Consider the following 57,671-nt stretch of genomic DNA (forward strand, 5'->3'; position numbering starts at 1 on the left):
CGGCACCGCCAATGACCAATGTCCATTTTCGTCGGTAGCCGTACTCGAGTTTGCCCGGCTATCCTGCGGCAGACGTTCCCAATGTCTGATCACTACCGAAACACCGGCGATTGGTTTCCCCGATTGATCGACAACCTGACCACTGACCCGTTGCTGCTGTTGTGCAGCAGGAAGAACGACGGTAAGGGGTTCACGTGGGGATCCTTCTTTTTGGAAAAGCACAATGTTTCGACCACGTTGTTGGTACCCAAGTGAAGTATCCTCCAGTAATAGCGTTAGGGTTTCACCGATCGTTCGCTTTTCTGTACGTAGAGCGGATACGGTATATTTATCAACGACCTCTGATGGGTAGAAGACCCGCATACCTGTTTCACGCTCCAGTTGCTTCAAGGCATTGCGTAAGGAAGAAACTCGAGTTCCCATTTCCACGGTGGTGGTGTTAATATTCTGACCGACGGTTGTATTGGAAGCTAAGAGATTGATGGTCAAGGTCAGTAGCAGCCCACATATTAAATTGACCCGCATAAGAAAAAGTAGATTTGATCGCTTAAGCAAAGACGGAAAACGACATAGTCCTCCACTTGCAAAAAACAAGAATTTTTGCATTATTTGTATTAGGTTAAAATGTTTGTCAAAAAATGTTTTAAATCTTAAACTCCCTTCATGCTTCCGACGGCGGTGGGGAGTTTTCTTTTTTATCGCACCTTAAGGATCTTGGTTTCTTTTGTTCTTCATTCGTTGTTCATATTAATAGATTAGTATTAGGTTAATTACAGCCTTGTCCATTTATTTCGATGATCTTTCCTTCTTTTCGATACGTCGCATTTCGCGTCGTACATAAGATAGGGAGTAATTCGTCGAGGGTTTCTATCCCACTAAAAGCACCACTTACGGGACAGTTGGCTAATTTTTCGTTTTTAAACTTGATGACCACACCATAGCGCCGCTCCAACTTAGCTGTCAATTCTCCAAAGGGCTGCCAGTCAAAGCTTACATCTTGCGCAGCCCATCGCATCGCCGTTTCTGTCACATCATGAACTTCTTTAGGCGCTGTTTTGTCGGCTTCTTCATGTACGTCCACTTGCTGGTTCGCTGTTAACTCGACGACGGTTTTATTATCGCGCTCTACCCGAACCTTACCACGCTGAACGGTAACCTGCACATCGCTATCGTTTGGATTTGCACGAATAGTAAATGCAGTCCCCAAGACAACCGTTTTTACGGCTCCAGTATGGATAATAAAAGGTTGACCCGCGCGGTGACTGATATCAAAATACGCTTCGCCTATCAATTCTACTTCCCGGCTATCGCCCGAAAAATCAGTGCGATATACCAAACGACTTCCCGGCCGTAACACGACGCGTGAACTATCCGGCAGCAAGACAAACCTATTTTCTACTTGTGTAGTAGGCGTCTCGGCAATTAAATTTGTTGCCGATGGGCTTTCCATTTTCCAGAACGCAAAACCAAGAACGGCCAAAAGAACGGCAGCCACAGCACCCAGATACCAAGTCCAACTAATCGCCTTACTCGCTCTTTGCGTGGGGTCCTCCAGGCGTTGCCATACATTCGCCTTTATGCGTTTCCGTACTTGCTCCTCGTCCTCTCCTGCCTCAAGTTTCCATACCAGATCATCCGCAGGCTGTTGGCGATACCACGTCAAAAGACGCGATCGCTCCTCCCTGCTGGCCGTACCCAGCATGTACTTATCCATCAAATCATGTAATTCCTTATGATCCATAAATTCGGTCGTTATTAGTAAGTACCCTAGGGAATGGGGTACCCCTATATGGGTTATTAAAAAAAATAGGTTATTTAACTGATTTAGAAAAATAGAAAGGCCAAGAATGTAAAACCGACTTTACGCAGGCTAACACGCAATACTTTTAAGGCCCTTGTGATATTGGCCTCCACGGCTTTTTCTGAAATATCTAAGGTATCCGCGATTTCCCGATGTGTCATTTGTTCACTTCGGCTGAGTTGAAAAACCAATCTGCAGCGGTCGGGCAATGTTTCCACCACGCCATTTACATATTCTTGCAAAAAGCGGGCATCGATTGCTTCTTCATCGAGCTGCATCTGGTCATGCGGCAATACCTCTTCTCGAATTAATTCCTGGCGGCGTCGACGCTGCAGGAACTTAAACGTAGAAAATTTAACAGCCGTTGCCAGATAACGATCCAGATTATCAATCTGTACATCCTGGCGACGCTGCCACACCGATACAAAGACGTCCTGCACAATTTCTTCGGCTAGTTCTTTGTCTTTGGTATGTTGAAAGGAGATTGCTAACAACCTCTTCCAATAGTGGTCATAAATTTCACCAAAGATTTCTTTGTCTCCTATCCGTATGGAAGCAATCCACTTTTTTTCAAATTCTTCTCTCTGAGTTCTCATTCTCTTGCCTCCTTTTTGCGACACACCGGTCTTCGAATAGACGCATACCAAGTGTGTGATGTTTACCTACCGCAACATAAATCATTACCTTGTTGATTGCCGGCAGACAAATATAAAAATAGTTCGCATTAAAGTCTACTAGTTTTGTAGTTTAATTAGTTAGTTCAACCGGTAGCACCGGTGCCCTACAAATTTTAAAACAGCATTTAAAAACTACAATAGCCGTGGCTAAATTCAAAAAAAATAAATAAAACTAAGCACAAAACCGTAAAAATTTCAGAAACCACCTAGTTTCCGAACAACTTATCCAAATCTTTAGCTAATAAATTTTCCTTCAACTCTTCTTCGAGGCGACCAAAATCAGCCTGATCCATGTGTTTTAAGAAGGTTCCATCTTGTAATAAGAACATTTCATCACAGGTTTCGGTGAGTGTTGAAAAGATATGCGATGAAATGAGAATGGTTTTTCCCATCGCTTTTAAACGTGTAATAATTTCAGTAAGCATCATACTGCTCTGCAGATCTAACCCATTATAAGGTTCATCCAGAATAAAATAGTTATTGTCCTGTAAGAGAATCCCCAGAATGGCAAGCTTCTTCTTCATCCCAGTGGAATAGGTGCTTACATACGCTTGTAACGGCAGGTCGAAAATATTTCGATCCAAAAGATCTGTTATCCTTTTTTCTCTCGCTTCGACCAACAATGTTAAATATTCCTGGCCCGTGATGCGCGGGAGGAAGTATTGTTCTGCTAACAAATAGCCTAAATGATCTTTAAGCGGCGTATGTGCACTGCTGATCTCTCCCTGATGGGACTCTAACCCAGCGATGCAACGAAACAACGTACTTTTACCCGCTCCGTTCGCCCCCACAATGCCATAGGCTCTCCCGCCCAAAAAGCGTGCAGAAATATGCCGAAGAATAGATGTATCACCAAATGTTTTGCTAAGCTGTTGTATTTCGATCATAAACGATTTGAATATTTTTTTTTGCTTTGGAATAATAGTACGGAAAAAGGGCAATAACGAGTATCGGAATAAAAATGCAAATGACAAAAGAAAACCCTTCTATCAAGCCTATGGGTTTCGGGTATGACTTATATTTTAAAACAACCATAAGCGCTAACAGCAGGCAACCAATTATCCAGCATAATGCAATCCATGGCGTCTGTTCGCGGAAGAAAAAACTCATCAGGGTTAGCAAGGGTAAAATCAATCCCGAAAGTTGAATAGCTCCTCGACCAATTTTATATCCGAGAAATCGATCTGGTGAACGACTGTTGCTCCATAAGATCTCCTCGGGTTCAATTACACTATATGCATCCCCTACCGCAACGAGGATTATTACTGCCGCTGCGAAGATGGAAAGATTGAAGTTATCGACATAGATACCGATGGCTCCCAAACCATACAGCGCAACAAACAACCAGAAGAACTTCCGAAAAAGGATGATAAATTCAAAGGGATATTTTCGGAAGGGCGTGGGAAAGCTCCTCCGCGTTTGAAAGGTTAGGGTATTCATCGAAAACAGATAAGCAGCAACGGGTAAAATCCCCAAAGCAAACCAAGCCCCAACCAATCCAGCCAAGATAACGAACGGAAGAATGTATAACAGACTTTCGCAGAGACGTACTTTCCTAAACTTTTTTTCTGGAAACGTTGTTTTTAGGAAGTCTATCCGCTGGCTCCCGGCCTGTGTCAATAAAAAGGATGTTCCGGTGTATAGAAGTAGTAGGTCCGCATAATCCGGAAAACGCTGACATATAAAGTACCCTGCGATCAAGAGCCCGATCAATACGAGCATACCGACCCAAAAAGGGACACCTACTTCTTCAATAGATCGTTTCGCTATTCTGTATTGTAAGGCGAAGTAATAGTTCATGGCTAAATTTCTTGCGGATCAATTTAGCAAAAAAAAGAAAATTTTGTATCTGCTGGGTGTTTATAATAAGCTACAACGTCAGGATGCATAACGCTATTCCTTTCGACAAGAGGCCTGCAGGAGCTTGGCATTGTCACATTCGTGTTGCAAGGAGCCAGATTTGACGCGAAAACGTTAATATTTTGTTAAAAAAAGCTGTAAATACAATAAAGGAACAGGATTTGCAGTTATTCTAGTAATTCATAATTTAGGTTAATAATTGGTTAGTAGAAAAACCTGAAGCTCCCAACTTCAGGTTTTTTTTATGCTTTTTACCGTTGTATACGGTAACTGACCCCGCCGATCACTACGCGTCCCGGTTGCCCCGGCATCAGCAGATGTTTAAAGTCTAAAATATTATCAACCGTAAAACTTAGGGTTACACGATCTTTCAGGAAACGTTTTTCTATATAAGCATTTAGCAGAAGGTGATGCGGCACAAATGTGTCGTACCGATCAATAAACTGGTTGTTATTATAATCTGCAAAAGGATATTTACCGCGGTAATTTATACGCAGAGAAGCGCTGGCATTCCACGGTTGATACCGGTAGAAGAAGCGTGCATTCAACATATGTCGGGAACGATTCACAATTCCCCAATAATCGTTCACTGTAGGTGCAACAGATACGCCGGTCTTCGGGTTATGGAGATTCTGGTTGTATGGCCAGTTCCCGACACGGATGCTATCTTGGACACTGCGGTCCTTCGAGATAAGATACTGATAGCCTACATGGACCTGCAGCGCATTCCACGGCTGCCATTGCAAATTCATTTCCACCCCTTTATTCGTTGATTTTGGCAGGTTTTGATAGGTATATATCTGTCCAATATGGGTACCCGTAGCAACAGGTATAGGATCAATCTGATGGCGTAGATCATGATAAAAAACACCCGCTTCAATCGTAAGATTTGCCTGTGGTTTCCATTGTGTACCAATGTTGTAAGAGGTACTTTTTTCAGGTTTCAAGCTTAAGCTTTTGTTTATCTGGTCAACAATAGGAAATACCTCACTTAGCTCTCCTGCCGCTTGCATTTGGTCTAATGTTTCCTGCAGACGTTCATTACCAACAACCAGATAATTGGCTGCTGGATTATAAAACACCAAATAACGCATCCGATAGTCTGGTGCCTTTAAGCCGGCCCCCACCCCTGCTTTCCATGACAGTTTATCATGGAGGTAATACTGTAGGCCAAAACTCGGATTTATACGCCCTCCATAGGAACTGGTACGATCGTAGCGGATACCACCGCGCACGTCCAACTTCTCTAGAAAACGCTTATCGCCCTGCACATAACCAAATAATGTAGTCAGATTCGGTATAGCACCTATCGCTTGATCACGCATTGTTTCTAAACTTCCGCCGAAGCCTCCCGTTACATTCAAGCCACTGCGATACGCCTTGGAGAATTGCTGTTCATACCGGTGTACTTGCTGCGTAAATTTTAAGGTGGCATTGTTAGCCGTCTGTCCCTCCCAGCGATTTACCTGATCTACGTTATAGTGAGATAAATAGTAGCGACTGACACTTTGAATGCCCGATCTAAACTGGTGGTTTAACGTAAGGGAGAAGTTAAGATCTCTTTCCTCTTGAATATCCCGATTTTGCCAGGTATTGTCCCAGTTTTTCGACATATCGGAGCTTCGTATACCGTATCTAAAAATAGCCCCTATAGTCGTGTTTTTCTTCACTTGATAGCGTACCCTCGACTGTAGATCCAAGTTACTGTACGGCGGACTTGATTGGCCGGACTGCAGGTATGGCGTCGTACTAAAACCGTCGGTACGGTAATAGTTGGCACTCACGTTGACCGCCCCCCGCTGATGCATAAAAGGAGCTTCCGCATCCACGGTTGCATCGACCATGCGCAGGCTTCCATACCGAAAAGACAACTGCGATTGCGGGACAACTGCGCCGTAGCGCGTAATGATATTAATGGCTCCGCCTAGGGCATCACTTCCAAATAAACAGGAAGACGCTCCTTTGATAATCTCTATTCGTTCAATGTTGCTAACCGAAATACGCGATAGATCAAAATTACCATTATTACGACCAACCATCGGCTGCCCATCAATCAAGACCATCACATATTCACTACCGAAGCCTTGCAGCTGCACCCCTACGGAGCGACTGCCCCCAGAAACATTGCTTACGATCGCAATCCCTGTTTGTTCTTTGAGTATTTCATCCAGCCGCCGGCTGCCCATCTGTTCGATGGTCTGCCGCGTTATAACATGCATGGGCATGGCAGACCGGGAGAGACGAAGCAACTGATCGAGAGACTCTCGCTCTATCACCGTTTGGGTCACCTGAATCTCCGCAATATCGCGGGCTCGCTCCGACAGGACAACCTCTTTGAACGTCTGTTTCCCCAGGTGAACGGCCACCGTATCTGAGGCATCTAAGAAACCCGCCTGCGTCACTAACATATAGTAAGTACCGGCATACAAGTTCGGGAACACAAACAAGCCATTCGCATCCGTTTCAATACGGTGGTTATCCGGCGCCAGGGTCACTGTGGCTCCCGGCACTGCATGTCCAGTACGTGTTGCCACCTTCCCTTTCAAACTTCCCGTTTGTCCTGAAACGGGGAACCATAGAGCAAATAAACAAACCGTTGCGAGCAATCGTACCATCATCGTAAAAGCTTATTTATCGCTGTACAATTGATACGTTAGTCCCATAAAGTAAACTCTCCCTGGCTGAAAAGGCATTTTGGCGTCCACAAAATTCAACATATTCTCTGTCGTCGCACGAACAGCCAAACGTTGCTTCGGAAATTTTTTCTCCACGCCTGCATTCAAAAGATAATGCCCCCGCACAAAGGTGTCGTACCGATCCAAGTAGCCATTGTTATTTCGATCACTAAACGGGTATTTACCGCGATAATTCATTCGTATATTAAAGGTCATATGTGCGGGTTCATAGGTATAAAAAACACGCGCATTAAACATGTGGTTCGATCGATTTTCGATACCCCAATAATCTTTCGAAGTAGGGGAATAATTTACAGAACCACCCTGCGGATCAAACAATGGGGTGTTATATTTTCCACCTTCACCAATCTCTTTGGCAATACTTCTGTCTTTCGCGGTAAGGAATTGGTACCCTCCACTAAGGTGCAGATTGTTCCATAGTTTATAGGAAAACGAAAAGTCTGCGCCCTGGTAGTAGGCTTCAGGATTATTCCGATAGGAATAAATCAAGCCACCCGTTATGTCCATCCCAATCAACACACGATTGATTTGGTTTTTAATATCATGATAGAAAACACTGGCTTCCGCTCGGAACTTTCGGTTAGTATTTTCCCATATCAGACTCAAGTTATAAGACTTACTCATCTCCGCATTTAGCGCCAGCCCCTTGATCTCATCGTAAATTGGCTCCAGCTCGTACTGGCTCACCTGTCCGCTTTCACGCAGTTGGTTGATGACATCACGCATGCTGGCGGTGCCAAGAAGCATGCTGTTTATTCCGGGATCGTAGGACACTTGATACAGCTTTTTCATATCAGGTGCTTTAAAAGCCGTGCTATAGGCCATCTTAGCAGATAAGTTAGGGAGAATACGGTATTGCAGTGCCGCACTGGGATCCAGGCGCCAACCATACTTCGCAATGTTATCGTAACGAAGACCAAAAGTAATATCCAGCCGTGGCAAGGCCTTCCAGTTGGCTTGCGAATAGGCGAAGTGAGATTTAATTTCATTATTGGTCGTCAGAATATTCTGATCGATACGCTCGATTGTTCCCCCGACTCCAGTAATAACATCCAATTTATTAGGAATGGAATAGGCTATTTGTTGCTCCAACCGATGTAAATCCTGCCCGAAATTAGTTTGATTCAAACTATCTCCTTGTGATAAAGCAACAAACATATCCACATCAAAACGCGTGTAATAATAGCGTGTCATGCTACGCCAACGTGCATTGAACCGATGGTCAAAATTAGCCATCAGGTTGAGATCTTTCTCATCCAAGACATCTTCTGTTTGATAGTTGGTTCCCATAAATGCCTTATTCATAAAACTCCGTCGCATGCCGTAGCGTGCACTAACGGAAAAAGCGTTATTATCATTGAACTTATAACGGAAACGTCCATGTGCAGCGTAATTGTCATACGGCGGCAATGTGCTGCCTGTAATCAGACCCTGCGAAGTATTAAAACCTCCTGTGTGGTAATAATTCGCTCCCAGGGATAACGTTGCTTTCTTCTTTAGCAGTGGTGTTTCGCCATCAAAGGAAACATCTACGGTTTCATTGCTACCATACATCGCAGAGGCTACTGCTTGCGGCTGTAGCACCGTTTGTCGTGTAATGATATTGATGGTCCCTCCCAGCGCATCCCCGCCATAAATATTGGACGCCGCACCTTTGGTGATCTCGATACGCTCAATATTGCTGACACTAATCCGGGACAGGTCAAAATTTCCATTGTTACGCCCCACGATAGGCTGTCCATCGATAAGAATCATGACATACTCACTGCCAAATCCCTGCATCTGGACCCCCACCGCACGTGCTCCTGCTCCGATGTCGTTTACAATCGCAATCCCCGTCTGTTCCTTCACAACCTCATCCAAGCGACGGCTTCCCATCAGTTCAATCGTACGGCGATCAATTACCGTAACCGGCATAATGGAATTTTCGATCTTGACTAATGTCTCTGTGTTTGCATTGATACGTCTTCCTTGCACCGTTACCTGATCGATATGTTGTTGGTCTTTTTCCAGCATTATCGTACGGTTTCCCATCCCTTCTGTTAGCTTTATAGTGGATCGTTTGTAGCCCACCGCTGAAATTTCGGCCTGTATGGCCGACTTATTTATTACCAGAGAAAAGTGACCCAGGCTATCCGTTTTAGTACTTTTTCCATTTTCTAAAATCCGGATAGTAGCAGCGGGAATTTTCGTACCATCGGTATCTGTCACTTTACCGCGAACCGTAAACGTTTGCGCATGCCCGGTGTAGCTAAAAGAAAATAGACAAACTATAAGTATTATATATATTTTCATGTTATCGTCGTAGTGATGTAATGTATGTCCTTAAGTATGTGATGCGAAACAGCCTATTTTTTTGTCTTTAGGTTTCTGCTGCCATCCTTCTGGATAAAAAAACGAAAGGTCATAAAAGGACTGGGCCAATTTGCATCTGTTAATACTTCTGGTGCTCCTTTGTACATACTGATCAGCTGCAGTTTCCCGTAGAGATAACTGCCATCCGGTTGCTCCAAACGCAAGTAATACGCCTTGTAGGGGAAAGGTTTAGCAATAAAGGTACTGCCGTACTCATACCAGGAGTTTACGCCAGGCCCATATTGTGAGGCATAGCTAATCAACAAGTTATCAGCCGGTCTACTATCGAAAAACTCATCCTCTGGTGCCTCGTCCATAAAATCATACCCATACTCGTACATGATCAAGGAAGACTTTGTTATAGGACTACCCGTGCTGGGACCGATCTTGTTTCGACCATTATTGAGAAAGATCGTACTGTTCATCTCTCCGGTAAAAGCAAGGTCCCAGTCTGCTGTTTTGAGGTAGCGTGTTGAATCGGCAGCATCCCGGATAAAATGTTGCCAACCATCCTTAAAACGATATAGAAACATACTATACTTCCCTGCTTCTTTACCGCTTTTACTGTATTGTACCTGAACAAAATCTTTGTTTTCATTGTAGTTGGCATTGCTGGTCATGAGCTCCCACGCCGTACCATTATACAGGTAGACCCTGAAATTTTCATTATCACGATAAGCCCACCCTTTGCTTGGGTTGTTGGGGGGGGTACTCAAGAATCCCCGCCAATTGATCGTTATATTTTCGGCGTTATCCGCACTGCTTTTGGGTATAATATCCATTTGGTACCAACTGTTACTCCGTCGGATATAGCGGCGCTTATTTGAGGTATTCAAATAAGCCTCGTTATCGGAAACTGTTGCGGGATGTGAAATGGCTTCTTTCAACCAACGGATAGCGCGTTCGCGCACCAATACTTCGGCTTTCCATTCATCCGGCGTTTTGCCAACAGGATTTACATCCGCCCCTTCAGCGGCGTTGATCACCTCATTGGTCTGGGAGACAAAGCGGATGGAATCCGTCCATCGCGCGTTATAATAACGTTGTCGAAGGTAAAGGTCGCCCGTTTCAAAACGTTCTTCCCACCCATCCGTTGCTAGGGTATCTCCAGGGAGGTCATAGACAACGGTACTGCTGGCATCTTCAAAATTAGGCGTTAGATCTTCCAACTTATAGCAAGAGACAAGCACCAGCAACGTTATGACAGCCCCAAGAAGCTTGGGGGTTATATATACTATTTTACGTTTAATTTTCATGGATCTTTACCTAAGGCACAATACGTTAATTCACATCCGCTCTGGTAATGTAGGTACCTAGCGGCATTGCAAACACCTTTTTAGCAACGGCATAGCCTGTTGTTACGCGTTGATCTTTGTAGGCATACACAAAAGAAATTGTCTTCAATTGAACCCCTTGAGCCTGCAGTAACGCCGCAATAACCTTATGCTTCACTTGGTTCTCAGTAATCGTTAAGTCTTTGGCTTGTATATTAAGATAAGATGTCGCCGTGGACCCTGTACGGTGGAAGACATACTCTACAGAAGTAATATTTTTGAGTTGGTAAAGCGCTACGATCTTGCCATCATAATTATCATGTATATTCGTAAAGTTTAGTGTGATCTCGTCGCCTACATTTAGTTTTTGTCCCATTTGATCAAACTTAAAATCACCTTTAAGGTATCCTGGAGGCGGCGGACCAATATCAATTTTATCCCCCTCATATGTCCTTCCACTTACCTTCATGATCAACTGGTGTGCACCGCTTTGTTGTTCGGATGTATATTTCGGGAAGGCAGCTATGATTTTATTTTCAGTAATCGATTCAATATCACACTCTACCTCAAAGCCATCACTCAGACGTTTTATAAACACCCGGAAATCACTCGGGTCTCGTTGTGCAGACAGGAAGTACTCACCAATAATATTGATCATGTGTCTTGGTACAAACGTCTCTAACGGCCATGACACAACTTTTTCGCTGGTGAGGTGCTGCATCTCAATCGTTTCCGTTGTTTGATCCGTTCCTCTGAAAAAATGATGCCCGGTCACATTCGGTGCACGTAAACTTTGATACGAATTCAGTAAGGCATGCCCCCAGGCCACAGTCCTGTTCACGGTCTTAATTTCCGAAACTGTCGGCACAGGTAGATTGTACACCGGTTTTAAACGGAAAGCTTTGACAGAGCCGTCCTCTGCCGTTACGTTGTATATAGTTTTATCGGAAAAAGGTACAGCTACACCCGATGCCGGCTGTACGGTCGCACCATTCGCTACATGAATGGTCGGCGTGATTGTTGCAGGCAGGGGTACTGAAGGATCCCAATAGATGCTGATACTGTCTCCAGAGATAACGGCATTCACCGAATCTGTTCCATGTGATACGGTCGCAATTTTAAAACTTAAGATCTCCTTATATGGCTTTTGCTCATAATCATAATTCGTTTTATTACAAGAGGCTAAGAAGAGGCTTGAAAATAGAAGCCCCGCTGCTAGTACCGAAAATAGGTGATTATATATATTCTTCATGTTATGCTTTTAATTAGTCGTTATTTTTTTGGCTTGATCTCAAAGGATTTGTCTACCACCCCGGTACGAATTCCTTTTCCAAATCCAGTGTGGTCGGCGTAGTCAAAATAGAATACCATGCCATAGGCGGTGCTTCCGTACATTCCGGTAGGTATTTCCGGAACAATAACTTTCACCTCACGTCGTGTTTGCTTGACCACCGGAAATGCAATCTGTTGATCATACAAGGCAGCAGGAAAACCAGCAGGAACAGTTGCATCTTGCTTTTGGATTACTAAATACACCCGGTCTAGCTCCAAATACACCCCTTGACTCCCTACCATACCGAATGACGATGGTGTAAACGTTATGGTATCCCCGATTGCATAGCTCGCGGTGCTGCTGAAGAATGTAGGAAAAGGCTGTGAATAGGTTACTTTCATATCCGGTAGTGGTGCGCGACGGCCTTGGTGCTCCACCTCTACTTTATAATCGCCGGCCAATGCTTCGGGCAAAAGCTGCGCTGTCAGCGTATAATAAGCCTCACTAGGCAAAACTGAAACCATACTCACGAAATCATGATGTACTTTACCGGAAGTTTTATCCGTAAAATAGAACTTAGCGTGCGTACTTGTCGACGCAAAATTACCGTACACATTGAATTGAGCCGTAGCAATTTTACTGACTGGATTCGTATCCACCATGGTTGTGGTGTAGCCCGCTTGCAATGGAACGTTAAACGGTAAAAATGTCGGAGCGACATTGTAGGTGCGTACCGTACCATCGGTTCCTTTCACCCGGTATACGGCCGTTTCTCCGGTACGGATCGGATCGACACCACCATCTAAATTGATTTCCTCTCCCTTTTCGTCGATTAAGATTGCCCCTTCTTCCAATTTCAGTGCAGGAACCAGGTAGTCAATACCGAGATAATAGGGAATATAAATCGTGATGCTATTTCGGGTGTGATCAATAGCACCTAGCAGTGGCTGTGGACTATTTGTGATCTTAAACTCGAGGATCTTGTTTAGCGATTCTTTTTCATAGGCTACGACCTCGGTTTTACTACAAGAGTGCAGCAAAAGGCTTCCGAAAAGGCCAAGCAAGGGTATTGCAAATAACTTTATAATTTGTTTCATGATATTTAATTAATAAAATCGTTTAGGGTGTTAATCTTTATTTTCCTACGGAGGTTGTATTTGTTGACATGTTTACGTGTAATGCAGGCTTGCGTAGCACAAAACCAAATCGAGCTTCTTCGGCACGAATAACGGTATAGCGAAAGGTATACATCGGTGAAGCATAACCGCGGCGCATTTGCAAGGGATCGGTTACGCCTTTGTAAATGGATATAGTCTCTAACTTCACATAATTCCCTCGAGCTGTTTTAATAATCATCGTCCGCGGACGAAGTGGCTTCCCTTGGAGATTCTTAGCTTTTGGAAACTTGTTTACCAAATCTTCCGATAGGCAATATATCATATGTCGGTACAGATTAGCCTCTTTGCTGGCTGCGGGATCATTTTCGTCGTAACCACTCACTTTATCGGGTCGCACAAAATTTCCACCAAACGTATAAACAGCGTGCCCCATTTCATAGCTCAACGTACCTTGTGCATCCAAACCGACATTTCCAGGCGCAGTGAACAACAGATTTTCGGGCACATGCGTAACCTTACTGTACGGCGTATCCAGCACCACGATTCCTCCAACAGCGGAGCTCCCATATCCGATACCGCGGGATTTACCATTATTGATACCAATGCTGCTACGAAAGATGCTAGAGAACGATAAATCCCATCGTTCGGTTGTTTTATAGTTCAGATTGATAGATGAAAAGCGCTCCAGACTGAAGAGCATCGGATCCATATCATCCAATGGACTATGCCCACTCGGGAGGTTGTCCCCATAGTTGTAAATTATGATTTCCCGGTTAAACACAGAATCGCTCAACGGGGTATCCGCCTCCCAATCAAAACCATTCAAATCGTAGACATCGCCACAGGAAAAGAAAGTCGGTATAAGTCCAAATAGAATTATAATCAGTTTTATTCTTGTATGTATACATTGCTTTATCATTCGTCTTGTAATTTCATGTTTTTCAGGTTGCCTAAATCATACGCCTGCAGGAGGCGTACCATGAGGCGATACATAGGTTGTTTGATCGCGAACCTACTTTGTTTTGAGATTTTTACTTCCGTCGGCTTGTACAAAGTACTTGAAGGTAAAGTATGGTGCCGGCCAGAAAAGATCGGTAACAGCTGGTGGATTGCCTTTGTATGCGCTGAGTATCTGCAATTTCGCGTACTTACCATTTGGCAAACGAAGGACATAGGTACGGTTGGGATACGGGTTCATGACATGTGTAGCCAAATTATAACTATACCAACCGGCATCCTGGCTTTCTTTCGCCCACCCAATAGTGCTTATTTTGCTGTTGTCAAATTGGCTGTCACTCGGTGCTTCCGATACCGAATCATAAGCTCTTTCCAGCATTATAATGGCGGTGTTTTTCACCGGACCGTCCTGACCCGGTGTTCCAACATGCTGACTGTTGTTAATCTGTATGTCGCCATTGTAATTACCTGTAAAAGCTATATCCCATAAATTTGTCTTCATCCATTGCGTTGAATCCGCTTTGGTATGGAGCCAGATTTGCTTTCTCTGTTCCAGATTGTATAGAAACGTATAGAAAGGACGCTTCTCCTTCCCGTCAATACCTTCGGCAATCGATGCTTTGGTATCACCCGCTAAGTCATAAACGATAGTACTCTTACCATCTTCTAAAGCAGGCGATGTCCCATCGTCTTTGCTGCAACCTGCGACTAAAACGACCGCCGTAATCAAGCTAATTTTATTTAAACCAATTCTAAATAACATACCGCAAATGTGCTCAATCTTCTTTTAAAACCTTATATGCAATCCGTATTATTTTATATTCCATCTGTATTTTAAGTTTTGGTGATCTACTTTCACCATCGCATTCAACGGCGTTCGTTTTAACGGCGTTAGATCATATGGATATTCCTGCAACGGATCAGGACACAAAAATGAGTAAGACTTCTGGTACACGCTATATGGCATCCGTATTACTTTATATGCAATCCGTATTATTTTTATTTAGTCTATATTAACTCTTGCTTTTCCCTCCCATTAACCATTTCTTTGCAAGCGTATGAAGTTATATATTGTATTGACGTACCTTTTTATTGCGCTATTTTCTGCACAAATAGCTGCTGCACAGCAGCGTATTATTACGCTCAGCAGCGCTATAAGTGAAACCGTTCACGCCTTAGGTCGCGAACAATCTATTGTTGCAGTGGATGTTACAAGTGAATATCCGGCCGTCATAAAATCTAAGCCTCGGGCTAGTCGAGACCGGACCTTTTCATTAGAAGGACTTTTGGCTTTCAAACCCGATCTAATCCTCACCCCTTCGAATCAAATTAGCTATCCTACGGAGGTAAAATTGAAGCAACTCGGCATCCGGGTGATCACTATTGATCAGGAATATAGCGTTAAGGGTGCCGAGAAATTTATAAAAACTATTGCGCAGACCATCCATGCCAACAAAGAAGGAACGGCACTGATGACACAATTCCAAACGAATTTAAAAATGGTCATGGCGGCATTAAAGCAGAACAAGAGTAAGAAAAAGGTACTTTTTATCTATGCGCGGGGTGTCGGACTTATGAGCGTTGCGGGAAAGGGCAGTCCTATTGATGCGCTTATTGATTTAGCGGGTGGACGTAATGCCGTGCAGGAATTCAGTGATTTCAGAACCTATACAACGGAAGCTTTGATAAAGAGCAATCCGGATGTATTGTTGCTGTTTGACTTTGGTGCAACTAGTCTGGGGGGGAAAGAGGCCGTTTTAAACATGCCCGGCGTATCGCTGACCAACGCCGGCAAAATGCGGCAGATTATAACCATGGAAGGCCCTTTGCTGGTAAATTTTGCAACACGCCTCCCCCAAGCGATACGTGAGCTGAATCGTCTATTATATGCTGTTAAATAATCTTCTTTTGAAAAATAAATTCATTTTCGTCGGGTTGGCCCTGGTGCTGTGTGTGGTATCCATCCTCTCCCTAAGCTTTGGCGCCTTAAATATTCCGCTAAAGCAAGTTGCATTAAACCTGGCACATCATCTCGGTGTTAGCACAACGGAACCGGTAGACGAACTGTATAGCGGCGTGATGGATCTGGTTCGCTGGCCGCGCACCTTACTAGGTATCTTGGTAGGCGCTGCGTTAGGCATGAGCGGTGCTGCTATTCAAGCGATTTTCCGAAACCCACTTGCGGAGCCCGGACTTATTGGTATTTCAGCGGGGGCTTCTCTGATGGCCGCCACGATTATAGCTTTTGAATTTGTCTTTTTTAGTACACTGGGTTCTCTGTTCGGTCATTATTTACTTGCAGCTGGAGCTTTCTTGGGCGCTGGAATAGCGACCTTGCTGGTATACCGCATCTCTTTACATCATGGGAAACCACATATCGGAACCATGATTCTTGCTGGGGTAGCCATAAATGCCCTAGCCGGTTCACTCACGGGATTGATATCTTTTGCTTCGGATGAGCAGCAATTGCGTAGCATCACGTTTTGGATGTTGGGTAGTTTGGGCAATGCGAGTTGGTATACCATTTGGACCATCTTGCCTTTTGTTGCCCTTGCATTGGTCGGGTTGCCTCTTTTGGCTAAAGCGTTAAACAGCTTCTCCCTCGGCGAACAGGAGGCCCAACAGCTGGGTCAAAATCCACAACAGAATAAACTGCGTGTTATTGTTCTAGCGACCTTAGCTGTAGGCGCAACGGTCTCTGTCGCTGGGATTATCGGCTTCGTAGGACTCCTTGTGCCGCATGCGGTCCGGATGGTAGGCGGCTCCGACAACCGGTATGTATTGCCCGCTTCGGCCTTATTGGGGAGTATTATCCTGACGGTAGCCGATCTGATCGCACGGACTATTGTGGCACCTTCTGAAATCCCCATTGGGGTGGTAACAGCCCTACTTGGAACGCCTCTCTTTCTTTTTATCTTAATACGAGATAAAAAGAAATTTGCAGCCTAACAGAAAAAAAGCTTTATATCTATTACATTATTCTTATTTCGAAAGATGCTTATCGCTGAAAATCTTACGTACACGTTAAAAAAACACACGATATTAAAAGGAATCAACTTCGTTATCCATCCGGGGGAAGTGGTTGCTTTGCTAGGCGCTAATGGGGCTGGGAAATCAAGTTTATTGAAATTGCTGAGTGCCGAACAGGTTCCCTCCGAGGGTCAGATCAGTTTATTTGGTACACACTTAAAATCGTATACAGCCATCTCACTCGCTAAAATGCGAGCAACCATGGCGCAGCACCATCAGGTTTCAACCGATTTTACCGTGGCAGAAGTGGTTATGATGGGACGTTATCCACACTACAATAACCAGCCGCAACCGAACGATATCGCAACCGTACAAGAAACCATGCTACTCTGTGGCATTGACCACCTGGCAGAACGATCCATCCTGAGCCTCTCGGGCGGCGAAAGCCAACGCGTACACTTAGCACGTGTACTCGCGCAGCTCTGGGGGCAACCACGCGCCATCCTCCTACTCGATGAACCGATATCGGCCATGGATATTAAGTTTCAACACCATACCTTGGCCATTGCGCGAACCTTAGCGGAGAAGGGCTGGATCATTGTGGCGGTGTTACATGATATCAATCTTGCCGCACAGTATGCAGACCGATTGCTCCTCATGAAAAATGGTCGTAAGCTTATGGATGGAACACCATCGGAGGTGCTCAATTCCCGGAATATCTATACAATTTTTGGGATTGACGCAGAAATTGTCGTCAACCCCAAAACGCTACATACCTATATCGTACCGAAGGCTTTATCGTCTGTTGCCCTACCCGGAACCTTATAACAAAGTTTACAATAGGGGAACAATTCAACATTATTTAGAATCATTATAAATAGATTTAAAATAGTATATTTGTCCCTATTCAACGTCATACTCATGTTAATCAAATCACGTATTGAAGGGCTCGCCGGTTGGCTATTTGAGGAAAATGTCCCCGATGCTTATGTGCCAAACTATAGTTTATCGGAAAAGACATTTGCCATCCGAGAAGGGGCTATATCGATGGAAAATAAGCAACTGACATCGGGTGGCTTGTTTTTCATGCATACGGAAATGCGATTTGACGCACCGACCTCGGTGTATACAGAGGTCTGCGGGGAAACAGTATCGAGTCAATTTATCTTTTACAAAAAAGCGGCGGAACAGTTAAAGGGGAAATCAAATGCCCTGTATGGTCGAAGTCGACATAATATTCGTTATATCCCAACCACCTGCAACGAACATGAAGTAAAAGAAGGAATCGATTACATGTATTTTCTGATTGTCTTAAGCAAGGACTATTACTTTAACTTGATTGATCGGCACTCGATCTTACATGAGGATTTTGTACGGGAAATAGAGCAGGGTAATTATACTTCTTTTACATCGGAGGATTTTTTTGTGACGCTGGAGATGCGTCGGGTAATAGACGATATGATCCATTGTAGACAAACGGGTGAATTGAAACGTATGCATACCGAAGCACGCATCCTGGAGCTTCTTATGTACCAGTTGGAGCAGCTGGGCGGAAACGGACAGGAGCAGGAATTAATAAAGGGGGATGATATCCTCAAACTGGAGGAAGCCCGGGATTACCTCAAGACACGATTTGCTGCTCCCCCAACACAGAAAGATCTTTCGCGTCAGATTGGTCTGAATGAGTTTAAATTGCGCCGTGGCTTTAAAGAATATTTTGGAATTACCGTCTATGACTATATTACGCGTCTACGGATGGAAAATGCACGCAAACTTCTTCTGGAAGAGGGATTATCAATCAGTGAGGTGAGCGCAACGGTCGGTTTTTCACACCAAAACAACTTCAGCATTGCTTTTAAAAAATATTTCGGTCTTCCACCCAGTGAATTTAAAGGGTAGATAAAAAAATCCCCCGAGAGACAAATTGTCTTTCGGGGGATTTCGTATCTACATCGCGAACAAAGTGACTTACTTCATCACTTTGTTTTGCTTCGGATTATCGTAAATCAGGATTGTCTTTCCATCCTTCAACCATAGTCCACGACTCAGCCCCTTTTCCCGATTGTTTTTGTTATTTACGTTTACAGCATACACACGGCTTCCGTAAAAACTCGTTACTTCCGGAAAAATGGTATGCCCGACAAAAAGCTTCTTCGCGTCGTAATAACCTAACAACAAATTCGCATCAGCTTCGGAAAGCGGTTGGTACTTTTCATCCTGACTCACCATGCCGCGGTACCAAAGCGGTCCTGTACTTCCAAAAAGGAAAGTTGCTGCAGGTGATTGCGAACGCAGCTCTTTCGTCTGGAAGATATATGTTCTTACCGCATCATTGACCGCAGGGATGGTCCACTTATTGTCAAACATTTCGCGGCTCAAGCCGGCATGTACAAAAAGGTTATCACCAATTTTTTCCATGGTATTGCGCTGCAACAACCAATGTCCCAATACAGTTTCTGTGCCCCATAATTCCTGATAGTCCTTACCCAGCTCATCCGCAAGTGCTTTATACTTACTTTTGCTATACTTAAGATTACCACGTAAAGTCATCTCTTCGTGGTTTCCAAACAGAAAATGTACCTTCCCTCCTGCTTTGTTCGCCTCCTCTTCCAGTTTATAAATCAACCAGAAAATAGGTACCACATCAGAACCACGATCAAAAACATCACCGATAATCACCACGTGCTTTTTACCAAATATCCATTGATAATCAGAACCGATGACTTTCTGCTCTTTTAAGATCGCGTGAAAAGATTCAAAATCGCCATGCGGATCCGATAACACCATAATATCGTTCCCTCCAGGATATTTCCAATCAGGCACCTTGACATCATGTTGAACCACCTGAAAACGATGTTTGCCATCATCGGTAGTCACCCAGAAAGGAGCTTCTACATGATCCGTAATTTGAATCTTATGATCGCGGACCTCCATGTTCTTCCACCCATTTTCACTCCGGTAAATATAGGGACCATCAAACTTAGATAGTCCCCCATTCTCTTGGGCCTTGCTTTCTGGTGTAAAAAGCAAGGCAGCACTTAGTACACTGCAAAAGGCAATGCCTGTACGCATACACAAACGGGAAATAATACGCATACTAGTAACCGTCGTTTTGTAAGATATTTTTATTTACATCAATCTCTGCACGTGGTATAGCCATTAACGTCTTAAAGAACGTACGATCGAACGATTTCGTTTCTGGACGTAGGGATGGCGACACATGGAAAGCCCCTTTACGTTCTACACGTAGGTTATTACGTGTCACGTCGAACAAACGGTGCCCTTCACCAACCAGCTCGCGGCGACGTTCTTGCATCACACGATCCAAGGTTACTGTTCCTGTTACTGATTTCGCTGGATTTGCACGCGTCACAATAGCGTTCAGGTATTTAAGCGCATTGGTATTATTGGATAACTTAACAGCCGCTTCGGCCGCAATCAGGTAAGCTTCTGAAAGACGCAACACAGGGATATCCGCTTGCTCTGCTGTTTCTCCATTTGCTGTGTTTCCAGGATATTTATTCAAATAATAAAAATCAACTTTTTTACTGTTCGTGTACTTCGTGATTATTTTTAAGCGAATATCACTTGGGTCAGCATTTAAAAGACTCATATAATCATCCGACAGCACAATATCATCATACCCTTGACGCCACATCAAATAACCAATTCCATCCTTCCCTGGTCCGCTCTCGGTTTTCACAATAGACAACTGAAAAAGAATTTCATTGGTGAAATCCTTGGACCAAACACTGCTATACTCATCGTTTTTCCATAGAATATACTGCCCTTTGGTTGTCGTTTTCGCTGTTGCGGCTTCATCGATCATTTTGCTAGCCGTATCAAAAGCTTTTAGATCTTGTCCTGTATACAGATAAGCTCTCGCCAACAATTGTTGCGCAGCAAATTTGTTTAATTTACCATCGTTTTTTGCGGCACTCAACAGTGTACTTGCATTCTCAAGATCTAAGATCACCTGATTGTACACCTCTTTTACTGTATTTCGAGCTGGTTTACTGGCAGAATTATGTTTCTCAAGCTCGATTGGAACACCTAAAGAAGCACCGTTATCCTTGGTGTAAGGTGCACCGTAAACTTTAACCAAATCAAAATGTGCCATCGCTCTGAGTGTTAAGGCTTGTCCTTTGATATCCTTTAACTCTGGCGTCAAGGCGTCTGTTGCCAGACCATCGACAAACGCGATAATACCATTTGCCGCACGTAAAGCACGATAAGGTTGATACCACAAAGATGAGGGTGCATTGTCTTTGTTATATTCGAACAAGTAAAACTTTGCGGCACGCTTCGTATCGCCGTTCGCCAACATGTCCTCGCCTGTCACATCACCATAATACGTCATACGTGCACCATAATACTCACTTCCACGTAATATATCGTAAATCCCATTTAACGCATACTGTGCATCCCGAGCCGACTTAATCGCCTGTGAACTTTCCGTGGATGTACTGGGCTGTGCTTTTTCTAACCATTCGTCGCCACATCCGGTCAATAATAATCCGGCTGCAACTGCTATTGAATATATATACTTCATCGTTATTTTCATATTTAGAACTTGATATCTAATCCAAAAGTTACTGTTTTCAGTTTCGGTGATTCAAAATAAACGCTACCATCAACCGGTATTTCAGGATCATAATTTTTATACGCTGCAAAAGTCAACATATTTATCCCTGCGCAATATGCACGAATATTATTCACGCCTAAGCGACGCGAGATATGCTGAGGAACAGCAATACCGAATGTGATATTCTTCAATCGAATATGATCGGTAGAGTGCACGCGACGCGTATTCGCCACGCTACTCATATCATATGAGTTACCCACCATAAATTTCTCGATATCAGTCTCATCACCCGGCTTCTGCCATCTTCTTTCATAATATTGCGGAATATTATCGTATCCTGTCTTGCCTGCTAACTCTGTTTTACTCGCACCATAATCATACGAATAACCGCCCAATGAATAAGTCCACGTAAAGTTCAGGTCCATAAATTTGTACTTAAATGCATTGGTAAAGCCACCTAGTAATTTAGCATCTACACTTTTGTATAAAATACGGTTCGCTTTGGTGTAATCTTCCGTAATTGCGCGCGAATCCATATCATTTGGATCATTGATGAAATACTGCGGAACACCAGATTCTTTATTTATACCGGCAAATTCCACCAGATAGTAACTGTACCAAGGTTGTCCCACACGGTGAATCAAGGTACCGTCGCGCAACTCGTTGCTACCATCAGCCAATGAAATTGTTTTATTTCTGTTCATACCGAAATTAAGTCCGGCCGTCCAAGTGAAGTCCTTATTGCGCAAGATATCCGCATTCAAATCTAACTCGATACCGCGGTTACGAATAGCACCGATATTGGATAGATACGAAGAGAATCCTGTACTATATGACGTTGGCATATCATTCAACAAGTCAGAAGATTTTCTGTTGTACCATTCGAAGGTAACATCCAAGCGTTTCAACAATCTGAAATCAACCCCAACATTGGTGTTGTTCTGTTTCTCCCATTTCAAATTAGGATTTCCAATCTGCGTTTCCCGAATCCCTGGATTTCCACCATACGGATAACCAAAGCCCGTCAAATCCATGTAGGTATAAAAACTACTTGGCAATGTACCATTTGTACCGTATGACACGCGGATTTTGGCATCAGAAACAATGCCATCGATCGATTTCATGAATGCTTCGTTCGATAGTTTCCAAGCTCCTGAAAGTGACCAGAAATTACCCCAGCGGCTATCGCTATGTAGCCTAGAGCTACCATCTCTACGAATACTTGCCCCAACAAAGTACTTATTATCGTAATTGTAGTTTGCACGTGATAAGTACGACAGTAAACGCCATTCCGAGACCGATCCAGACAGATCTGTTAACACCGATCCATTGGACATCACGATCTTATCATCGGAAGGGAAGTTATCTTTAGCGCCCGATAGGTCATCACGCACATATTTATTCACCTCATACCCCGCGAGTACATCGAAGTGGTGTAAATCCTTGAAAGTCTTGTTGTATGTCAAGCTATTTTTCCACACAATTTGGTTATACTGCTTGTAGCTAGACGTCAACGAACCGTTTTGTTTCTCGCCATCCGAAGAACGACGATCGGCCCACGAATTGTATTTGGATGTGGTATTGTCTACGCTAAAAGTCGTATTGAACACCAAACCATCAATAAACTTATAGTTCGCAAAAATGGTATTAAAAGAGCGGTTCGCTTTCTCCTTACGGTAATTGTACATAGAGGCCGCTTTCGGGTTTCTCGCACCGTTGGAGAAGAAACCTGTAAAGAATGAGCCATCCTCATTATAAACCGGCTCCGAAGCGGTTACTTTATGGCGTGTAGCATAAATTGGTGACGTATAGGTTCCTCCTTCAGCATTCACATCCTGCTCTACAGTAGAGTATAAGATATTCGCACCGACCTCCACTTTGTCACTCATCTTGTACTTGATGTTCAAACGACCCGATAGGCGCTCGAAATCGGACTGATACGATAACCCGGTCTGATTCATATACGACAACGAGTTGTAGTATGATAACTTACTATCTCCACCCGATACCGAGAAATCAACATTTTTGAATGGTGAGCTCGAACGAAACAGTTCTTTTTTCCAATCTGCCCAGCCGCTCCAAGGCTCTGGTGCATATTTATCAATATTATCTGCCGCAAATTTTTCAATCTTTGCTTCGTCCGTTTCTTTATCAATATAGCGTGCCTTGTTGCGCAAGCCTTCTAGGAGCATTTCGCGTCGCTGTGGACCGCTCATCACTTCTCTAAAATCGGTTGCTTGGCTCGATAACCCGTAATCTCCCTTAATAGAAAACACAGGCTTTCCAGCTTTACCACTTTTTGTGGTAATCAAGATCACCCCGTTAGCTGCACGCGATCCATACAACGAAGCGGCTGCAGCATCTTTGATAACCGTAATTGTTTCGATATCGGACGTGTTCAGGGTAGACATAACATCAAAACCTGCATTATTAGACGAGCTAGATGCAATGTTCCCAGACATCACCGGCACCCCGTCGATCACATAGAGCGGTTGGTTGGAAGCATTGATAGACCCCATACCACGAATACGGATATCCGTCGACCCACCTGGCTGTCCAGAAAGTGAATTTACCTGCACACCTGGCGCATTACCTTGCAACATGGTCGAAAAATCTACCGCAGGCAGATCTGTCATGCGCTCCGCTTTAATCGTCGAAGCAGAACCTGTATATTCAGATTTCTTAAAGGTTCCGTAACCTGTTACGATTACTTCTTCCAAATCGTATTCTACCGCTTTCAAGCTAACATTAACCGTATTCGTATTTGCTGCAACTTCTTTCTTCTCATAACCTACCAAGCTAAATACCAACACATCATCCCGATCGGCAAGAATTGTAAACTGTCCTTGCTCATTCGTTGCTGCAGACGTTTTTTTTCCTTGCACCGTAACCGTAACGCCGGCCAATGCCTTACCTTGTCCGTCGGTAACCTGCCCATGCACACCACGCTGCTCCACAACAACTTCTGTGGTGGCATTTTTTTGTTCCTTTGGACTTTCGATTTTCTTTCCACCCGCCTTCACAACGATAGACTTTCCATCGACCATATAGACAAGGCCATGTGGTTGAAGCAACGTTGCAAGGGCTTTATCTAACCCCGTATTATCAAAGTTCACCGTCACGTTGGGTGTATTTTTGATAACATCTGATTTGCACAGGACAGTGTATCCCGTTTGTTTTTTTATTTCGCGAAAGACATCGACTAAGGGGCTGTTTTTTTTCTTCATGCTCACCGTTTGTGCAAAAGTCCCCGCTTGGAGCTGACTGGCCGTTATAATAACCAGCGCAACAATCATTTTTAACATAATGAGGTATTTACAAATTTTCATTATTTTTGATTGGTTTAGTATAATTAATAAACAATAACACACGTTTTTTTTTGATTCCGAACCGACCGCCGGGAAAGCACCACCTTTCTCGGCATTTTTAAGCCTTACGAATCAGTAGAAAGTATATCTCTATTTCATAAGCCTTACTCGCCTCCCGTCGAGCTTAATTTTAATATTGTCATCTGTCATTTTTATTACTTTCAACACTTTATCAAAGGTTTCCATCCGAGATACGGTTCCCCATAGGTTGATCTGTGCGAGTTGCGGGTCTACCTGGATATCGACGTCATACCACCGCTCTACTTGTCGCAAGGCAGTTCCCAAATTTTCATTATTAAACATAAACTCACCATTCTTCCACGCCATGCTCTCCTCAACATTAAACTCCTGCACCCGGATCCGCTGCCCGCTCACCACACTCTGATGTCCGGGATCTAGCAATGTTTCTCGCATACCATCAACTGAGACTTTCACACGTCCCTCTATCAACGAAACCTTAGACTCTTTCTCCTCGGTGTATGAATTCACATTAAAATGTGTCCCCAATACCTCCACTTTCTCCTTATCGGTCTGCACCACAAATGGTTTCTGTTTATTTTTTGCCACCTCAAAATAGGCCTCTCCTTCCACAAACACCATCCGTTGCTGCGTTCCAAATACTTTAGGATAGCGTAAACTGCTGGCCGCATTTAACCAGACCTTCGTTCCATCAGAAAGTACAACTTGATATTGCCCTCCTTTGGGCGTAGATAGCGTTAGGAAAGTAGCCTTGCTCTCCGCGTCAGCCAGTAGCACAGAGCCATCATCATACTTGATATCTCCCCCCATAACGATACCTAGGCGCTCTTCATTCAGATCTAAGCGCGTACCGTCTGAAGTGGTCAATGTGGCTCGATTTCCTCCCGGGATAAAGTCCTGCGCTTTTTCCAATACTTGCGCTTCGGTATACGTCGGTTTATACGTGAATTTCCAGAGGCCTACCCCCAGGACAAAAACGACGGACGCCGCTGCGGCATAGCGAACAAAAAGGCGCTTCCGTTTTTTATAGCGGACAACCTGCTCCTCATTTATTTGTGTAAAAATGCGATCAAGCACACGTTGCTCCTGCTTCCGATAGGCTGGTGCATATAACTGTTTGTAGTCCAACAACACCGCCTCTAAGTGCGTGGGATCGGTGAGTCGATCAACCTGTACGAAAAGTTCCGGATGCTGTTCAAAAAGCTGACGAAGTTCTATATGCGTATCCGGATGAATCCTTCCCTCCACATAGGCTTTTAACAGCTGAACTGTATATTCTATTGTTAACATGTAAGAATTGGCGTAGTTAATTTTGATAATAGAAACACCAATCTTTCCCAAATCTTACAAGAAAAAATACAATTAAATGTAAAACACTAATAAACAGTTAAATAAAATTAAAAAGAGAAGAAAATCAACGAGGAAACTATCTTTGGAGGAGGTATAAAAAGGCCGTAAATAGCAGTGCATTCTTAGCTTTCAGGAGGTGACGTAAAGTACTTACAGCTCTGGAACGATTGGTATACACTGCATCTGGGCTGATCGCCAAAGCTTCCGCTATTTCATCGACCGTTTTATCTTCCTGATACGTCATTTTAAAGACCTCTTTCTGTCGTTCCGGGAGCCGCTCTGCTTCCATAAAGATCGCTTGGATGAGCTCGACATGTACCATCTTAGTGAATACATCACTGTCTTCGCTCAAAAGTTCTTGGATTTCTGTAACAGGGATAGACAAAAAATCTTTCTTTTGGTCACGAATAGCATTTAAACTGGCGTGCTTGGCCGCTATATATAAAAAGGCGCGAAGGCTTTCCGCTGATTCAAAATCTGTACGTCGTGTCCACACTTTCATAAACACATCCGCTAATATTTCCTCTGCTTGTTCTGCATTTTTTAAATAACGTAAAACAAAGAAATTCAATGTCTTATAAAAATAATGATAGACCGCCACAAACCCTTCTTGGCTACCTTTCCTTAAATTTTCTACAAGTATTGATTCGGACATACAGCTTCATAACTCGGTCAATTCACACCGCAAGCGTAGAACCAGCTTATGAATTGTTTTCGATTTTGAAGACCTAAATTAGAAAAGAGTTTCTACTTTACCAAGATGACCTGAAAAACTTCATATTAATTTAATGCGTAAGCCCACGCATTTAGTCTATTTCATCGAGCGACAATCGTCGTCCCTTTGATCGGTCCGCTAAGCGGGTGACACCAAATTATCCTTTAGTTTTTTGTACATGTTCTTGATGGACGGTGAAAATAGGATAAGCACCAAAAGACAGATACTGATGATGGACATCAGTTCATAATAATCCATCGCATAGCGCACGAAAGATTCATTTCTGACGCGTAGCGCGACGAGTTTCATCGCTGCCGCTTTTTCCTTAAACTGCAATCCTTTATCTACTAAAGTAGTTGCGCTCTGCTGCAGGTATTCTTTAAAAATAGGGTTACTGCGCTGCAGCTGTTCTCCAAATGCTTCTTGATGTCGAGCCGATTCAAATAGCTTGAAAAAATTTTGTGTTCCGATACTCGTTGTAAAGCCTAAATATCGAATTGCCAAACAAACGGCCGCTGCTGCCCCACCCAGATGTGGAGGTACGCTGGAGATCACAAATAATATCGTCGGCACCATAATTAATCCGACACCAAGTCCATGTATCACTAAAGGCAAAAAGAAGTAATAATCATTACCGTCACTTTCGAAAGAAAAAAACATAATCTGATGAAAGGTGAGCAAACAACAGAACCCCATAATCCACATCCATTTCACGGCTTTTTTTGCTAAGATCCAGTACATAGAAAAGACAACGCCGAGTACGATTCCGAAGATATTAAACCACTGTATATAGGAAAGATGAATAGGATCAAGTTGCAGCAGTTGCTGAAAATATTGATTGGCTATGGTGAGGGAAAAACGTTCGATGTACATCACATATAAAACCAATAAACCCAACAGAAACTTTCGGCTTTTGAAAATGTGTAAATGGATATAGGTTCGTTTTAATCCTGTTTGTCGGACGATAAAAACAACAAGCAGCGTGATGCAGCAAAGCAGTGCAACAAGCATGTGATTATCCGCAAACCAATAGACCTCCTGCCCATAAACCATCATGTACCCGAAGCTCACAATAAGGAGGCTGTACAGCACAAAGCTCGGCCAGTCCAGGGCATACAAGGGATAGGGTTTGATGTGCCGTAAAGATTTCATAGTAACCAGGATCAACAGCAGTCCAGGAACAAAAGAAATCGCGGCGTAGAGATATATCTCATCAAAATTGAAGGAATCGATAAAGTCGGCGGTCACAAAGGTATTGAACGGCGAACTACAGAGAAGAAGACCAAAAAAGACCGCATAACTTCCCTCCTTTGCCTGTTCTGTTTTCAGGCGTGAAAATATCATCGAAATAGACAGGTTAACCGCGGATGCAAATAACATACCCTGAAAAAAGCGCAAGCCATATATCCATTCTATATCTCGAATATGATACATAAACAAGCAATTCAGGATTTGTAGCACATTGAAAATAATGTAGTACTGCTTCACAGGAAAATATTGGAAGAACCGTCTTTCCAAGACGTAAAAGCCAACAAAACCGGCATAAAAGAGGACAATCAAAAACTGTACATCAGAAGGTTGGCATCCATAAAAGCCAGCGGTAACCGGGATATTGGCACCCGGCAGGAAAAACAAGACCATACTGGGCATGAGTCCGCTGAAGAGAATCAGTTTAATGAGCCATTCGGGCACCCAACTTTTAAATATGCCTTTCACGAACTTACTGTTTAGGAACCGAAACATTCACATTCATACCGGAGCGCAACTTATGTACGGCTACGGTATGCGCTAACTCGATCCGTACGGGTACCCGCTGCACAATCTTCACAAAGTTACCCGTTGAGTTGTCGGGTGGAAGCAACGAAAAAGAAGCGCCCGTAGCCGGAGAAATCGAGATAATCTTTCCCTGAAATATTTCATCGGGGTATGCATCAGCAACGACTTCGACGGTATCGCCTACTGCGAGATAGCGCAATTGTGTTTCTTTAAAGTTGGCCGTTACCCAAACGGGCGTTTCCGTATTCACGATGAAACCCAAAACTTCGCCGGCATTAACCATCTGTCCGGCCTCGATAGTTCGCTTGCCCATAAACCCATCGTATGGTGCCCGAATAATCGTATACCCCACATCGAGATGCTTCCGTCCTGCGGCGGCTGTCAGCCGATTTCTTTCGGCGCCAATAACACGCTTTTGAACATCCACATCCTGCACCCGCTCAGCCGATGCTTCCAGCTTATGATTCAATGTGGCCAACTCACTTTTATACACTTCAAGCTTCGCTTCCACCTCTTCGAGCTGTTGTGCGGTAGCCGATTTCTCATTGTACAGGTATTTGTAACGATCATATTCGAGTTGCTGCTTCTTGACATTGGCTTCACTGGCCGATATTGATTTTAACAAGGATTCATGTTCTTCTTGCAGGATCTGCTTTTGACTGGATAAGACATTTATTTCAGCTTCTTCTTTGCGAATCGAGGCGGAGGCTTGCGCTGCTTCATACTTATACTCTTTATTATCGATAATCAGCAAGGTATCCCCCCGTTTTACCGCTTCGTGGTCTTTATAGTGAACATCCACAACATACCCCCCGACGCGCGCAATTACCGGATTGATGTACTGACTTACCTGCGCATCATTGGTATAGGTATACCGCAGCCGCAACCATAATATTTTTCCGCCCCATACCAATAAGGCCAACAAGATGATTGCCGCCAAGATGGTCGTGACCAAAGTTACCCGTTGGTCTGTTGTGCTCTTTTCAGATTTAGATTTCATTAAATGGTACCTTTTAGAAATTCAATAAAATAGTAGTGTTTTTGTACGGCTATACGCGAAGACTCGACCTCAAACAAGGTTTGCAGATATTGCATGTCGGCATCCAACAGGTCGGTCACGAGAGCAGCGGATTTGAAATACCGATTTTTTATGATGCGTGCATTCTCTTTGGCGAGATCTACGTTTTTTAAGCGTACCGTTTGTTCTTCTTTGGCTAGCTTATAATCGAGATAGGCCTGCAACATCTGATTTTCCAATAGTTCGGCTTCATGGTGGTGCTTTACTCGTTCTTTATCGTAGGTAACCTGCGCTGCCCGAACCACATTTTTATTCAGATAAATGGCTGATATAGGGATTTTAAGTTTTAAGCCTACCATCCCCAAGTTGTACCAGCTGTCGTTGTAGGGGTATAAGAATATTTGGGGATTTGCGAAGGTGAAGGTACCGGTGAGACCAAGTTGGGGAAGATAGTTTGCTTTGGCCTGTTTTACTGCGAGCTTTTTTAGTTGTACTTCTTGCTCTGACTTTTGCATGATGAAAGCCTGTTCTTTGGCTGCTTTTATCGTTTCATCATAATCGACCCGTATTTTATCCAGGGGTCGAGCGATGGGAATAATCTCTTCTTCTATGCCCGTGATCAGCTGTAGTTGTCGATTGGCGGCTTGGATATCGTTTCCAATCTGTATGAGGAGCAGCTCCCGTTTAGAGAGCTCCAACTCAATCCGCAGGACGTCGCTGTGGAGTACCACGCCTGCAGTATAGCGGTCTTTCACTTCTTTGAGCTGTTCTTTTTGATCGTGGATATCAGTTACAATAAGCTGCCGATGCAGATAGCATCGCAATAGATCGAGGTAGAGATTGCATACGTCCATCTTAATCTTTGCCTGCGAAGCTTTCCAATCTATCGTGGCCATTTCTTGTTCCAATTTAGCGGATTGGATATTCATACGATCGCGATGGCCGTTGTAGAGATTAAGGTAAAAATCAGCACCGCTATCATACAGGTAATGGATTACCTCGTGTTGCGATGGTTTATTAAATAGCCCGTGATCATAGACCGGCATATTGGTCGCATAACTAGCTGATGCGCGGACGGATACTTCGGGAAGTAGTTCCATCTTTCTTTGGGCGACCTGTATTTTCTTTTCTTTGAGCTGTAGGTGTGCTTCCTCGACGTATGTACTGTTTATCAAGGATTTTGCAAGAATATCATCGAGGGAAATGCGAAGGGAATCGATCGCAAGAGTGGTGGTAGCCGTACATAAAAACGCACTTGCTATGGCTATTCGCTTGACCCAATTGGGTGTATAAAAACTCACTGTTTATGTTTTTAATTTTTTGCGCTGCAAAGCTAGAGAGTTGGAAAGAGAAAAGTTTTTTCAGAATGGCCAATTTATAATTATTTACCGCCATTTTATTAGAATTGGCCACAAGGCAGAAAAGGAAGGAAGGGGGAAGTCTATTTACCGAGAAAAAAATAGAAAATTCCGAACATGGCGCCAAACTGGGCGACCCAGAAAATAAACATCCATTTAATAATTTCAGCTTTGGTATTTGCCAGGTCTACTTTCGAAGCTAAATTTTCGATTTTGCGTTCTACTGTCTTTAAGGTTTCTACTTCGATAGTATCTTGTATATAAGTAATCACTAAGCGTGCATCTTCATCATTCATAGTTTTGCGTAGTATATTGAAAATTGATAAATCATTGTATCTCATTTCATAAGATAACAAAACTAGACGAAAAACTCAAATCACATGCTTGTAGAAAACAGCGAAACCTATCCTTACAAGAGGCTATCAGCAGCTAGCTTTTCAAACACGGCTATAACGCCGACCACTTGCGCTTCTTCCAACTGATAAGTAGCGAGATCAAAGAATTTAACCGCTTCGATTTCATTGCTGGGTTGAATATCCTCGGTCATCTCATACATAAAGCAATCTTGCTCCATAATAATATGGGACGCTTCGCCATAGGCTGGCGCTGTAATATGACAGTAGAACGTTATCCGATCAATGTCCAACTGAATATTTAGTTCTTCTTGTATCTCTCGCTGTAAGGATGTTACCGAATCCTCCCCCGCATCAATCTTTCCACCAGGCAGATACCAAGCTTTTTTATTCTTACTGTATGCCAAAAGTAGCTTATGATCCTGCACAACAATTAATCCCGCAGTAGGAAGTAGTCTCTTCTCCATCGAAAAACTATTTTTAAATTGAAAGTCCATTTCTTATTTCTACCGCTAAAATACAAAAGTAACCAGTAATGCTTTGTGGTCCGTTGGCCACACATTCTCAGGCACTAAAAATTTATCGCGGCTATCCCGGCCTTGTAATTGGCCGTTCTTCACTGTTTCCACCGGCCCTACGATCCGAACATCTGCGACTTTCATAGGTTTTTTACTTTTAAAATACACATAATCAATCCGGTCGCGCTCATCAGCGGTCGGCGCCCACGTCAATTTATTTAACGGAACATCCTTATTGAAGGAAGGAAAAGTAAAGCCCGGATGACTCACAGGATTGGGATACTTTACACGGAAGCTATCCGCAAAGCCGGCTTCCTGTAAAAGTACGGAGCAATCCCACGGCACAACTGCACCACCATGATCGAAAAGATGTTTGGTCTTATCTGTCCAATCCAAATGTGAAGGTTCATTAAAATCGCCTCCCACAATAAAAGACTGCGATTGATCTTCTTTATTGATATCTGTAATAACGTCACGGATCGCCTCATCGCGCTTCCCTTTTCTGTTGGCCGTACTGATCGCAAAAGCATCCGTTATGGGCTGTTCCATCTTTTTCCAGGTCACGCCATCGTATCCTCGCGGAAGGTAACAGGCATAATTGGTGTAATCAAGGTGCAACGAATAAAAAGCAAAGGTGCGTCCACCCACCTCAATCTTACTCTTTAATACATTGCCCACTTTATTTTCCTTTGTATAAAGCGATTCCTGTTGGATAATGGGATAAATCGAAATAAAGCCAACATCCAAGGCCGCCTCACTTGATTCACCATAATAGCTTACCCCACGAGATTTCAGTTCTGCCCGGATTCGTTGGATAAAATCAGTTCCTACATAATTGCGCACCTCACTGAATAAAACAGCGTCTGGCTTTTTAGCGATAATTTCATCCGCTATCGCGGAGAATCCACCGGGAACAACTGTTCCTTCTTGCCATATATTGATCTGTAGAACTTTTAGTGTTGTTCTAGCCTGGGCGGTACTCACCAAGCCGCCAAGAAACACTAAAAATAGACCTATAATTCGTATCATTGTTCAAGTATAAAAATAGAAGGAGTAAATTAAAGAAAAATACGAGTAATCCCTGTATTAAATATTTACTTCGCATCCTAACATATGCAGTCATACAAGATGAACAAAGTATATCGCTCAAAAAGCACCATGATAGCAGCCTTCCTTTTAGTTGGGGGCTCGCTTTATGCGCAGCAATCCAAGTCGTTCAAAGAAATCTCAACACGTGACCTGACAACGATTATGGAGAAAAATCGAAGCTACTACGAAAGCGGTAAGGTCGCAGATTATATTCCAGAATTGGGAAAGATGGATCCAAAAGCTTTGGCTTTGGCGGTGGTCGATGAGAAAGGCAAGATCCATAGCGTCGGGGACATCAACAAAAAATTCACCATGCAGAGCATCTCTAAAACGATCGCTTTGATGTTAGCCGTCATGGAAAACGGTGAAAAAACGGTATTCGAAAAGATGGGGTACTATGGTACCGACAAACCGTTCAATCATTTCGCTAACCTGGAAACGATGGGTAAACCATTGAATCCGATGATGAATGCTGGCGCTATCCTGACGACATCACTCATCTCAGGTAGCGGACAACTTCCTTTTGACAAGATATTAGACATGGTTCGATACATCACGAACAACCCGACCTTAGATTATAGCAGGATTGTGTACGAGTCTGAAAAAGAAACCGGACACCGCAACCGAGGGATGTTCCATATCATGAAGAATGCCGGATTGATATCGGGAGGCGAAGAGCAATTGGATAATTACTTTCGTCAATGCTCCATCGAGCTAACTGCCGAAGATCTGGCTAAGATCGGTTATTTCTTTGCACACCAATGCATTCGTTTTGATGGAGACAAACGATACAAGGATGCAGAAATGTCAAAACTGATCCAATCACAAATGTTGATTGCTGGCATGTATGAATTTAGTGGTGAATACGCACGGACTGTAGGTTTGCCAAGTAAATCAGGCGTCGGGGGTGGTATTGTGGTAAGCGTTCCGCAGCAAGGAGGAATTGGTGTTTTTAGTGCGCCCCTAGATAGTCATGGTAACTCCGTAGTCGGGTATCGCATGATCCTAGATCTTGCAAAACAGTATAATTTAGGGGTGTTTTAACACCCCTAATATTTTATGATATGCGGAATAAACCGGCTTTTGTCTGTTGTAATCGGCATATCAGATTCACGAAAGGAAATCCCACAAGGTTCCTGACCGATCAGCCAGCTTCCGATAATAGAAAAGCCCGAATCTTCCCGATGCAAAGTAGCTAGTTCCTGATAAATGTACCCTTCTTCCCCATACTCACCTTCCGTTGCATAGATCATCTGCTTATCATAATACATTTCTACATTTGCACCTTCTCGTGATAAGATTGGTTTTTTTACAAAATGTTTAAGGAAATCAGGTTCCTCAAAGTATGCTGCCAACAAATGAGGATGGTTTGGAAATAGCTCCCAAAGAATAGGAAGAATCGCTTTATTGGATAACAACATTTTCCACGATGGTTCAATCCACTGCGCGCGTAAAGCATCGTTAACGATATGTACACCAAAATCTTCACGCACCATCCACTCCCAAGGATACAATTTAAAAACCGATTGAATGGGCTCTCCTTCCATATCCACAAAAGAATGTCCATTCCAACCAATATCATCTACATAGATTAGCTTGGTCGCCAACCCTGCCTGTATCGCCGTATCCCGTAAGTATTCAAGGTTTGTCAGGTCTTCAAGCGACTCCTTTACGCATGCAAAGTGCAAAATTTCGCCTTTGAGGTAAGGCTTCAGCTGTGTCCAACTGGCAATCAGTTGCTCATGGATGCTGTTAAACTGATCTGTCCCCTCTGAAAAATAATGCTTTTTCCAATACCACTGAACGATTCCTGTCTCAAAAAGCGAAGTCGGGGTATCTGCATTAAATTCTAACATTTTCAGCTCCCCTCGTTCCACATCATAAGCGAAGTCGAAGCGCCCATATATTGATGGATCATCATTTTCCCATGAGTTTTCGATATGGTGGTACATATAGGCCGGAATATGAAACGATGCATACTGCTTGTTTTTAATGACATATTCCACAGCTTGAAGGCACATATCCCACAATTCTGCTGTTGCTTTATAGATGAGATCCGCTTCGCGACTGGTAATTTCGTAATAGCGATCATCCACCCAAAACGGTACCCCACCAAGTGTATGATAGCCAAAGCCGATTTCTTCTAACCGGTTTTGCCAGTTAGGGTCGATACGTAATGTATTAATCTTCATTAAGCGCCTACTGAAGAGTTGCTATTAGCGGTATTTCCAAAACCTCCGCGTTGCGCCTTATAGGCATCCGCTTTCCGGGCATTCGTCCCTGAAACAGAGCTGGGATGAATGCTGTTGTTGGCGTAGCCTAGCACACCTCCCATATGGCGAAAGGCCATAAACCAAAGTAGCGATGTTCCCATCCCACCAGATCCACCGGATCGGTTTGATGAATTATTGTAATTGTCCGTCACCTCGGTATAAGCGGCAGTAGAGTCTGCTCGCATAAAAACTCGTTGCTTATCCGTGTCTTTAGCTTGTTGTGCAGGCTGTCCACACGAGGCCAATACCGACGTAATCAAGACCAACTGTATATTTTTTGAAGCTTTCTTTCTCATGGTTACTGGACGGTTACAAAGATTGGTACTTTACGTAAAGAATTTGTATCCGCCGCATTCCAAGTCTTCGGCTTTGCCTCGGTGATAATAGTATCTGCTTTTTCAGCTAGTCGTTCGCCATTATACCATATATTCTGCTTGGTAATATGTAGTACCGAATCGCCCTTTTCTACGGTGGTTAAGGTAACTTCTCGGGCAGATTTTTTATCCAGGGATTCTAGTTTTTGTTCTTTCTCGCGGGCACAGCTCAACAAGAAAGTCAATGCAAAAAAGGCTAATGTGTATTTCATTTCCTGTAATTATACGATTTTTTGAATTAATTCCCTTCAATGGAATAAGAAAATACACATCCGCTAGAGATCGCGCTACAAAAAACAATGTGGCAACCTTATCTTATTATAAACAAATGATGTCTATATGCCGATCAAGTTACCACACCGCTGTTCCACTGATGTACAGGAAACCTATATATTTAAATTAAAAGTCTATTTCTTCACCCGCAACTCTTTACCTGCGATATCTTCCCAGCGGTAGAAATGAAAAGTCTTATCATCGCTCATCGCTACGAACAACCCTTTTTTAAACGTATCATTAAGCGACACATTAACGACATCCGAGCCGTCACTTTGACGGGCCGCTACAGGCACCGTTTTCAACAGTTTATGTGCATATGGATCCTCTTTTGTGCCTTCCCGACTAAACACCTGAAAACGATTCGCTCCTTGATCTGAAACCAAAATATACCCCGTGCTATCTGTCAGTTTATAGATCGATATGCCTTCATGATCTTCGGCAAAACCTGTTGTTGCGAAAAGAGCCAATTGCTTATTCCCTTTTTCCGGATCCGCGTGATACTGACGAACCCCCGTCTGCTCATCCGAATAATAAATATAACCCAGCTCGTTATCCACCGCAATTGCTTCGATCTCCTTCTTGCCCGAATATTCACCAAATTTACGTACTAAAGTCGCTTTTACCTGTCCTTTGCCATTATCCTCCAACGCATATTGCCACAGATATCCATCCTTAGGGCCATTCTTGCGTCCCACGATAGCATACATCTTACCCGTCGGCGCGGTATATATTGCAACGCCCATCAGGTCCCGGTAATCCTGTCCTGTTTCCCCTTCAAATACGGGGATCCCTCCGTTATCCACCGGTTTCATATCAGGCAAAGAAAAGACACGTAGTTTGTGCGTAAAGCGTTCCGTGGTAATCGCAATATCCGTTGGTTTACCGTTCAACATCAACCCATAAGCGAGATCTACATTATTGGGACGCTTGAGGTTACGCACCACTTTATCGTGCACGATCTTCCCCTGTAGATCAAAAACATAAAGTGCTCCATTTTCATCCTTATCCGTCCCCAGGACCAAGCTCTTTGATGGATCTGCTTTATTAATCCATATCGCAGGATCATCCGAATCAAACTGCACAGGCTCCGTAATAATTGCTGGTTGCACCTCTACCTGCGTGCTATCCCCCACCTTTGTCTGCGCCTGTTGTTGTGCAGGCTGCCGACAAGCAGACTGGCTCATCAGCGTTAGGGCGAGCACAGCCAAATTTAACTTTTGTAATTTGTTCATCGTTTTATTTTGTGTTCCTTTTTATCTCTATTATATTATAACTTCACGCCATATGCACCAACATACAATGCAGGTTCTGGAGAGCTATAACGCGTTCCATTTTCGAGAACCAAACCTTCCTTAAAGTGACGTTTAAAATTTGTAGTTCCTTTTGTTAAGGCCGGTGAATTTCCTTGTAGATGAAAATCCCATCCTTTATTATAATCCGGTAAATTCATGGGTGTATTCAGCGGATAATTAACAAACTTGGGATCATTATCCCCTGCTTTAGTACTGATGACATCATTCTTTCCGCCCACCACATCATTCTTTCCTGGTTGAAATTGGTCCACTGTCGTTTGGTCAAAACCGTAATACCAATTGTTGCTATATACCGAACGTGCATCTTCCGGTTTCTTCGGGTCGCGCTTAATACCAAAACGCGTATTCGCAAACAAGTTGTTATACAGATCGGCACGCACGGTGGCTTCGACCCAAACGGAGCCTCCCTTAGCTGTCGGGCGTCTCCAACCCGTATTTACCATCGTATTGTTATACGCAATAATATACGCTTGCGGCGTGCGGTCTCCGGTGTTAGATAGCTTTAACGCATTGGAGTTCATGCTATAAACGACATTATATGCGATATCGGCGAGGGAACCAGACTTGAAATTCATCGCATCCCCTCCTGTAACACCGTTGGTATAGAATTCGTTGTTCGAGAAAATAATCTTTCCACCATCGATATAGGTACAATCTTCCTGGAAATGACGGAAAATAGTATGCTGCACGATTAGCTTGCCGCTCACATTCGAGAACCAAATAGCGGGTAGATTTTCACCTGGTTTATTCTTGTAAAGTCCCATTTTCACGGAAGTAGAGGCGTCAGAAGTCGTACTGCCACCATATTCCAAAATGGTATAGTCCAATACCAACTCCTTACACGATGGCGCGGCTAGGATGCCTCCCCAAAGTTTACCGAATTTATTCGCTTCCGTTCGATACGGCTCAGACACTGTAAACTTTATCGGGTTTTCAGCGGTACCGAAAGCGTATAGATTGCCCTTTACAATGATTTCGGGCTTTGCTACAGTGTCCATCACAATAGTTACCCCTTCCTCGATCGTGAGGGATTGTCCTTCTGGAATCACAATATCTCCTTTGACAACCTGCGTACTTCCTTTGGCCCATACGCCCGAAACCTCTCCCGTGGCAGATCCATCTAAGGGACGGGTGTCTACATCGATATTTGCTTTTTCGCAGCTGGAAAAACCGAGGATCACAGTGAAAATAGCCGCTAGTTTGATATATTTTTTCATCTTTTTTCTCTTTATCATTTATGCATGTGTACGCAAAGAATTAATTTAATTTATAGCGAAGACCGACCAAATAACTCTGACCGTAATAGTCGCTACGAATCAATGTTTGTCCATTAGAAACCAAGTTTTCTGCAATCTTCTCATTCTCTGGGTTCGTTCCTTTAATAAATAACTTCATCGGAGTATTCAATATATTATTGGCCTTCACAAACACCGTCAAGCCATGACTGAAACGCTTCTCCGCTGAAAAATCCATTTGGATAAATCCCTTTTGCCAAAGATCATTGTTGAGGAACTGCGATACCGTATTGATGCGGGGGCCGGTATATGCGCCCGCTACCTGTGCATCCCACCCCGTCTTGGTATCCTTAAACAACAAGGCTAGGTTAGCAATATGTTCCGACTGTCCAAATAAAGGACGCGTTTGATCGACCAAAATAGGCTCGATATCGCCCGACTCCGGGTTTATGCGACGTTGTGTCTTGGGTGTTGTAATCCGCGAATGTGTATAGGTATAGTTGGCTTTTACCCCAAACTTATTGATGTATTTGATATAATCGATTTCAGCACCATAGTTTTTTGCATTACCGAAATTACCGGGGCTGTAGTAAATATCTTGTCCGCGTGTGGCATCAGCCTGAAAGGTATACTCAATCGGATTTTTGATTTTTTTGTAGAACACACCCACTAAAAATTGCTCCGATGCACCAGGAAAGAGCTCATAGCGTAAATCAAAATTATCGGCCAACGCACGTTTCAAGTTCGGATTTCCGCGTTCTTGATATTCTTCGTTGACCACCTTACTTGGCACCAGTTCATAGAAACCAGGGCGATTCAATGATTTTGCGTACGAGGCATGTAATTGCGACTTACTATCGAACAAATACTTAAGCGTTAAACTCGGCAAGATATCCGTGTGGACCTGACTCCCAACCGGCGCATTCTCTCCTGCCGGAAACAATAAATTATAGCCTTGATTATTATGTTCCATCCGCGCACCTCCGATGGCTTGTATACGTTCCGCCTGGTAATTGAACATCGCATAGACCGCCGTCGTCTTTTCGCTCGCATCGTAGGTTAACGGATTGCTTACGGCTCCTGTCGGATTGGTTACACGGAGGTTTAATTCGGTATAGTTCTGGTAATCTACGCCATATACTTTACCGATATCGGATTCTGACGGGGCTAATGTGTAATTGTTGTAAAAACTGCTGCGTTGCTTATCGCGGTACACACCTCCAGTAGAAAGCTCTAACTTGGCATCGCGAACATCAAACTTATATTTTAAATCCCAATATGCCGCTTTATCATCATCGGTATTGCGTTCCCAACGGTAGCTGACTGGCGCAGTATTGACCAAGGTCGTTCTGCGGCGTTGGTAGTTTTCTTCCAGTCCGTTTAAACTTATTTGGGTATTCTGTGGGACATCGTTCAGCGCCGATGAATATACCGCTGCCCAACGAATACTGAATTTATCGTCCAACAAACTGTGGGTACCTTGCAACGTCCCATTGTATATTTTTTGGTCTGTCTTGCGGCTCCGTGTTTGATACACCAATTCTGCTTTCCCTATTTCAGGTTTGTACTCACTGTTGTATGTCGTCGTGATGGCTTCGCGAACTTGTTCGTTGACCAAATTCACATACATATTGTAGAAACTGAACTTATTGTTCTTATCCAATACGTAATCTACTTTGGAGTGTAGTCCTAGCCGCTTTTGTTGTTCGGAATATTGACGTTCTACTTTATTGGTAATGACGGCATAGGCGTCAGTTCCATTAACAGCATTGTTATAGAAAGCACTCGTACTACCGCGGAATGTATTTTGATAACTTCCGGCAACGATAACCCCTAATTTATTCTGAAGGAAGCGTTGACCGATCGATAGACTACTCAAAATATTGGGAGCAGGATGCTTGCTTGTATAGTCTAATGTTCCTTTGCTAAAATCTGCCTGCGTAGCTTTGTAATCACGTCCGTTCAGTTCATAAGGCGATTTGGATTGTATCCCGCTGTTATTAAAGGACGTAAATTTATGATCAAAGAACAACTGGTTATATCCGGTCGATAAATTAGCATTGATTTGCAGTTTTTCGGGCGCATTTTTCATGATCATATTCACAGCTCCGCCAATGGCATCTCCCTCCATATTGGGAGTCAAGCTTTTGTATACCTCTAATCGTTCAAGTAAATCCGAAGGAAAGATGTCCAGCGGGATATAACGATATTTGTTATCGGGAGAGGGTAGCTTTACGCCATTGACAAGGGTATAATTGTAGCGCTTATCCATACCGCGGAGAATAGCATATTGTCCATCCCCGTTGCTGTTTCGTTCTAAAGAAACACCCGATACACGTTGCATAACATTGGCTACTGTTAAGTCGGGGGATAGCTCAATGGCTTTGCCCGAAATAATGTTCATCACCTGCGAAGCATTCTGCTCGATCCGACGGGCTTCTCCGTCACTCGATCCAGCTCCTTTACTTTTAATGGATACCTCCATCAATTGAATAGATTTCGAGAGCAGGTAGAAAGCTAATGGCGGTGTATCTTCCTTCAACACCTCAACCTCTTGCACGATACTTTCATAATTTAGGTAGGAAACCTGTACCGTTTCTTTCCCTGCGGACAGGCCTTTGATCTCGAACGATCCATCCAGGCCTGTGCTTGCGGATTTACCACTTTTCTCTAAAACTATGGTTGCTCCAACCAGAGCCTCACCGCTTAGTTTATCGAAAACCTTACCTTTTATTTTTGTCGCATGCGCCAGGCTTGCACAAAAAAATAATGGGATTAAAATTGCAAATAATTTCTTCATTGCTTTTACGAATAATGGTCTATTTAAACGACGAAACAAAAGTGAAAAAACATTTGAAAGTGGAAGAATTTTTGCCGTTACAGGAAGGCAACAGCGTTACAAACAGCGTAACCAAACCAGCAACAAAAACACACAAACAACTGAAAATAAAATATTTACGATATCACAAAAACGCCATTACCGTTACATCATCATTACATTAAGCTAATGTTAAGTCGTTAGTTTGTTCGAATAGCTAATCGTCGAGTCTGTCATGCCTAGACTGAAGAGCTCGCTGGTATTTGGTAATGTTTTGAAGGTAAACACGAGCCGAAGGCTCGCGCTAGCAAGCTTGTCAAGCTTTGTGACAGTGAACCTGACTAGCGTATGCAGCTTAGTCAAAGTGCCTGCCTCGGTAACAATTAAAGCGACTGAATAAAAAAGGTTAGGTTATCGCCTTGCTCCATTTGGAGCTTCTTGCGTAAGCGGTAGCGAGCAACCCGCAGGCTATCGGTCGATATTCCGAGCATTACGGCGATCTCCGCCGAGTTTAAATTCATTTTCATAAGTGCAATTAAGCGTAGATCAGCTGCTGTTAGGTCTGCACTATGGCTCTTCAGCTTTTCAAAAAACTGCTGATGAACTTGCTCAAAAGCCTGTGCAAATTCCTTCCAATGTTGTTCTTCACCAAAGGAATTATCGATCTCCTGAACCAACTGTTGGATTTGTTTCTTTTGATCACGCCGCTCGTCTTTAACCATGGCAAGAAGATCTATCCGCAACTGCTCCAAAAACTGTTTATTTTTTATCAGGTTTAAGGTGTGCGTGGATAGTTCTCGTCCTTTCACCACCAACTGCTCCTTTAATAGTTCCTCCTCCAACACCTTCTTTTCTAACTGTACTTGCACCAGAGCATGCTCCGCTTTTTGCTTTTCTGCTGTGTTTTTTTGATCCCGAATCTTAAGACGTTGTCTACTGACAATAACCAAAATCAACCCTATAAGAAGAAAAGCCCCGACAGCCGATGCAATTATCATGACACGATTTACCTTGCGAATTCCATGCAGTCGCACAATCTCATCGGATTGCTTATTCATATCATACAGAACCTGAAGAAACGACGTTTGCTTCAAGACATCCTGTGAATAAACTTCCAGGCTATAGGTTCGACTAAGTTCTGCATAATGATACGCGCTATCCAGTTGCTGCATCAGACCATATGTTTTCCCTAAATCTTTCGTGGCCGATGCCTTCTGGTATGTATTCTTCGTCTTTTCCGCCAACAATAAAGCTTCTTTTGTCTTTGCAATACTAGCCGTATATTGTCCTGTCTTACGTAAAATATCGCCTAAGTTGTTAATCACCTCAATTGTCCCGATTTCATTTTTATCTGCACGATAGAGATTCAAAGACTGATTAAAGTGCTCCAAAGCATCATCATAGCGCTCCAAGTCCTCGTAAATGCTCCCCAAATTTTCATATATCTTGGCAGCGCCTGTCTTATTATTGCTGTGCTGAAATTTACCTAAGGCCATCTTCTGGTAATAGAAAGCACTATCATAAAGCTGTCGCTTTTCATAGACCTGCCCTATACTTCCTAAAATGCGTGCCTCCCCTTCTTCGTTTTTATTTTTTTGATACAATGTCAAGGCCTTAGCGAATAGCTGCTGTGCTTTATCTTGTTGTTTATTGTAAAAATAAAGCGTACCCATCTTACCATAATTCTCGGCTAAGAAATCTGTATTCCCAGCTTTCTCAAATGCTTTTTCTGCTTCGAAGTAAAACTCCATTGCTTGCTGATAGTGCCCTTGATGGAAGCAGATCTCGCCCATAGCCTGTAAATATTCGCCTTCCAACAATGGATGATCTTCCTTCTTAGATTTCGTGTACAGCTCCCGCAAGGAACGCAACGCCGTATCCGGTTGTTGTGAAGCTAGCGCTTGCAGCTTTGCCAACTCCTCCGCTTGACCGTAAACCAAATTCCCGACAATGACCAAGCAACAAAAACAAAAAACTCGAAACATACAACGACTTATTAATTAACACAAAGTAAATGATACAGTATTAAGTTAATATTAAGTGTGTAGTGATGTGGCAGTTCCCACGATATTATTTTCACTAATACACGGAATTCCATCGGTCAAGAGTCATCATATTTTCTACATCAGGAAAAGGCAGTAACAGAAGGGTCGTAGGCAAATTTACAAACAGAAAATACAGATAAAAACAGATTTATATTTTGAAATATTTTGTTTAACCGAAATTATAAGCTAAATTAAAGTTCACAATACACCTTTTAACACACTATTCTAACACCTCCACATGAAAAAAGAAACATAAGAAATACCTAAAAGACATGGAAAAAACCACCATTATACGATGATTAAATGCATTATAGTTGACAATGAAAAATTAGCGAAAGAAAAATTAGCATCGGATTTGGGAAAAATCCATGGTGTGAAAATCATGGGCGTATACAGCAATGCATTTGATGCTTTACGAACAATCAATTCAGAAGAGATACATTTGGTCTTCTGCGATATCCAAATACCCGAGATTGATGGGATTAGCTTTTTTAAAAGTTTACAAAATCCCCCTTTGTTCGTTTTTGTGACTGCCGATGCAAAATATGCGGTTGAAGGTTACGAACTGAATATATTCGATTATATCCTTAAACCTGTCGATATTGACCGGCTGATTAAAACGATCAACAAAGCACATTTTTTCTTAGACTCCCTAAAAGCCAATGCAATGTCTCGGAATTACATGATCATAAAAGAAAAAAATTCCCGATACATCACCGTATACGACGAAATCCATTATATAAAGGGTGATAAAGACTATGCATACATCTTTACCAAAGAAAAGGTATACTATGTTTGGCAAAAACTAATGAATTTAGAAGAGTCTCTACTTGATGCGCCCCAATTTATCCGCGTCCATAAGTCCTTTATTGTGAACTTAGATTTTGCAGATCAAGTCAAAGGAAACACAATCAAGATGAAAGGAACTGTGGTCGATATCCCGATAGGTGCACGCTATAAAGTAGACCTTTTTAAAAAGCTGGGCATAATCGTGCAGTAGCCTTATCCCGACCAACAACACATGCCCAGCTGTTACCATTCCATTCTTAATTTCGAATCCTAGTCTATGCGTCCCATATACAAGAATCAGCATACAGGATCTATTTTATGTACGCAAGAATTAGGATAACCATTCCTTTACTGCATCAATGCCTTAAGTTTATCCACGTTAACATTATGTATCCACGAAATCGCTTTCGTATCTATCTCACCACTAGGCTTTATAGCGACATATGTTGGATATCCAGATCGATTAAACATCTTGAACAACTCATCTATTATTGGCTGTTGCACGAAAATATGCGTCCCAGGCTGCTGGAGCTCCAACACTTTATTCGTCCATTTTTCCTCACTCGATCCGCCTTCCGTACACAAATACACAAACTTCACATCCAAACTGTCCTTTTTAACCTGCTCATGCAGCGTTTTGCTGTAAGGCATCTGCGCTAAACATGGGGCACACCATGTCCCCCAGATATCGATGATCACTAATTGATCTTTATACTGCGATTTTAAATTCACCAGCAGATCTTCCGCTGTTTCGTACTTATTTAAATAAAGGGACGCATCAAAGGTCGTTTTCATCTTAGGCTCTCCAAAAGTAGATGCCCCCAAAGGCATGGTCGAACGTTTTTTTAGTTCCTCTAATTTGGCGAGCTTATCTCCTATTTCTTGTTCTTGCATTTGTAAATAATCTTTAACCCAAACGGTCGACATCGTAGGAATCACAAGACCATAAATGTTATTTTGTTCCTTTAAATCCTTATCGTCCATCATCGCTTTAGCCAAATCTGCATACGGCTGCGGCAAAACCGAATCCAGAGTAATTAACGCAGCTTTGTTGTCTCCACGTTGTTTCTGCGGATCCTGATAAAACCGTATGGCATAGTTCTGCAACCAGCGAAAATAAGCCGTAGAATTATTGGAGACCGCGTAGGCCGGAACTAAAAGATCTTGTAAGTCGGCCAGGCGTTCCCCCTTCCTATAAAAGTACAGAAGCTTACTTTCCATGTACTGCAGATCTGTCTCACTTGTGATAAAAGGAGCAAACTGTCCACCGGCTGTAGCCAAAAAGTCCTGATCAACACGTCGCTGAATTTTATACAAGGAATCCAATTTGGATAGATAATTAACCTGATCCCCCTCAATTGCATCAATCTTCTTATAAAAATCAGAATTGTGTTTCTTGTCATAAACTATATAATCATTCATCGTCTGATTTAGCTTACCATCTTTCCCCGCGAAAGACAAGCCCTCCCCTGTTAAGTACACCGACGCTTTCTTAAGTTTTTCCATATCGAAGGTCAAGATCAGTTCTTCATGGCTGTATAGGCAGGTATACGCATATTTATCAAATTTAAACCAGATCTGGCGATATGGTGTTTTATCCAGCAAACGGATCTCAAACGTACCATCTTTCTGTGGTTTGACAGTATGTGGCGTCTGTGTAGGTTCTGTTGGATTCACCGTTGTATAATTAATACTCAACTGCTGTAACTCTTCGGCAGTAGCGTGAAGAATTTTCCCTCGGATGACAGCCTGCTTTCCATGAAAGACAAAGCTCGGATCTGTGTAAGGTCCATCCAGCTGCTGTGCAAAAAGAGAAGTGCATAGCAGCACATTTAAAATAAAAGCAATAATTCTCATAATTAATTGTTTAAATATTTTTTCACGAATTCTTTTCGTTGTCGAGAAATTGGAACTCGGGTATTATCCAGCATCAAAAGCGCTCCTCCATCTTCTTTCAGAAAACTTTTGATGTATTTTTTATTGACCAAATGAGACTGATGCGTACGAATAAAATGATGTGGACTGAGCAACTCGACAAACACCTTAAGGGTTTTACTTACCAAAATAGGCGCACCACTATCTAACCAGATATGGGTATAATTATCTTCTGCTTGACAACGGACGATTTTTGAGATATTAACATAGTGTGTTTCCTGGAGCGTCGGTAATGCAATCCGCGGATCATCAACCGACGCTGTTTGTTTGATATTTTCCAGTAGATTATCAATTCCCTTATTATACTTTTTCGACATGATGCGGCGTTCCGCCTTATGTACTGCCTGAATAAGTTCCGTCACATCCAACGGTTTCAACAGATAATCCAAAGCGGAAAATTTAATTGCTTGAATACCGTATTGATCAAATGCTGTAATAAATATCACTTCAAAATCTATATGTGGCAACTCTTTAAGGAGGTCAAATCCATTTTTGTTCGGCATTTGAATATCCAGAAAAAGGAGATCTGGCTGATGATTTTGTATCAGTTTTTTAGCTTCGTCCACCGACTGGGCATGCGCCAGCACCTGAACTTCCGGCAGGTGTTCCTGAAGGTACTGTTGCAGTACTTCGATATTATTCAACTCGTCGTCAACAATGATAGAGGTCATCATAGGGTAAGCGATTATTGGATCCAGTTATCTACTTGTATTTGTACGCTTGTTCCATTCCCATCGGAAGAGATCTTTAGCGCAAAGCTATTTTCAGGATATGCTTTATTCAGCAATACGACTCGCTCTTTGCTTAGGCGCATACCGTAGCCTGCTGCGGAGTCGAGTTCGTTCACATTAAAACCTTTTCCATTATCCTTAATCTCTATAGAAAGGTTACCTTGATTATTGGCAAAGCGCACACTGATTTTCCCTTTCTCGTACAGGTCAGCAATACCATGTTTGATTGCATTTTCAACAAATGGCTGTAGCATCATGGTAGGAATTTCAATCAAATCCGGATGTGCCACTATTGTATTCTCGATCTCATAGTGAAAACCGTAGCGTAACTGTTCCATTTGCAGGTAATCATCCAAGAGCTTTATTTCATCCGACAAACTAATCATCTCCTGTTCAGCAAATTCCAATGCGGCGCGCGTCAGGGAGGCAAAACGGTTTAAGTAATGATTGGCATCGTCCACCTGATGTTTTTGTATCAAGTTCTGTATGGAATTTATCGCATTAAACATAAAGTGAGGATTCAGTTGCACCTGAATACCCTTCAGCTGTACGGCCACCCGTTGTTTCTGATCTTCCAATTTTCGTATCCGACGCCTGGTTTGACTCCGATATAGGAAAAAACCAAGCCCAAGAATAACCAATGATCCTAACACATAAGGCAATATCTTGTTGAGTGCATATTGCTTTTCCAATACCTTAGGTTCGAGGACTTCATATGGTATCCGTAGGATTTCTGCATCGGGGAACTTACCGAACTTACCGGTTTGCTGAATAATTAACTCATATTTTCCGACTTGTGCGAGATGTTCCTCAGCGACACTATATTTTGTTTCTTGAAGCCACCATTCGATGCGTGTAGTATCCGTCTTTCCTGCAATTGTTTTGATCAGATAAATCGAATATGGCGTAGTCTCGTGGTTATTAAATTCTAGAGAAAACTCGGTCACACTATCCTTCGGGAATTTCCAATCTAATGGCACGCCTGTTGCAGGATCAAATTTGCTAACAAAGCCATTGTTTAAGGAATCGTAACGGAGATTATAATAGCCATACTTACTCGTACCGTGAACAATAATCTGTTTCAGCTCGGGCTTGTAACGCTGTCTCCAGTCCATGATGTAACCATCACGAATATGGAGTTTATCTTTGTGCGCTACCTCTACCAAAATCTGCTTTCCCGGGTAGTTAAAAGTACCGATCGCGCCGTAAGGTTTCTTCGCGCCATATTTTTGTTCTAGTTTTGGTATAGGTGACCATTTAACCCGTTCAATACTGTCATTTTCAACAACACGATATCTATAGTCGTGAATATTAGACTCATTGATTCCCATTGCTACAAGCGTTGCATCGGAAGAGTCTGGGATAAGATAGCTGTTATATTTTTTGGAGAAATTTTGCACCTCCGCCGAAAAGTAGTTTTTCAATTTCGGATGTAACTTAATGCCCAACATGATGGAACTCTTGGGTACGATGTTTAAACTCTTCCCCGGTAAGAAGGTTGAATTATCGAACGAATCAAATATTCGATACAGTGCGGAATCGCCACATGCATAGCTAGCAGGTTGTCTCACCATCATCCGCTGATCCGTATTTACCGCTTCGAAATGAAAATTGTTTCCCCAATAGTAGTCTTCTCCCATTGAGTTTTGTGCCGTTGATGATAAAGCGCAAAGCAGTAGCCATAAAGCCTGTAGATATCTTTTCATATTAAAGTTTACAGGGACTAAAATGACCAATTCTTACGATATACGAAAACGAGAATTAGGATTTGGTCGTTTTGGTCTAGAATTCGGGAAAATGTACCGGTTGCTTAAAAATAGTAGCGTAAACAAGAGATCAAGGGGTTTAGTTTTTTCACTCGAAATTATCGAGAAATTATAGATATTTGAGCCGCCGTAATGCGCACCTGGATAAACAGGTGCGACAATCGAAAACAACAAAATAAATGAAGAGTATACTACTAGCCTTGGGCCTATTAATATCAGGACACCTTTTTGCACAAAAAATCGAAGTCTTAAATTTTGCTACTTTTCACATGTCGTATACCCCAGATGCACATGCAGTAAAATTTGACCAAAAAGATAACAAGAGCAAACAAGAGACATTTGAAATCGCGAAAATGTTGGCTGAATTTAAACCAACAGTAATCTGTGTAGAAGTGCTACCTGGAAAGAATGATGAATTGAACATTGATTACAACAACTTCCTAAAAGACAACAATTATAAGGTCAAATTTGGTGGTGAAATCGCTCTACTTGCTTACGAGGCCGGTAAATTGGCAGGCGTAAAAAGAATTTACGGAATTGACGAACAAGAAACCGCGGCTTACAATTACAATATTGGAAGAGAGCTGGAAAATCAAGTAGATAGCCTAACTTCAAAGCATTATACGGAAAGCCTATTGAAGGAGTTTGCGCAGCTTGAAAAACTATCAATCTTGAACAAACTAAAGTTTTTCAACAAAAAAGAGTCGTTAGAGAATTTCATCAATATCAATGCCGATATTCTAACATACAACAGTACCCAAGGTAACTTTGAGGGGGCTGATGAAGCAAGCAAATTCTACAGAAGAAACCTCCGTATGTTTTCCAATCTCAATCAGGTGCCACTAACAAAAGAGGACCGCGTTCTTGTTATCCTGGGCGCCACACATACGGCTTTTCTTACCGAATTCATGAAGCGAAGCCCTAAATACGAGCTTAAAGATGTAGCAGAATATTTAAAATAAAAAAGGATATCGGTAAGGCAGCGCCGGACGTCTTCATAGCATCGACGTATTCAATTGCTCCATCGCGTACACACTTTGTAGCATTGCGGGAACACTTTGCGGCATTTCTAATCCGCGCCGTAGTCGCGCGCAGTATTAACAGGTCCCCCCACTCCTCTTTGGAGCATGCACAGTAGACTTTACGTCGATGTCAGGACTCTTTCGTGTATTGATGGTTGGTGTTGCATCAAAGTCTGTAGGATTTGCATACATTCGTGTCTTCTTTGTTCACAAAGCCGTCGTCTGTGTCATCACGCAGGCACAATACGTCGTATTCCGGTCTTCTTTAAACCTAAGTCCTTAGGCTTTGTCGCATTGTCTTCACACGACACGCCAAAGTCTCCAAGCATTGCCCCTATTGCATGTGGGGATGCTACAAAGCGTAACGGCGATACGTTGTTTTTTTCGGGAAGTATGGGCTGGTAGGCGCCTATTATCACTTCAATTTCTTTAGTCGCTCTTTGGCTGAAGGTATAACATCATCATCCTCTTCGTAATTCCCGATCACGCTCTCTAATGTACTCTTCGCCTGACGAATATCCCCCTTACGCGCATACACATCCGCCAGCAGGATGAAGCTCTTAGCGACCCAATAATCATGCGTACTCATATTCTCAATTACATCAAAGGCAGACTGTTGCGCTTTGTTGTACTCTTTATTTTCATACTGCAACAGAGCCACACGGTACCTTGCCTCAGCACTGACTGACGCTTTGCTTTTGAGTGCGGCCAAATTCAGTTCGTCCATGGCAGACTTCGCATTGCCTTGCTTCTGCATTGCCTTTGCTCTATACAGGTGTACCGTTGCAATTTCCTCGTCAGATGCGCGTGGATAGTTCTTCACCAGATTTGCATACTTATTCATCTGCTCCATATCACCAATTTCAAAATAACAAATCATCAGATTCGTAACGGCGTAACCATAGTTATTTTTATAATCAGCATTGAGCTCTAATTTTTTGAGATGCACAATTGCCTCATTGTATTGCTTCAAACTCAAGTACAAGGCAGCAACGGTCATCAGTGTACTCTCTGTATACGGACTTGTCCAATCGTTCAGGATAATATTTAGGTCATGTAGTGCTTTTTCCGGCTGCCCGGTATGGTATAAACTCACCCCTCGGATGTAGCGCGCATGCTTCTCATTCCTTGGTTTCGGAAATTTATCAAAATAGGCATTGATTGCTTCCACAGCTGGACCGTACTGCGCTCTGGAAAACAAGGTACGGCCCATCTTAAATGCCAGGTTATCTTGATCTGCAGCACTCAGCTTCATAACATTACTGCTGGTGGCATACTGGATATAACCCGTAGCATCACCTTTGTCGAGGTAGATATTTTCAATAGAACCAATCGCCTGGGCGGCCTCATCGGTCGTCGGATATTCCTTCACCACCTTCTTGAATGTAGCGATGGCTGCTTCGGTGTCATCTTTATTATATTGCACCAGTCCGATTGTCACTAACGCCCTCGGAATATAGCTGCTGCGCGGATATGTTTCGACCATCTTTTGTAGCCCCTCGATGGCAGCCTCGTACTCCCCTTTTGTGAAATACACGTAGGGAATCTCAAACGCTACGTCATCGGCATAGTTCGAACTCGGGTATTTTTTAACAATGGATCGTAACGTACTCAGTTTCGCTTCATTGTCGCCCTGCAACCCCTGAATAATAGCCTGTTGGAACAAGGCATAATCTTGTGTCGGAGCGTTGTTCTTAATAAGGATGTTGTAGTAGTCCTTGGCACGATCATAGTTGCGCATAGACAGATACGAATCGCCTAAACGAGCTATTACATCATAGCGTACCGCTTCATCCGACGAACTGTCCTTCGTTGTTAAAAAACGTTCAAAATACTCGGCGGCCACACTATATTTACGGTTACGGAAAGCCGCATAGGCCAAGGCATAGTTCGCATAATTGTAGACCGTGGTGTTTCGTGCGGCGGGCAAACGTAGGAAGTTAGCGAAGTTTTCCACCGCCTCGCCGTACTTGCGCACTTCATACATAGCTTCTGCTTTCCAATAGGTAGCCAACGCTGCCATTTCGGCATCGAACTGAAACCTCTCCGATCGCATAAACATGGATATGCTGTTTTCGAAAGCGCGTTCGTTATAGAACTCCATACCCCGATAATAGGTAATCTTTTGGTAAGTAATATCGGCTTTGCGATCCCTATTTTTGAATGATTCAAATAAATATACAGGAGCCTGAAAATTGCTGAACCCCGAAAGAACCTTCGCCAGTTGCGTCTCCGTAGTCTCCGTACTTTTCACATCAGCATCAAGTTTGACATATTTTAGGGCGAAATATTCTTGAAGTGATTTCAAGGCTACTTGTACCGAGTCCAAGCTATACAAGGTTTTGGCGTAGTTGAACAGGGCATCCATTTTCAAATCCCGGTCATAATTCATCTTTGATGCTTTAGAAAATGAATTACATGCACTTTGCATATCGCCTGTTTTTAAGAAAATATAGCCCAAAGCAATGATCGAGCTCTGATAGAAAGCGTCCGCTGGCTCTACTTTCTTGAGGATAGAAGTTCCTCGTTCATATTCGCCAGCGCGATAGGCCAAAATGCCAATTCTGTTGTTATCGATATTACTGCGTAGGGCGTTAGGGTATCTTTCCGGCAATGGGCTGTGATAGGGTTCTTTGAATGCGTTTTCTGCAAAATACACGCCCACAGCAACCTGCCGAAGTTCCTTCTCAAGTGCTTCCCGGTCGAGCTTCATATCCGGACTTCGACGTATCTTTACCGCATCAGCCAGCATCGGACGGTAGTCACGAACGACTTCGATAGAATCCATAACGGATGGCCTGACTTGATCTACTCTTTCAGTAGTTTGTGGTTTTTCTGCTTGCTTCTTTTCTTTTTCCTGTGCGTAGCCTAGTACACCAACACATAAAAAGATACCTATTAGTGTATGTGTGAGATAATTATAGCCTGTCCTTTGTTTATGTATCATTTTCTCTGAACCTTTTTTCCTTTTCCAATCATTTATCCACATAGGGAATAATGATGATAGTGCAATCTTCCTGCCAAGGGGCGCTATCCTATCTAAAAAATGTAGTTATCAGGATTTACTACGATTACTTTGTTTGTTAAACAGGAAAGTTATAGCCATCCGATGGAGCAATATGAAAACCGGATGTGTTATCTATATTTCAAAAGATACTGGTAAACCTAAAGAGATTTGCTGAAGATAACCGCTACTTAAAAATACACACAACGAAATGGTAAAATTGAGGTTCTGTGAGCGATATCATTTCATGTCACTTGGCTCCGTTTTCTTCATGACGTATACGATACCTGATGTTCCTCCTGTCCCATCGGAGTTTTTGGTTAGGTCTAGCGTATTTACGAGCTCATATCCAATCTCCGCCATGTAGTTTAATACGGCCGCATATGATCTTGTATTGGTGAGAATCTGCGATAACTTCATTCCGTCTTCCAATTGTTTTTCGGAATCACCTAAGTCGACATTTACTTTTAATTTTTTGGACAAGAATTTTCCTTCTATCCGGATGTAAGCATAGGATACTTTTTCTTTTTGAATTTCAATTTGATTGGCTTTTAATGTTTCTGCCGATGGGTAAAGCGCATAGGAAAGCAGACAAAGTAGAATGAGATATTTACGCATAATGGAAGTGGTTTTATATAGGTAATATTACTGATTTTCTTTGAGGATTTTATAATGTATTAAAAATGTTAGCCTTAAGCGGCTCATAAGCCTATACTTCCTTTCTCTTACACTATAATTATAGATGTACACTAATATCGTGTGCTAGATCATGACAGCCAAAGACCTTGAGGAGATAAGAGACTATTTTATAATCGGCACAGTTTTAGCAAGATAATGGCACAACGAACAATCAATAGAACAACGATGAAAAGAACACTTACACTGGGGCTATTCTTAAGCCTCCTAACTTTCCTTTATACCGGATGTAGCAAAGATGATGATGCGAACGGTGAAGTGCAGGAGAACTACTTTAAAGTAAAAGTAGACGGTACTGAGAAAATATTCCCTATTGTAGAAGCTCGTTGGGTGGATGGTGGGAACTATCTGAGTATTTATGGCATGAACAGTGGGAAAGAATCGGTCACAGTTACCGTTATGTCTGAAAAAACACGTGTACCTGCAGGTCAATATAGTTTAGATGATGCGTCGGGCTACACCATCCTTTCTGCTCATACTGCTAGCAGTAGTAATGGACAGCTAAACGCTGCGGCAACACGAGGAACGGTTTCTACTGATGATGCCTTTGATTTGAAAATAACTAAGATTGATAATGGCCAGGTACAAGGTTCTTTTACAGGCACATTAATCCGAGTAGAAGGCCTAAATACGATAGGCAAGGTTGTCCTTACCGATGGTCAGTTTAAGGCGAGCATAAAACCAAACTAGCTGTTGGGTTGAAGATAAAAGTAGCTGGGCTATGATAATCATATAAATCAAGATTATCGTAGCCCAGCTGTTTATTTAGATGTTTGATAAAAACGAACTAAAGTTGGTTTTTCTATGGGAAGAGACTACTTCCCAATACAAAACTTCGAGAAAATATTCTCCAAGAGATCATCCGTCGTCACCGTCCCAGTAATTTCACCCAAGTGGTGAAGCGACTGACGGATATCCATAGCCAAGAAATCCGATGTTACCGGATTATCCAAGCCGTAAAGCACCTTCTCCAGCGCCTCCTGCGTATGTTGCAACGCCTCCACATGTCGGATATTCGTTACCATGACATCATCGTGATTCACATTCGCCAGATTCACCTGGTTCAACAACTCATCCTTCAAATCATCGATCCCCTCCTGCTGCTTTGCCGAAATATACAACGGCTTCAAAACATCAAAAGCCAAACGCTGTTCCGCCGTAATCAGGTCACTCTTATTCACGATCGTCACAAAAGGAATATTCAAATGCTGCACCTCCGCAATCTGCGTCTGCACATCCTCCACACTATCCTGAGTCGGGTCAAACAAATAAACAATCAGGCGCGCCTGCCTCATCTTCTCGCGGGTACGCTCCACCCCTTTAGCCTCAATAATATCTGCTGTCTCCCGGATACCCGCTGTATCAATAAAGCGGAACGTTATCCCGTGGATATTAATCTCATCCTCAATCGTATCCCGCGTTGTTCCCGCAATCTCAGAAACAATCGCTCGCTCCTCATTTAAGAGCGCATTCAGTAAAGTCGACTTACCCACATTCGGCTTACCGGCAATCACCACCGGCACCCCATTCTTCAACACATTACCCTGCTCAAACGAAGCAATCAACTTACGGATTACCTGATAGATATTAGTAATCAACGACCGCAGCTGATCGCGATTGGCGAACTCCACATCCTCCTCCGAGAAGTCCAGTTCCAGCTCAATAAGCGAAGCAAAATGCACTAGATCCTCACGCAGCTTTTTCAGCTGATTGGAGAAACCACCACGCATCTGTTGCATGGCCACCTGATGAGACGCCGCCGAATTCGAAGCAATTAAATCCGCCACCGCTTCCGCTTGCGACAGATCCAGTCCGCCATTTAAGAAAGCACGAAGTGTAAATTCCCCCGGTTTCGCGGCACGTGCCCCCTGCTTCATCAGCAAGTGAATAACGCGCTCGATAATATAGGCCGAGTTGTGCGTCGATATCTCTACGACATGCTCCTTCGTGTAAGAATTCGGACCAACAAACAAGGACACCAATACCTCATCAATAATATCATCGCCATCGCGAATCGTACCAAAATGAATCGTGTGCGACGGCTGCTCCAGTAGATTCTTGCCTTTAAACACACGGTTGGTAATATGAATAGCCTCTGCACCCGAAAGACGGATCACAGCGATAGCACCATTTACGCCCGGCGAAGTCGCCAGTGCAACAATAGTATCTGATGAAATTAATCCTGTTGACATGGTGCAAAGGTATAAAATACTGGTGAGAGTTCCGTTTAATCCGCTTAGGAGCAATATCCCTATCCATTCCCCTCCACAAACGATTCACGGCCTTTACTTGTTATAAATTAAGCAAATGTTTTGGGAATGTTTATTAACATCTTGTTTACAATTTGTTTATATTTAAGAAACTTTACTTCAATATTTTTAGCATTCAAGAAAGTGGCAAAGAAAAAGATGATCAAGAAATTTATTCCCCGCGATATTAGTTGGTTAAGTTTTAACGGACGCGTATTACAGGAGGCAGCAGATAATACGGTTCCTTTATCCGAACGCATCAAGTTTTTGGGAATTTTCTCCAACAATATGGACGAGTTTTTCAGGGTGCGTGTAGCCGGCCTAAAGCGTGCATTAGCCTTTAACCAAAAAGAAGCAAAAGAGATTTTCTACGAAACGCCACAGAGTATATTGGATGAATTATATGAACGTATTATCAAACAGCAGGATAAGTTTGATGAAACATGGCGCGAGGTTCAAGTCGAGATGGCTAAGCAAAAGGTATATATAAAATCCTTTGCCGACCTGAACCCACAACAACAACGTTTTGTAAAGCATTACTACGAAGACGAAGTAGAGTCCAACGTAATCCCACTGATGTTGGACGATATGCGTCCCATTCCCTACCTGCGTGATAAAAGTTTGTACTTAGGGATTGCGATGCGCAAAAGAGATTGGGAATATGAAACGAAGTATGCGTTGATCGAGGTTCCGACACAGGGCAACGGTCGCTTTATTTTACTGCCAGCGCCAAAAGGCGAAAAGCATGTCATCCTCTTAGAGGACATCATTAAGTTTAACCTTCCTTATATCTTCTCCTTCTTTGGGTTTGACACCTTCGAGGCACATGCCTTTAAGATTACCAAAGATGCGGAGTTTGATATAGACAACGACATCAATACCACGTTGGTGGAAAAGATAACCAAAGGCGTCAAAAACCGACGCAAAGGTAAGCCTACGCGTTTTGTCTTCGACAAGGAAATGGACTCCTCATTGGTAGAATTTTTAATAAAAAAGCTGAACCTGTCGAAGAAAGATAGTATCATTCCGGGACAGAAAATCCATAATTTCAAACATTTTATGGACTTCCCTAAAGTCTTTAAAACAGAGGAAAAGGCAAAGGAACGCATCCCTTTTTACCATCCAGATTTTGATGGGAAGCAGCGCATCAGCGATGTCTTGATTAAGAAGGATGTGCTGTTATCTTTTCCGTACCACAGCTTCGTACCGATGATCGACCTGCTGCGGGAATCGGCGATGGATCCAGATGTAAAGTCTATCCACATCGCGATCTATCGCATGGCGGAGAATTCCAAAATTGCGAATGCCCTGGTCAATGCAGCGCGTAATGGCAAAGAGGTCGTCGTGATGCTGGAGTTGCGCGCTCGATTTGATGAAGAGCATAACCTCGACTGGAAAGAACGTTTTGAAATGGAAGGTATCACGGTTCTGCTTGGTATCCCCGACAAGAAAGTTCACGCTAAACTTTGTATCATTAAAAAACGTATCGAAAATAAAACGGTACAATATGGCTTTGTGAGTACGGGGAACATCAACGAAAAGACCGCTAAGTTTTATGGTGACTATTGCTTGATGACAAGCAATAGGATTATTATGGCGGACATCAACAAAGTCTTTGCCGCACTGAAAAAGCCGAAGGTAGATTTGGCGTTGACCTTAGCAAACTGCAAGAATCTTATGGTGTGCCCTACCAGCATGCGTAACGCGATTGTCGCCTATATCGATAAGGAAATCGCGGAAGCTAAGGCTGGAAAAAAAGCGCATATCATCGTTAAAATAAACTCGCTGAGCGATAAGCACCTTATTCGAAAACTTTATGAAGCAGCGCTGGTCGGTGTCAAGGTGGAGTTGATCGTTCGGGGCATTTACTGTGCGGTGAACGATAAAAAATTCAAACAGCCGCTCAAAGCGATCAGTATCGTGGATGAGTATTTGGAACACGCGCGTGTGATGTATTTCTACGCGGCCGGCAAGGAACATGTGTATATATCATCAGCCGACTGGATGCCTCGAAATCTGGATCATCGTATTGAAGCTGCCGTGCGCATTATTAAT

The 57,671-nt window shown here is 43.0% G+C and carries 45 protein-coding genes (2 of these 45 only partly in view); 9 read left to right on the forward strand and 36 right to left on the reverse strand.

Annotation, left to right across the window (positions count from 1 at the left end):
* The 12 genes from E2P86_RS13305 to E2P86_RS13360 form a co-directional block, all read right to left on the reverse strand.
* Window positions 1-525, reverse strand: the 5' end (the start) of a protein-coding gene (locus E2P86_RS13305; protein ID WP_166785205.1) for a SusC/RagA family TonB-linked outer membrane protein. The gene continues 2,910 nt to the left of window position 1, outside the view; 525 of the gene's 3,435 nt are visible here — the first part of the coding sequence; its start codon is at window positions 523-525; its stop codon lies beyond the left edge, outside the window.
* A gap of 241 nt (window positions 526-766) precedes the next feature.
* A complete protein-coding gene (locus E2P86_RS13310) occupies window positions 767-1,741 on the reverse strand; it encodes a FecR family protein (RefSeq protein ID WP_134433496.1) in 975 nt (324 codons plus the stop codon).
* A gap of 83 nt (window positions 1,742-1,824) precedes the next feature.
* Window positions 1,825-2,397 carry an RNA polymerase sigma-70 factor gene (locus E2P86_RS13315; protein ID WP_134433497.1) on the reverse strand — a complete coding sequence of 191 codons (573 nt, stop codon included), beginning with the start codon at window positions 2,395-2,397 and terminating at the stop codon, window positions 1,825-1,827.
* 287 nt (window positions 2,398-2,684) lie between these two features.
* Window positions 2,685-3,365: an ATP-binding cassette domain-containing protein gene (locus tag E2P86_RS13320; protein ID WP_134433498.1), complete on the reverse strand. Its 681-nt coding sequence runs from the start codon at window positions 3,363-3,365 to the stop codon at window positions 2,685-2,687.
* Window positions 3,343-4,278: a hypothetical protein gene (locus E2P86_RS13325; RefSeq protein WP_134433499.1), complete on the reverse strand. Its 936-nt coding sequence runs from the start codon at window positions 4,276-4,278 to the stop codon at window positions 3,343-3,345. Before E2P86_RS13325 ends, E2P86_RS13320 begins: the two co-directional genes overlap by 23 nt.
* Window positions 4,279-4,589: 311 nt before the next feature.
* On the reverse strand, window positions 4,590-6,956 hold the full coding sequence (locus tag E2P86_RS13330; RefSeq protein ID WP_134433500.1) for a TonB-dependent receptor: 2,367 nt from the start codon (window positions 6,954-6,956) through the stop codon (window positions 4,590-4,592).
* Between the two features lie 9 nt (window positions 6,957-6,965).
* On the reverse strand, window positions 6,966-9,329 hold the full coding sequence (locus E2P86_RS13335; RefSeq protein WP_134433501.1) for a TonB-dependent receptor: 2,364 nt from the start codon (window positions 9,327-9,329) through the stop codon (window positions 6,966-6,968).
* Between the two features lie 53 nt (window positions 9,330-9,382).
* Window positions 9,383-10,645 carry a hypothetical protein gene (locus E2P86_RS13340; RefSeq protein WP_134433502.1) on the reverse strand — a complete coding sequence of 421 codons (1,263 nt, stop codon included), beginning with the start codon at window positions 10,643-10,645 and terminating at the stop codon, window positions 9,383-9,385.
* Between the two features lie 25 nt (window positions 10,646-10,670).
* Window positions 10,671-11,915 carry a hypothetical protein gene (locus E2P86_RS13345; RefSeq protein WP_134433503.1) on the reverse strand — a complete coding sequence of 415 codons (1,245 nt, stop codon included), beginning with the start codon at window positions 11,913-11,915 and terminating at the stop codon, window positions 10,671-10,673.
* Window positions 11,916-11,935: 20 nt separating this feature from the next.
* Window positions 11,936-13,033, reverse strand: a complete 1,098-nt coding sequence (locus E2P86_RS13350; RefSeq protein WP_085471100.1) for a hypothetical protein — start codon at window positions 13,031-13,033, stop codon at window positions 11,936-11,938.
* Between the two features lie 37 nt (window positions 13,034-13,070).
* On the reverse strand, window positions 13,071-13,973 hold the full coding sequence (locus E2P86_RS13355; protein ID WP_085471099.1) for a hypothetical protein: 903 nt from the start codon (window positions 13,971-13,973) through the stop codon (window positions 13,071-13,073).
* A 93-nt stretch (window positions 13,974-14,066) separates the two neighbouring features.
* Window positions 14,067-14,774 (reverse strand): HmuY family protein, encoded by a 708-nt coding sequence (locus tag E2P86_RS13360; protein ID WP_134433504.1) that lies wholly within the window; start codon window positions 14,772-14,774, stop codon window positions 14,067-14,069.
* Between the two features lie 295 nt (window positions 14,775-15,069).
* On the opposite strand from E2P86_RS13360, the gene E2P86_RS13365 reads away from it, so the two are divergent.
* From E2P86_RS13365 to E2P86_RS13380, 4 genes are all read left to right on the forward strand, one after another.
* Window positions 15,070-15,912, forward strand: coding sequence for a heme/hemin ABC transporter substrate-binding protein (locus tag E2P86_RS13365; RefSeq protein ID WP_134433505.1), 843 nt, complete (start codon window positions 15,070-15,072; stop codon window positions 15,910-15,912).
* Between the two features lie 7 nt (window positions 15,913-15,919).
* Complete coding sequence (locus tag E2P86_RS13370; RefSeq protein WP_134433506.1) at window positions 15,920-16,960, forward strand: FecCD family ABC transporter permease; 1,041 nt, start codon at window positions 15,920-15,922, stop codon at window positions 16,958-16,960.
* A gap of 45 nt (window positions 16,961-17,005) precedes the next feature.
* The gene (locus E2P86_RS13375; protein ID WP_134433507.1) at window positions 17,006-17,809 is read left to right on the forward strand and encodes a heme ABC transporter ATP-binding protein; all 804 of its coding nucleotides are present in this window, start codon (window positions 17,006-17,008) and stop codon (window positions 17,807-17,809) included.
* Between the two features lie 93 nt (window positions 17,810-17,902).
* Window positions 17,903-18,880 carry a helix-turn-helix transcriptional regulator gene (locus E2P86_RS13380; protein WP_085471096.1) on the forward strand — a complete coding sequence of 326 codons (978 nt, stop codon included), beginning with the start codon at window positions 17,903-17,905 and terminating at the stop codon, window positions 18,878-18,880.
* A gap of 69 nt (window positions 18,881-18,949) precedes the next feature.
* Here E2P86_RS13380 and E2P86_RS13385 read toward each other — a convergent pair whose 3' ends face one another.
* The 11 genes from E2P86_RS13385 to E2P86_RS13435 all read right to left on the reverse strand — a co-directional run bounded on the left by E2P86_RS13385 (window position 18,950) and on the right by E2P86_RS13435 (window position 33,030).
* Window positions 18,950-20,077, reverse strand: coding sequence for a metallophosphoesterase (locus tag E2P86_RS13385; RefSeq protein ID WP_134433508.1), 1,128 nt, complete (start codon window positions 20,075-20,077; stop codon window positions 18,950-18,952).
* A 1-nt stretch (window position 20,078) separates the two neighbouring features.
* Window positions 20,079-21,533: a RagB/SusD family nutrient uptake outer membrane protein gene (locus tag E2P86_RS13390; RefSeq protein WP_159451781.1), complete on the reverse strand. Its 1,455-nt coding sequence runs from the start codon at window positions 21,531-21,533 to the stop codon at window positions 20,079-20,081.
* Between the two features lie 14 nt (window positions 21,534-21,547).
* The gene (locus E2P86_RS13395) at window positions 21,548-24,895 is read right to left on the reverse strand and encodes a TonB-dependent receptor (protein WP_134433509.1); all 3,348 of its coding nucleotides are present in this window, start codon (window positions 24,893-24,895) and stop codon (window positions 21,548-21,550) included.
* A gap of 129 nt (window positions 24,896-25,024) precedes the next feature.
* Window positions 25,025-26,203, reverse strand: a complete 1,179-nt coding sequence (locus E2P86_RS13400) for a FecR family protein (protein ID WP_134433510.1) — start codon at window positions 26,201-26,203, stop codon at window positions 25,025-25,027.
* A gap of 136 nt (window positions 26,204-26,339) precedes the next feature.
* Window positions 26,340-26,918 (reverse strand): RNA polymerase sigma factor, encoded by a 579-nt coding sequence (locus tag E2P86_RS13405; protein ID WP_134433511.1) that lies wholly within the window; start codon window positions 26,916-26,918, stop codon window positions 26,340-26,342.
* Window positions 26,919-27,116: 198 nt separating this feature from the next.
* Complete coding sequence (locus E2P86_RS13410) at window positions 27,117-28,694, reverse strand: efflux MFS transporter permease (RefSeq protein WP_134433512.1); 1,578 nt, start codon at window positions 28,692-28,694, stop codon at window positions 27,117-27,119.
* A 4-nt stretch (window positions 28,695-28,698) separates the two neighbouring features.
* Entirely contained in the window at window positions 28,699-29,754 is a 1,056-nt protein-coding gene (locus E2P86_RS13415; RefSeq protein ID WP_134433513.1) for an HlyD family secretion protein, read from the reverse strand.
* On the reverse strand, window positions 29,754-31,073 hold the full coding sequence (locus E2P86_RS13420) for a TolC family protein (RefSeq protein WP_134433514.1): 1,320 nt from the start codon (window positions 31,071-31,073) through the stop codon (window positions 29,754-29,756). Before E2P86_RS13420 ends, E2P86_RS13415 begins: the two co-directional genes overlap by 1 nt.
* A 140-nt stretch (window positions 31,074-31,213) precedes the next feature.
* Window positions 31,214-31,426 carry a hypothetical protein gene (locus E2P86_RS13425; protein ID WP_134433515.1) on the reverse strand — a complete coding sequence of 71 codons (213 nt, stop codon included), beginning with the start codon at window positions 31,424-31,426 and terminating at the stop codon, window positions 31,214-31,216.
* Between the two features lie 113 nt (window positions 31,427-31,539).
* Window positions 31,540-31,950, reverse strand: coding sequence for an NUDIX hydrolase (locus E2P86_RS13430; protein ID WP_206367971.1), 411 nt, complete (start codon window positions 31,948-31,950; stop codon window positions 31,540-31,542).
* 45 nt (window positions 31,951-31,995) lie between these two features.
* Entirely contained in the window at window positions 31,996-33,030 is a 1,035-nt protein-coding gene (locus E2P86_RS13435; RefSeq protein ID WP_134433517.1) for an endonuclease/exonuclease/phosphatase family protein, read from the reverse strand.
* Window positions 33,031-33,129: 99 nt separating this feature from the next.
* Here E2P86_RS13435 and glsA point away from each other — a divergent pair, with 99 nt between their 5' ends.
* A complete protein-coding gene (gene glsA / locus E2P86_RS13440) occupies window positions 33,130-34,134 on the forward strand; it encodes a glutaminase A (protein WP_134433518.1) in 1,005 nt (334 codons plus the stop codon).
* A gap of 5 nt (window positions 34,135-34,139) precedes the next feature.
* On the opposite strand, the gene E2P86_RS13445 is transcribed toward glsA, so the two are convergent.
* The 7 genes from E2P86_RS13445 to E2P86_RS13475 form a co-directional block, all read right to left on the reverse strand.
* Complete coding sequence (locus tag E2P86_RS13445) at window positions 34,140-35,282, reverse strand: glutathionylspermidine synthase family protein (RefSeq protein WP_134433519.1); 1,143 nt, start codon at window positions 35,280-35,282, stop codon at window positions 34,140-34,142.
* On the reverse strand, window positions 35,282-35,659 hold the full coding sequence (locus E2P86_RS13450; RefSeq protein WP_085471082.1) for a hypothetical protein: 378 nt from the start codon (window positions 35,657-35,659) through the stop codon (window positions 35,282-35,284). Before E2P86_RS13450 ends, E2P86_RS13445 begins: the two co-directional genes overlap by 1 nt.
* A gap of 2 nt (window positions 35,660-35,661) precedes the next feature.
* Window positions 35,662-35,949, reverse strand: a complete 288-nt coding sequence (locus E2P86_RS13455; RefSeq protein WP_085471081.1) for a hypothetical protein — start codon at window positions 35,947-35,949, stop codon at window positions 35,662-35,664.
* A gap of 195 nt (window positions 35,950-36,144) precedes the next feature.
* Complete coding sequence (locus E2P86_RS13460; RefSeq protein ID WP_134433520.1) at window positions 36,145-37,245, reverse strand: phytase; 1,101 nt, start codon at window positions 37,243-37,245, stop codon at window positions 36,145-36,147.
* A gap of 35 nt (window positions 37,246-37,280) precedes the next feature.
* Window positions 37,281-38,543: a right-handed parallel beta-helix repeat-containing protein gene (locus tag E2P86_RS13465; RefSeq protein WP_085471079.1), complete on the reverse strand. Its 1,263-nt coding sequence runs from the start codon at window positions 38,541-38,543 to the stop codon at window positions 37,281-37,283.
* A 40-nt stretch (window positions 38,544-38,583) separates the two neighbouring features.
* Window positions 38,584-41,361 (reverse strand): TonB-dependent receptor, encoded by a 2,778-nt coding sequence (locus E2P86_RS13470; protein ID WP_134433521.1) that lies wholly within the window; start codon window positions 41,359-41,361, stop codon window positions 38,584-38,586.
* Between the two features lie 401 nt (window positions 41,362-41,762).
* A complete protein-coding gene (locus tag E2P86_RS13475; protein ID WP_134433522.1) occupies window positions 41,763-43,364 on the reverse strand; it encodes a tetratricopeptide repeat protein in 1,602 nt (533 codons plus the stop codon).
* A 355-nt stretch (window positions 43,365-43,719) separates the two neighbouring features.
* Between E2P86_RS13475 and E2P86_RS13480 the strand changes: the two genes are divergently transcribed.
* Complete coding sequence (locus E2P86_RS13480; RefSeq protein ID WP_134433523.1) at window positions 43,720-44,424, forward strand: LytR/AlgR family response regulator transcription factor; 705 nt, start codon at window positions 43,720-43,722, stop codon at window positions 44,422-44,424.
* Window positions 44,425-44,561: 137 nt separating this feature from the next.
* Here E2P86_RS13480 and E2P86_RS13485 read toward each other — a convergent pair whose 3' ends face one another.
* The 3 genes from E2P86_RS13485 to E2P86_RS13495 are packed head-to-tail and all read right to left on the reverse strand — an operon-like array spanning window position 44,562 to window position 48,585.
* On the reverse strand, window positions 44,562-46,070 hold the full coding sequence (locus E2P86_RS13485) for a TlpA family protein disulfide reductase (RefSeq protein WP_134433524.1): 1,509 nt from the start codon (window positions 46,068-46,070) through the stop codon (window positions 44,562-44,564).
* Between the two features lie 2 nt (window positions 46,071-46,072).
* Window positions 46,073-46,822 carry a LytR/AlgR family response regulator transcription factor gene (locus tag E2P86_RS13490; protein WP_317128134.1) on the reverse strand — a complete coding sequence of 250 codons (750 nt, stop codon included), beginning with the start codon at window positions 46,820-46,822 and terminating at the stop codon, window positions 46,073-46,075.
* 11 nt (window positions 46,823-46,833) lie between these two features.
* The gene (locus E2P86_RS13495; RefSeq protein WP_134433525.1) at window positions 46,834-48,585 is read right to left on the reverse strand and encodes a sensor histidine kinase; all 1,752 of its coding nucleotides are present in this window, start codon (window positions 48,583-48,585) and stop codon (window positions 46,834-46,836) included.
* A 239-nt stretch (window positions 48,586-48,824) separates the two neighbouring features.
* Here E2P86_RS13495 and E2P86_RS13500 point away from each other — a divergent pair, with 239 nt between their 5' ends.
* Window positions 48,825-49,607 (forward strand): DUF5694 domain-containing protein, encoded by a 783-nt coding sequence (locus E2P86_RS13500; RefSeq protein WP_134433526.1) that lies wholly within the window; start codon window positions 48,825-48,827, stop codon window positions 49,605-49,607.
* A gap of 475 nt (window positions 49,608-50,082) precedes the next feature.
* Here E2P86_RS13500 and E2P86_RS13505 read toward each other — a convergent pair whose 3' ends face one another.
* Both E2P86_RS13505 and E2P86_RS13510 read right to left on the reverse strand, forming a co-directional pair.
* Window positions 50,083-52,614 (reverse strand): tetratricopeptide repeat protein, encoded by a 2,532-nt coding sequence (locus tag E2P86_RS13505; RefSeq protein ID WP_134433527.1) that lies wholly within the window; start codon window positions 52,612-52,614, stop codon window positions 50,083-50,085.
* 297 nt (window positions 52,615-52,911) lie between these two features.
* Window positions 52,912-53,289, reverse strand: coding sequence for a hypothetical protein (locus E2P86_RS13510; protein ID WP_134433528.1), 378 nt, complete (start codon window positions 53,287-53,289; stop codon window positions 52,912-52,914).
* Window positions 53,290-53,535: 246 nt separating this feature from the next.
* Here E2P86_RS13510 and E2P86_RS13515 point away from each other — a divergent pair, with 246 nt between their 5' ends.
* The gene (locus E2P86_RS13515) at window positions 53,536-54,057 is read left to right on the forward strand and encodes a hypothetical protein (protein ID WP_134433529.1); all 522 of its coding nucleotides are present in this window, start codon (window positions 53,536-53,538) and stop codon (window positions 54,055-54,057) included.
* Between the two features lie 125 nt (window positions 54,058-54,182).
* Here E2P86_RS13515 and mnmE read toward each other — a convergent pair whose 3' ends face one another.
* A complete protein-coding gene (mnmE, locus tag E2P86_RS13520; protein ID WP_134433530.1) occupies window positions 54,183-55,559 on the reverse strand; it encodes a tRNA uridine-5-carboxymethylaminomethyl(34) synthesis GTPase MnmE in 1,377 nt (458 codons plus the stop codon).
* Between the two features lie 216 nt (window positions 55,560-55,775).
* Here mnmE and ppk1 point away from each other — a divergent pair, with 216 nt between their 5' ends.
* Window positions 55,776-57,671, forward strand: partial view of a polyphosphate kinase 1 gene (ppk1, locus tag E2P86_RS13525; protein ID WP_206367972.1) — the 5' portion only. 168 nt of this gene lie beyond the right edge of the window; the window shows 1,896 of its 2,064 coding nt (coding positions 1-1,896); the start codon lies at window positions 55,776-55,778; its stop codon lies beyond the right edge, outside the window.

The sequence above is a fragment of the Sphingobacterium psychroaquaticum genome (assembly GCF_004421025.1).
GTDB classification, from domain to species: Bacteria; Bacteroidota; Bacteroidia; order Sphingobacteriales; family Sphingobacteriaceae; genus Sphingobacterium; species Sphingobacterium psychroaquaticum.

Bases quoted from the DNA above. Each gene is read 5' to 3' on its own strand.
- E2P86_RS13480 (WP_134433523.1), top strand. From the start codon at position 43,720: ATGATTAAATGCATTATAGTTGACAATGAAAAATTAGCGAAAGAAAAA.
- E2P86_RS13505 (WP_134433527.1), bottom strand. From the start codon at position 52,614: ATGATACATAAACAAAGGACAGGCTATAATTATCTCACACATACACTA.
- E2P86_RS13455 (WP_085471081.1), bottom strand. From the start codon at position 35,949: ATGAAATACACATTAGCCTTTTTTGCATTGACTTTCTTGTTGAGCTGT.
- E2P86_RS13400 (WP_134433510.1), bottom strand. From the start codon at position 26,203: ATGTTAACAATAGAATATACAGTTCAGCTGTTAAAAGCCTATGTGGAG.
- E2P86_RS13475 (WP_134433522.1), bottom strand. From the start codon at position 43,364: ATGTTTCGAGTTTTTTGTTTTTGTTGCTTGGTCATTGTCGGGAATTTG.
- E2P86_RS13485 (WP_134433524.1), bottom strand. From the start codon at position 46,070: ATGAGAATTATTGCTTTTATTTTAAATGTGCTGCTATGCACTTCTCTT.
- E2P86_RS13435 (WP_134433517.1), bottom strand. From the start codon at position 33,030: ATGATACGAATTATAGGTCTATTTTTAGTGTTTCTTGGCGGCTTGGTG.
- E2P86_RS13325 (WP_134433499.1), bottom strand. From the start codon at position 4,278: ATGAACTATTACTTCGCCTTACAATACAGAATAGCGAAACGATCTATT.
- E2P86_RS13405 (WP_134433511.1), bottom strand. From the start codon at position 26,918: ATGTCCGAATCAATACTTGTAGAAAATTTAAGGAAAGGTAGCCAAGAA.
- E2P86_RS13320 (WP_134433498.1), bottom strand. From the start codon at position 3,365: ATGATCGAAATACAACAGCTTAGCAAAACATTTGGTGATACATCTATT.
- glsA (WP_134433518.1), top strand. From the start codon at position 33,130: ATGAACAAAGTATATCGCTCAAAAAGCACCATGATAGCAGCCTTCCTT.
- E2P86_RS13465 (WP_085471079.1), bottom strand. From the start codon at position 38,543: ATGAAAAAATATATCAAACTAGCGGCTATTTTCACTGTGATCCTCGGT.
- E2P86_RS13515 (WP_134433529.1), top strand. From the start codon at position 53,536: ATGAAAAGAACACTTACACTGGGGCTATTCTTAAGCCTCCTAACTTTC.
- E2P86_RS13310 (WP_134433496.1), bottom strand. From the start codon at position 1,741: ATGGATCATAAGGAATTACATGATTTGATGGATAAGTACATGCTGGGT.
- E2P86_RS13510 (WP_134433528.1), bottom strand. From the start codon at position 53,289: ATGCGTAAATATCTCATTCTACTTTGTCTGCTTTCCTATGCGCTTTAC.
- mnmE (WP_134433530.1), bottom strand. From the start codon at position 55,559: ATGTCAACAGGATTAATTTCATCAGATACTATTGTTGCACTGGCGACT.
- E2P86_RS13345 (WP_134433503.1), bottom strand. From the start codon at position 11,915: ATGAAGAATATATATAATCACCTATTTTCGGTACTAGCAGCGGGGCTT.
- E2P86_RS13390 (WP_159451781.1), bottom strand. From the start codon at position 21,533: ATGAAGTATATATATTCAATAGCAGTTGCAGCCGGATTATTATTGACC.
- E2P86_RS13395 (WP_134433509.1), bottom strand. From the start codon at position 24,895: ATGAAAATTTGTAAATACCTCATTATGTTAAAAATGATTGTTGCGCTG.
- E2P86_RS13340 (WP_134433502.1), bottom strand. From the start codon at position 10,645: ATGAAAATTAAACGTAAAATAGTATATATAACCCCCAAGCTTCTTGGG.
- E2P86_RS13330 (WP_134433500.1), bottom strand. From the start codon at position 6,956: ATGATGGTACGATTGCTCGCAACGGTTTGTTTATTTGCTCTATGGTTC.
- E2P86_RS13385 (WP_134433508.1), bottom strand. From the start codon at position 20,077: ATGCGTATTATTTCCCGTTTGTGTATGCGTACAGGCATTGCCTTTTGC.
- E2P86_RS13360 (WP_134433504.1), bottom strand. From the start codon at position 14,774: ATGTTATTTAGAATTGGTTTAAATAAAATTAGCTTGATTACGGCGGTC.
- E2P86_RS13495 (WP_134433525.1), bottom strand. From the start codon at position 48,585: ATGAAAAGATATCTACAGGCTTTATGGCTACTGCTTTGCGCTTTATCA.
- E2P86_RS13445 (WP_134433519.1), bottom strand. From the start codon at position 35,282: ATGAAGATTAATACATTACGTATCGACCCTAACTGGCAAAACCGGTTA.
- E2P86_RS13335 (WP_134433501.1), bottom strand. From the start codon at position 9,329: ATGAAAATATATATAATACTTATAGTTTGTCTATTTTCTTTTAGCTAC.
- E2P86_RS13500 (WP_134433526.1), top strand. From the start codon at position 48,825: ATGAAGAGTATACTACTAGCCTTGGGCCTATTAATATCAGGACACCTT.
- E2P86_RS13375 (WP_134433507.1), top strand. From the start codon at position 17,006: ATGCTTATCGCTGAAAATCTTACGTACACGTTAAAAAAACACACGATA.
- E2P86_RS13490 (WP_317128134.1), bottom strand. From the start codon at position 46,822: ATGATGACCTCTATCATTGTTGACGACGAGTTGAATAATATCGAAGTA.
- E2P86_RS13355 (WP_085471099.1), bottom strand. From the start codon at position 13,973: ATGATAAAGCAATGTATACATACAAGAATAAAACTGATTATAATTCTA.
- E2P86_RS13315 (WP_134433497.1), bottom strand. From the start codon at position 2,397: ATGAGAACTCAGAGAGAAGAATTTGAAAAAAAGTGGATTGCTTCCATA.
- E2P86_RS13425 (WP_134433515.1), bottom strand. From the start codon at position 31,426: ATGAATGATGAAGATGCACGCTTAGTGATTACTTATATACAAGATACT.
- E2P86_RS13430 (WP_206367971.1), bottom strand. From the start codon at position 31,950: ATGGAGAAGAGACTACTTCCTACTGCGGGATTAATTGTTGTGCAGGAT.
- E2P86_RS13460 (WP_134433520.1), bottom strand. From the start codon at position 37,245: ATGAACAAATTACAAAAGTTAAATTTGGCTGTGCTCGCCCTAACGCTG.
- E2P86_RS13415 (WP_134433513.1), bottom strand. From the start codon at position 29,754: ATGAAATCTAAATCTGAAAAGAGCACAACAGACCAACGGGTAACTTTG.
- E2P86_RS13380 (WP_085471096.1), top strand. From the start codon at position 17,903: ATGTTAATCAAATCACGTATTGAAGGGCTCGCCGGTTGGCTATTTGAG.
- E2P86_RS13470 (WP_134433521.1), bottom strand. From the start codon at position 41,361: ATGAAGAAATTATTTGCAATTTTAATCCCATTATTTTTTTGTGCAAGC.
- E2P86_RS13350 (WP_085471100.1), bottom strand. From the start codon at position 13,033: ATGAAACAAATTATAAAGTTATTTGCAATACCCTTGCTTGGCCTTTTC.
- E2P86_RS13365 (WP_134433505.1), top strand. From the start codon at position 15,070: ATGAAGTTATATATTGTATTGACGTACCTTTTTATTGCGCTATTTTCT.
- E2P86_RS13450 (WP_085471082.1), bottom strand. From the start codon at position 35,659: ATGAGAAAGAAAGCTTCAAAAAATATACAGTTGGTCTTGATTACGTCG.